This window comes from Brevundimonas sp. NPDC055311 (assembly GCF_053645695.1).
In genome coordinates this window covers 891,532-943,809 of the sequence record NZ_JBSHMV010000001.1, presented here as the reverse complement: position 1 = coordinate 943,809, position 52,278 = coordinate 891,532, and the positions used below count along the sequence as shown (strand labels likewise).

The following is a 52,278-nucleotide window of genomic DNA, read 5'->3' as shown; positions in this document are numbered from 1 at the left end:
CACACCGACCCGTCCTGGTTCGCGGGGAACGCCACCTTCGCCAATCCGGCCGAACTGCTCATCACGCCGGATCATTACGTCTTCCGGATGCTCTACAGCCAGGGCATGGCGATGGAGGATCTGGGCGTTCCGCGCGCCGACGGCGGGGCGGTCGAGACGGACCCGCGCAAGATCTGGCGGCGGTTCTCCGAGAACTATCACCTGTTCCGCGGCACGCCTTCGCGGATGTGGCACGACTGGGTCTATGCCGAAGTCTTCGGCCTGGACGTGCGCCTGTCGGCCGAGACGGCGGACCACTATTACGACGTCATCGACGCGGCCCTGCAGACCGAAGCCTTCCGGCCGCGCGCCCTGTTCGACCGCTACAATATCGAGGTGCTGACCACGACCGAGTCGCCGCTCGACACCCTCGAGCATCACAAGGCGATCAATGCTTCGGGCTGGAAGGGGCGGGTGCTGACCGCCTATCGTCCCGACCCCGTGCTGGACCCGGACTATGAAGGGTTCCGCGACAATCTGAAGGTCCTGGCCGAACAGACGAGCCGGGACACCCTGTCGTGGGACGGCTACCTGCAGGCGCTGCGCGATCGGCGCGCCTTCTTCATCGAGATGGGCGCCACCTCGACGGATCACGGCCACCCGACCGCCTTCACCGCCGACCTGTCTCGCGCCGAGGCCGAGGCTCTGTTCCAGCGTGTTTCGACCGCGCCGGCCAGCGCCGAGGACGCTGAACTGTTCCGCGGCCAGATGCTGACGGAGATGGCGGCCATGTCGGTCGAGGATGGTCTGGTGATGCAGCTGCACCCCGGCTCCTTCCGCAATCACAACGGCTTCGTCTTCGAGCGCTTCGGCAGGGACAAGGGCGCGGACATTCCCACGCGCACAGACTATGTGCGCGCGCTGAAGCCCCTGCTAGACCGGTTCGGCTCGGACAACCGGCTGACCCTGATCCTGTTCACCCTGGACGAGAGCGTCTATGCGCGCGAACTGGCGCCGCTGGCGGGCCATTATCCGGCGCTGAAGCTGGGCCCCAGCTGGTGGTTCCACGACAGCCCGGAGGGGATGCGCCGCTTCCGCGAGAACGTCACCGAGACGGCGGGTTTCTACAACACGGTCGGCTTCAACGACGACACTCGCGCCTTCCTGTCCATTCCGGCGCGGCATGATGTGGCCCGTCGCATGGACTGCGGCTTCCTGGCCCGCCTGGTGGTCGAGCATCGGATGGAGGAGGACGAGGCCCATGAGGTGGCGCGCGCCCTGACCTATGATCTGGTCAAGGCGGCCTACAAGCTGTGACCCGCCTCGATGAAGCGGCCCTGACGGGCCTGCCGGACGACGTCGTGCGGCCCGGCTATGATCGTACGGCGGCCAGGACGGGCGTCGTGCACCTGGGCATCGGCGCCTTCCACCGGGCGCATCAGGCGGTGGTGTTCGACGATGCGCTCAAGAGCGGCGACCTGCGCTGGGGCGTGCTGGGCGCGTCGCTGCGGTCGCCCGGCGTGCGCGATCAACTGAACCCGCAGGACGGCCTCTACACCCTGGTCGAGCGCGACGGCGAACGCGAGGACCTGCGGGTCATCGGCGCCTGTCGCAGCGTGATGGTGGGGCCCGAAGACCCTGCGGCGCTCGTCGCGGCCATGGCCGACGCCGATGTCCACATCGTCACCCTGACGGTGACCGAGAAGGGCTATCGTCTGGACCCGGCCAGCGGCGAACTGCTGGTCGAAGATCCGGACGTCGCGGCCGACATCGCGGATATCGAGCGTCCGCGCACGGCCCCTGGTTTCATCGTCGCCGCCCTGCGCGCCCGGCGCGCTGCGGGGGTGGGTCCCTTTACGGTGATTTCCTGCGACAACCTTCCGCACAATGGACGGCGGATCCGCGCCGGGGTGCTGGCCATGGCCAGGGCGGTGGATCCGTCGCTCGCCGAGTGGATCGCTGCCGAAGGCGCCTTCCCCCAGACCATGATCGACCGGATCGTGCCGGCGACGACGGCCGAGGACGTGGTTCGTCTGACGGCCCGCCTCGGCGTCGAGGACCAGGGGATGGTCAAGGCCGAGCCCTTCACCCAATGGGTGATCGAGGACCGCTTCGCCGGCGAACGGCCCGATTTCGCCGCCCTGGGCGTGCAGTTGACCGACGCGGTCGAACCCTGGGAGGACGCCAAGCTCAGGCTGCTGAACGGCGCCCACTCGGCGGTCGCCTATCTGGGCGCGCTGTCGGGTCATGAGCACGTTCACGAGGCGGTGGCCGTTCCGGCCTTCCGCGCCTATGTCGAAGCTCTGTGGGACGAGGCGCAGACGACGCTGAACCCGCCGCCGGGCCTGGACGTGGCCGCCTATCGCGCCGAGCTGATGGCGCGGTTCTCCAACTCCGCCCTGATGCATCGCACGCGTCAGATCGCCATGGACGGTTCGCAGAAGCTGCCGCAGCGCCTGCTGGCCGGCGCCGCCGAGCGCCTGGCGGCGGATCAGGGGATCGAAGCCATGGCCCTGGGCGTCGCCGCCTGGATGCGCTGGCAGGAAGGCGTGACGGAGCAGGGAGAGACCGTCGTGGTCGATGACCCGCTGGCGTCCCGGACCGCCGAACTGATCGAGGCGTCCGAGACCGACGAAGCCCAGGTCCGCGCCCTGTTGGGCCTGTCGGCGGTCTTCCCGGCGTCGCTGGCCGAGGAGCCGCGCTTCGTCGAGGCGGCGACGGCCGCCTTCCTGGCGTTGAGAGAGCATGGCGCGGTCGAGGCCGCCCGCCGCGTGACGGAGTAGAAGATGAGCCGGGTCCTGATCCTGAACCCCGCCGATGACGTCGCCATCGCCCTGGACGACATTGCTGCGGGCGAGACGCCAGAGGGCTTGGAGACACCGGCGCGCGCCGCCGTCGCCACCGGCCACAAGATCGCCCGGCGGGCGGTGGAGGAGGGCGGCCTGGTCCGCCGTTATGGCCAGGTCATCGGCCGAGCGCGCGAAGCCATCGCCGCCGGGGACCATGTCCACGTCCACAACCTCGCCATGGCCGAGGACGGACGCGAGGCCGAGGTGGGCGCCGACGTCCGCCGCCCGGCGCCGCTGTCCGGCGCGACCTTCAACGGCATCGTGCGGCCGGACGGCCGGGTCGGCACGCGCAACTACATCGGCGTCCTGACCAGTGTGAACTGCTCGGCCACGGTGGCGCGCCGCATCGCCGACGCCTTCCCTGACGCCAGCCTGCCCGACGGCGTGGACGGCGTGGTCGCCTTCACCCATCAGGGCGGTTGCGGAGGCTCGTCGCTGTCGAGCGACGTGATCCTGCTGCAGCGGACGCTGGCGGGTTACGCCCGGCATCCGAACTTCCATTCGATCCTCATCGTCGGCCTGGGCTGCGAGGCGAACCAGATCCCAGCCTGGCTGGCCAATGAGGGGCTGGAGGCGGGGCCGACCTTGCGCGCCCTGACCATTCAGGAAGCTGGCGGCACGGCCCGCGCCATCGAGGCGGGGATCGAGATCGTCCGCGAACTGGCGGCCGAGGCCGCCAAGGTCGAGCGTCAGCCGGTGTCGGCCTCGCACCTGACGGTGGGTCTGCAATGCGGAGGCTCGGACGGCTGGTCCGGCGTGACCGCCAATCCGGCGCTGGGCGCAGCCGTGGATATGCTCGTCGCCCACGGCGGTTCGGCCATGCTGTCGGAGACGCCCGAGATCTGGGGCGCCGAACACCTGCTCCTGCGGCGTGCGGCGTCGCAAGGGGTGGCGGACAAGCTGAACGCTCGTCTGGCCTGGTGGCGCGCCTATGCCGACAGGCATGGGATGGAGCTGAACAACAATCCGTCGCCCGGCAATCTGAAGGGCGGCCTGACCACCATCCTCGAGAAGTCGCTGGGAGCGGTGGCCAAGTCCGGCTCCACACCGCTGAACGACGTGATCGGCTATGCCGAACCGCTGGCCGCCAAGGGGCTGAGCTTCATGGACAGCCCCGGTTACGACCCTTGCTCGGCGACGGGCCAGATCGCCTCGGGCGCCAATCTGATCGTGTTCACGACCGGACGGGGCTCGGTGTTCGGGGCCAAGCCTGCGCCGTCGATCAAGGTCGCCTCCAACGCCAGGCTGGCCAGCTGGATGGATGAGGACATGGACATCGACGCCTCGCCAGTGCTGACGGGCGCGTCGATGGAGGCGGTCGGGCAGGCCATCTTCGAGCGGATGCTGGCCGTGGCCTCGGGCGAGCCGTCGAAGTCCGAGGCCCTGGGCATCGGCGATAATGAGTTCGTGCCCTGGCAGGTGGGCGCCTATCTCTAGACCATTTTCGGTTCAGTCGGAATCGACTGAACCCAGAACAATGGTCCAGAATTATCTGGAGCGAATATCTGAGTTTAGTTGGACATGCGTCCAACTAAACCGATTTCGCTCTAGGCGCCCGCCTCCAGGCTGAGTTCAGCCCTCCAGCGCCTCGATCAGTTCGCCCATGTTGCGGATGAAGACCTGGGTCGAGACGCACTCGACCGGGTAGTCGGTGGTGTAGGGCGAGGTATCCCACAGGTCGCCGACGCGGGTGGTCTGATACTCTCCGCCCGTCACCGCCGCCGGCGCCTCCCCGATGTAGGGGTTGGACGTCGTGGTCATGAGCGAGGGCCAGTAGCCGCGCGCGTTCAGCGTCGTCACCAACTGACCCGCCCGGTCCGCGGCAGGCCGGGTCAGGCGTCGGGCGTCGGTGGACATGTCCCAGACGTCCACGTCCTGAAGCGTGAAGTATTTCGGTAGTTGCAGCGCGCCCGGACGGGCCTTGAGCGGGGAGTTGCGGCTGACCTCGTCCGGGGTCTGCGACGCCAGCGTCTCGTACTCGCGGCGCAGGGCGGCGGTGTCGACGTTGCGGAACGAGCCGTAGTGGACGATCAGGTTGTTGGGGTTGTCGTCGTAGTAATACTGGCCGTTGGTGATGTTCGACCCGCGCCGGTGGATGTAGACGGGCGTGTTCGATCCCTCGAGGATGAAGGTCGGGTGGGTGCGCCCCGGCGCGATCAGGTTCTGGGGCGTCTTCACCTGATCCAGCCAGTCCAGGGCCTCGGGCAGGCGGGCGATGTATTTGCGCTCGCCGGTCAGACGATAGAAGCCCATCATCGACTTGATGTTGGTTCCCGTGGCGTGGGTGGCGAAGGCCTGGGGCTCGATGGTTCGGGCGCCGGCGGGCTTCAGCGTGTCGGGGAAGTGCTGCAGGCCCCAGGCCGGCTGGGGCAGGGGCTGCTGGGTCTTCACGAAGATGTCCATGCCGCGATGGATGGCGTCCAGCACCCGCAGGTCGCCTCGGCCGTTCGTCGCCAGCCCGTGATAGGCGTAGAGCAGGAACTCCAGGTTCTCGCCCGCCACATCGTCGTTGAAGGTGATGTAGGGGGTGTAGTCCTCATGGCCGTGCAGGCCGCCGTTTTCGACGAAGGGATAGCGCTGGGGCCAGCCGCCGTTCGGATACTGGGCGTCGAGGACGAACTGGATCGCCTTGTCCAGGGGCGCGCGGTACTTGCGCTCGCGCTTCTCCAGATAGATCCGCAACAGCAGTTGCGAAGCCTCGGCCGTTCCCGCGTCGTCGAAGGTGGCGTTGCCGTAGTAGCGGTGGAATTCCTCCATCCGCCAGGCGTTCTTGCCGTAGGTGGCGTACCAGCGCTTGAGCGACTCCTCGCCCGCCATGTCGATGACGTAGTTCCAGCCGCCGGCGGGATGCTGGCCGCGGATCAGGGCGTCGGCGGCGGACTTGGCGGCTTCATAGAACTGTTCGTCGCCGGTGGCGTGATAGGCGTCAAGGAAGACATGGCCGACCGTGGCGGTGCCGGGCGGCTGGACCCAGATCATCGTCGGCGAGGCTTCCAGTTCGCCCCAGCGGCGCGAGAAGTCCGGCAGGACATTCCACACATAGCCGCCTCCGACGGCGGCCTCATCGGTCATGAAGCGGGTCGCCCGCTTCATCGTCGCCACGATGGCGTCGCGGTCGGGCGCGGTCTGGATCATGCCCCGGGCCAGGGCGGGGGCGGAGGCGGCCGTGAAGGTCGCGGCGGCGCCGGCGGCCAGCAGGGCGCGGCGATTCATGGATGTTGCGGACATGGTGTCTCCCTCGGATGCGTCGCCTCGCAGCTCTGACGGCTGCTTGCAGGCGAAGCTAAACACGGATGACACCGGTTTCCTAGTGTTTGAGCGCGACTGTGGCGGCGCGCGGTTTCACGAAACCGTCAGCGGCGGATGTCGAAGCCCCCGTCGCCCATCGCCGCGCGAACCTCGGCGGCGGTGAACAGATTGAAGTCGCCGGGCACCGAGTGTTTCAGACCGGCGGCGGCCAGACCGAAGTCGAGCGCCTCCTGGTCCGACCAGCCGCTCCACAGGCCGAACAGCACGCCGGAGGCGAAGGCGTCGCCGCCGCCCACCCGGTCGACCACGCCGGTCATGTGGATGGCCTCGGCGGCGGTTTCGATCACCTCGCCGTTCGCGCCGCGCGTCAGCATGACGGCGGACAGGGCCTGATCCGCGACGCTCTCCTGAACGCGCAGGGTGCAGGAGATTCGCTGCAGGCGCGGGAAGGCCTCAAATGCGGCGGCGGCGGCGAGGCGGCGGCGCACGCCGGGGTCGGCGTGATCGAAGCGGCGGCCGAGCACCAGGGCGAAGTCGCGATCATCGGCGAAGGCGACCTCGGCCCCCGCCAGCATCCGGCCCAGGGTTCCGGGGGGATCGCCGTCCCACTGTTCCCACAGCTTGCCGCGGAAATTGCCGTCGTAGCTGATGCGGACGCCCTTGCGGACGGCGGCTTCGACCAGTTCGACAGCCGCGCGCGAGCCGTTGGGGCCGGTGGCCGGCGTCACGCCCGAGACGTGCAGCCATTCATAGCCGTCCAGCAGGGCGTCCCAGTCGAAGGCGTCGGCGACGCGTTCGACGAAGGCGGAGCCGGCGCGGTCATAGAGGACTTCCGACGGTCGCCGCACGGCGCCGGGCGTCAGGAAGTAAAGCCCCATGCGGCCGGGCGAGAAAACGATGGGGGAGGCGTCCACGCCATAGCGACGCACTTCGTCGCGCGCCGCCTGTCCCAAGGCGTTGTCGGGCAGGACGGTCGCCATCGCCGCCGGCGCGCCGAAGCGAGCCAGGGCGACGGCGACATTGGCCTCGGCCCCGCCCGGACGCACGGTCAGGGCGGGGGATTGAAGCAACAGCTCGTTCTGGTTCGGGCTGAACCGCAGCAACATCTCGCCGAAGCAGAGAATCTTGCCGCCGTTCGCGGTTTGAGGCCCGGGGGCTGCTGGGTGGTCGTCGCTCATGGTCTGGACGCTAGCGCGGGATCAGCGCGCCAGCCAGCCGCCGTCGACCGGCAGGGTGATCCCCTGCACATAGTCGCTGGCGCGGCTGGCCAGGAAGACGGCCGCGCCGCCCAGGTCGGCCGGATCGCCCCAGCGGCCGGCCGGAATGCGCCCGAGGATCTCCTTGGAGCGCACCGGGTCGTCCTGCAGCGCCTGGGTGTTGTCCGTGGCGAAATAGCCCGGTGCGATGGCGTTGGCGTTGATCCCATGCTTGGCCCACTCATTGGCCATCAGCTTGGTCAGCCCCGCCACGCCGGATTTCGACGCGGTGTAGGACGGGACCCGGATGCCGCCCTGATAGGACAGCATGGAGGCGGTGTTGATGATCTTGCCCGGACGGTCGCCCGCGATCATCCGCTTCACCGCCGCCTGGCTGAGGAAGAAGAGGACCTTGAGGTTGACGTTCATCACGTCGTCCCAGTCCTGCTCGGTGAAATCCACGGCGTCGGCGCGGCGGATGATGCCGGCGTTGTTCACCAGGATGTCCACCGGGCCGAGCGCGGCCTCGGTCTCGTCCAGAATCCGCTCGATCGGCTCCATGGAGGTCAGATCGGCCTGGATGGAGACGGCCTTGCGGCCCTTGGCCAGGACCTTGCCCACGGTGTCGTCTGACGCCCGGCGGGCGACCGAGGCGACGTCCGCCCCGGCCCCAGCCAGGGCCAGGGCGATGCCCTGACCCAGGCCGGTGTTGCCGCCGGTCACCAGGGCGACCTTGCCCGTCAGATCGAAAGGATCAGCCATGCCCTGGTTCCCCTTACTTCAGCTGACAGATGTCGAGCTTGTTCATGTCGGTGTAGTCGAGGTTCTCACCGCCCATGCCCCAGATGAAGGTGTAGTTCGACGTGCCGGCGCCCATGTGGATCGACCACGGCGGGCTGATGACGGCCTCGCCGTCGGCCATGATGATGTGACGCGCCTTGTCCGGCTCGCCCATGAAGTGGAAGACGCGGTCGTCTTCGCCCAGGCCGAAGTAGAGATAGGCCTCCGAACGACGGTCGTGCAGGTGCGGCGGCATGGTGTTCCACACCGAGCCGGGCTTCAGCACGGTCACGCCCAGCAGCAGCTGGCAGGACTTCACCTTGGCGGGGACGATGTACTGATAGATGGTGCGTTCGTTCGAGGTCTCGAGCGAACCCATCTCCAGCGGCACAGCCTCGGCGATCGAGATCTTGGCCAGGTCGTAGCGCGTGTGGGACGGGGTCGAGATCAGGTAGTATTTGGCCGGATTGGCGGCGTCCTTCGACGTGAAGGAGACGTCGGCGGCGCCCATCGGGATGTAGAGGCCGTCACGGAAATCCAGGTCCAGGGTCTCGCCGTCGACGGTCACCGTGCCTGCGCCGCCGATGTTGACCACGCCCAGTTCGCGCGCGACCAGGAAAGGCTGGCCGGCCAGCGACGGCGGCTCGGAATGGGTCGGCAGGCTCAGCGCCGCGTCGGTCGGCATGGCGCCGCCGATGATCATGCGCTCGTTGTGCGAATAGTTCAGGCTGATCCGGCCCGCCTGGAACAGGCCGCCGACCAGATAGCGGTCGCGCAGCTGTTCGTTGGAGGCGCCCTCCATCATGTCCGGATGGGTCGCGTGATAAACCTTGTCGTACACCTTGTTCCTCCAGGATTCCGCAGGCCGGAATCATTCATCGGCGGGATGATCCGCCTATGTCGTGTCCAGTTTGGTAACCGGTGTCAGTGCTTTGGGCAAGAGGAGGCCTTTTGTCGCGGGCGCGTCGGCTGCGCGCAGGCGGACGGCCTAGACCTGGATGGCGGAGCGACGCACCACGAGGGAAGGGCGGATTTCCGGTTGCTGCAGCCTGGCGGGATCGACGCCGCGCATGGGCGCCAGCAGTTTTTCCGCCGCCATCCGACCCATGTCGCGGATCGGCAGGCGCACCGAGGTCAGATTGGGCCAGATATGCGCCGCCATCGGCAGGTCGTCATACCCCACCACCGACAGGTCGCGCGGCAGCTCCAGCCCCCGTTCGCGCGCGGCCTGCATGACGCCCAGGGCCATGTCGTCGTTCAGGGTGAAGATGGCGGTGGGCGGTTCGGGAAGGGACAGCAAGGCGTGGGCGGCCTCGCGTCCCGAATCGAAGGTGTAGGCGCCCTGGATGTCATAGGCGGGCGGCAAGTCCACGCCGCGTTCCTTCAAGGCGTCGATGAAGCCCTGGCCGCGCACGACCGATGAGCGGAAGGAGGCTAGGCCGCGCACCAGGGCGATGCGCCGATGGCCCAGATCCACCAGGTGCCGGGCGGCCTCGGCGGCGCCGATCCAGTCGTTGGTCACCACCATGTTCTGGGGCTGGTCCAGGGCGATCGAGGCGATGCGGACATAGGGGGTGTCCAGCTCGCGCAGCAGTTCGATCACCGTCTCGTCCTCGGACACCGAGGGCGGCATGATGACGCCGAACAGCCGCTGGCGTTCGACGAAGCCGCGAATGTCCTTCAGCAGGGTGGGGGAAGTCCGGCTGCACGGATGCACCACCAGTTCCAGGCCCGACCCCTTCAGGGCGTCCAGGATGCCCTGCTGCATGTTGACCACATAGGTGGGGCTGGGCTGATCGTAGATCATCCCGACCAGGAAGGACCGGCGGAAGGCTAGGCCGCGCGCCTGCGGATCGGGCACGAAGCCCAGTTCGTCGATCGCCTCCTGAACGCGGGCGCGGGTTTCCTCGCGCACGAACGGAGACTGGTTGATGACGCGCGACACGGTCTTCTTGGAGACCTGCGCCACGCGGGCGACGTCATTGATGGTGGCGCGCTTGCCGGATTTCGCCGGTTGCGAATCCCGTTCTGACAAAGGCGTCCCCCTTTCCTGGTTCCTGGACCAGCCATAGCCGCGCCGGGCGTCAGACGCCACGGTTCATTGGCGATGAATGATTGACACCGGTTTCCATGAGCCGCCATTATCCGGAGCTTTCAATCGGGGCGTCACATTGATCCATCAGATTCTATCTTCGGAGCGCGGCCTGTGACGGCGGCGACGGACCCGGCCGCCGACCTGGCCGTAGCGCAGGCTTTCGTGGACCATCGGCTGGCGGCGCGAGCCCTGCCGGATTATCCGGGGGCGACGCCTGACGCCCTGAGCCGGTCCTACGCCATTCAGGATCAGGCGATCGCCCTGTTCCCGGACCAGGTCGTCGGCTGGAAGGTCGGCGGCGTCCCGCCGGCGCAACAGGCCGTGCTGGGCGCGCACCGGGTGGCGGGCGCCATCTTTGCGGCCAACGTCTGGACCGCAGGCGGGCAGCCGACGGACCTGCCGGCCATCGAAGGCGGTTTCGCCGCCGTAGAGGCCGAGTTCATCGCCCGCATCGGCGCCGACGTCGATCCGAACCGCACGGACTGGACGCTGGCGGACGCGGCCGATCAGATCGACGCCGTCTTCATCGGGGTGGAGCTGGCCGGCAGCCCGCTGTCCAGCATCAACGACCTGGGCTCGGCCGTGGTGGCGTCGGACTTCGGCAACAACGGCGGACTGGTGATCGGTCCCGAACTGACCGACTGGCGCGCGCGGATGGAGACCATTGAGGTCGAGACCCTGATCAACGGCCAGAGCGTGGGCCGGGGCGGCTCGGCTTCGCTGGCCGGGGGCGCGCTGGAATCGGTCCGCTTCCTGCTGGAGCACGGCGCGCGCCGCGGACGGCCGTTGACGGCGGGGACTCTGATCTCGACAGGCGCGGTCACGGGCGTCCACCGCGTGGACATCGGCGATGAATCGGTCTGCCGTTTCGCCGGCGCCGGCGAGGTTCGCTGCCGCATGGTGAAGGCCCGCCCGCAACACGATCCGAGAGGCTGACCGATCGGCTGACACAGGAAATCAGGCGCCCACCCGTCCGCAGAGGGATGCAGAAGACGGGACGCGCCGAGGAAACAAACGGAAGAGGACGCCTTCGATGACCGAGGCTTCGCAGACCGCCGAAAAGGGAGGGCCGATCCGCGTGACGGCCCCTCCGGCCGGCAAATACCGCTGGATCGTCATGTGGCTGTTGTTCGCCGCCATGGTGATCAACTACGTCGACCGTCAGATGATCGGCTTCCTGAAGCCGACCCTGTCGACCGAGTTGGGCTGGTCCGAAACAGATTACGCCGACATCGTTTTCTGGTTCCAGGCGTCCTACGCCGTCTTCTACCTGATCTTCGGTCGGGTCATGGACAAGATCGGCGCGCGCTGGGGCCTGGGGGTCGCCTTCTTCATCTGGCAGATCGGCCACATGATGCACGGCGCGGCCCGCGACCTGTCGCACTTCATCATGGCCCGCATGATCCTGGGCGTCGGCGAGGCCGGCGGCTTTCCCGGCGGCATCAAGGCCGTGGCCGAGTGGTTCCCCAAGAAGGAACGCGCCTTCGCCACCGGCCTGTTCAACGCAGGCACCAATATCGGCGCCATCGTCACGCCGTTGCTCGTCCCGGTTCTGGTGCTCAGCTTCGGCTGGCAGATGGCCTTCGTCATCACCGGCCTGCTGGGCCTGATCTGGCTGCCGATCTGGCTGATCGTCTATCGCCGTCCGCGTGAAGTGAAGAAGCTGTCGACGGCCGAACTGGAGTGGATCGAGCAGGACCCCGCCGACCCTGTCGAGAAGATCGGCTGGAAGAAGCTGCTGACGGTCAAGGAAACCTGGGCCTACGCCGCGGGCAAGTTCCTGATCGATCCCATCTGGTGGATGTTCCTGTTCTGGCTGCCCGACTTCCTGGGCAAGACCTACGGGCTGGATCTGAAGACCTTCGGCCCGCCGATCGTCGCCATCTACCTGCTGTCCGACGTCGGCTCGGTCGGCGGCGGCTGGCTGTCGGGACGCTTCATGAACCGCGGTATGAACCTGAACAAGGCCCGCAAGCTGACCATGCTGATCTGCGCCCTGTGCGCCGTCCCGGTCGCCTTTGCGGCGTTCGCCTCCAACCTGTGGATCGCGGTGCTGATCATCGGTCTGGCCACGGCGGCTCACCAGGGCTTCTCGGCCAACCTCTACGCCTTCCCCGGCGACGTCTTCCCGCGTGGAGCGGTGGGCTCGGTCGTCGGAATCGGCGGGATGCTGGGCGGCATCGGCGGCATGATCATGGCCAAGTACGCCGGCTTCGTGCTGGACAAGCTGGGCACCTACACCCCGATCTTCGTGGTGGCGGCCTCGGCCTATCTGGTGGCCTTGCTGGTGGTCCACATCATCTCGCCCAGATACGAACCGGCCAAGGTCTAAGGACCCGACGCCGAGAGGGGCGCTCGTCTGAGGGGGCGGGCGCCCCTCTTCAATTCCACCGGGAGGGTTTCATGAACATCCATCGCCGCGCCCTGTTGAGGGTTGGAGCCGCCGCTGGCGGCGCGTTCGCCGCGCCGGGCGTCGTCCTGGCGCGCAATCAGGCTGTTGCGCCGCCCGACCCGACCGAGACGGTCCGCTTGTGGCCCGCCGGCGCGCCGGGCGGCGAAGGCGTGAGCGTGGTTCCCATCGTGCCGGAGCGATCGACGGACCCGAGCTATCGCGACCGCTACGCCCAGTACACGACCGATCCCCTGATGACGGTGGTGCGGCCCGCCCGGCCGAACGGTTCGGCCATGCTCCTGATTCCAGGAGGCGGCTATCGCTGGTCCGTTCTGGACAAGGAGGGCTTCGACGTGGCCCGCGTCTTCGCCGCCAGCGGGACGACCTGTTTCGTGCTGCGCTATCGGCTGCCGGCTGATGGTTGGGCGGCGGGACCGGACGCCCCCCTGCAGGACGTGCAGCGGGCGATCCGGCTGATCCGCAGCCGCGCGGCGGAGTTCGACGTGCGGCCGGATCGCGTGGCGGTGCTGGGCGCATCAGCCGGCGGCCATCTGGCGGGTCTGGCCAGCGCCCGGACGGACGCCGCCTACGCCTCGATCGACGGCGCCGATACGGCGTCCCTGCGGCCGGATCTGACGGTGTTGCTCTATCCCGTCGCAACCATGACGGACCCCTACGTCCACGCTGGGTCCCGCGCCCACCTGCTCGGCGCCGCGCCTCGCGCCGAGGCGATCGCGGCCTATTCGCTCGAGCAGATGGACTGGTCGGGCGCCGCGCCGGTCTTCCTGATCCATGCGATGGACGACGCCTCGGTGCCGGTCGAGAACAGCCTCATGCTTCTTTCCAGCCTGAAGGCGGCCGACGTCAGGACCGAAGCCCACCTGTTCCAGGAAGGCGGTCATGGTTTCGGAACGCGCCTGATCGCCGGCCGACCGGCGGACGCCTGGCCCGAGCTGACGCGGCGCTGGGCCGGCCGGCTGGACTTCGCTCTTTAGAGGCTAGATCCGCTCCAGCGGCAGACGCATCCCGGCCACGATCAGACAGGCCGCGTCGGCGACGGCGGCGATGCGCTGGTTCAGGCGGCCGGCCTCGTCGCGAAAGCGTCGGCCCAGCGGATTGTCGGGGACCAGGGACCAGCCGACCTCATTGCTGACGACCCACAGCGTGGCGGGGCAGGCGGCCAGGGCCGGGGCCAGGTCGTCGAAGGCGGCGGCTAGGTCGCGCTCGGCCAGCATCTGATTGCTGAGCCACAGGGTCAGGCAGTCGACCACCGCCACATCCTCGGCCGATAGGGCGCGCACGGCCTCGGCCAGATCCAGCGGCGCCTCGACCTGGCGCCAGCCCTGGTTGCGTTCGGCCTGATGGCGGGCGATGCGGTCGCGCATCTCGTCGTCGAAGGCCTCGGCGGTGGCGATGAAGACGGGCGTGCGGCCCGCCGCCTCGGCGGCCCTCTCGGCCTGTCGTTGGGCGTAGCCGCTCTTGCCGGAACGGGCGCCGCCGAGAACCAGCGTCAGGGTCATGCGTCGTCTCTCCGGTTGACCTGAACCGCGCGCGGTCCTACTGCCACGGTCGCGTCAGGTTCCCCGAAAGGGGATTGAAAGGGAACGGAGTGTGAAACTCCGGCTGTTCCCGCAACTGTAAGCGGCTAGCCCGCGCGTCATACGCCACTGGCGGTCCGGAAGGCCACGGCCTGAACGACTACTGGGAAGGCGACGCGCACCGGCCTTGATCCGCGAGCCAGGAGACCTGCCTGTCGCCGTCGTTCTCCGCGCGGTCGGGATGTGCCGGGCGGTCGAGGCAACTCGTGTGACGACAGTCGTAAACCAGCCGCGTCAGCGGCCGCTTTCGCTCATCCGGGCGACGGGCGGTCCGGCGCGGCGTCGTCATATGGAGACCCGGAATGAACCGGACCGCATTCGCTACCCTGGCCGCCGCCAGCCTTCTGGCCGCCGCGCCTGCTTTCGCTATTGAAACCGTCGATCAACAGGCCGCCGCTCCTGACGTGGCGGGTCGCGCCGGCGCCATCGCCGTCGAGGACGTGGTCGTCACCGCCAACCGCTCGGCCCAGCCGATCGAGCGCGTCGGCGCCTCCGTCACCGTCCTGACCCAGGCCGCTATCGAGGCGCGCCAGACCCCGGCCGTGGTCGAGTTGCTGGCCCAGACGCCGGGCGTCAGCTTCACTCGCAACGGCGGCGTCGGCGCCTCGACGGGCGTCAACATCCGCGGCGCCGAGAGCCAGCACACTGTCGTCCTGATCGACGGGGTCAAGCTGAACGACCCGTCCTCGACGCAGGGCGGTTTCAACTTCGGCAACCTGCTGATCGGCGACACGGCGCGCATCGAGGTGCTGCGCGGCGCCCAGTCGACCCTGTGGGGCAGCCAGGCCATCGGCGGCGTGGTCAACATCGTCACGGCCGAGCCGACCGAAGTCCTGCAAGGCAGCCTCGACGCCGAGGCCGGCGCGCGCGGCACGACTTATTTCCGCGGCGGCGTCGGCGGCGCCAATGAGCGCCTGAGCTGGCGTCTGGCGGCCAGCCGTTATGACACTGACGGCTTCTCGGCCTTCGCAGAGGGGACCGAAGACGACGGCTACACCAACACCGGCCTGTCGGGCCGCCTGAACGTCAAGGTGACGGACGCTGTTTCGCTGGACCTGCGCTCGGTCTGGTCCAGCGGCCGCAACGATTTCGACGCCTTCAACGGCGACAGCCGCGAATACGGCAAGACCCAGGAGCTGGTCGCCTATGCCGGCCTGAACTTCGACCTGCTGGACGGCCGGTTCCGCAACCGCATCGGCTACGCCCACACCGATACGGATCGCCGCAACTTCAACCCGGACAACACGGTCCAGACCCTGACCTTCGACGCAGAAGGCCAGAACCGCCGCTGGGAATATCAGGGCGCCTTCGCCTTCACCGAGGCGCTGAACGCGACCTTCGGCCTGGAGCACGAGAAGTCGGAGATGAAGACCCGGTCGCCTGGCGACTGGGATCCGAACCCGGCCTTCGGTCGCGGCGAGGCCGAGCTGAACAGCGCCTATGGCCAGTTGCAGTGGACGGTGCTGGACGGCCTGACCCTGACCGGCGGCCTGCGCTATGACGACCACGCCCAGTATGGCGACAACCTGCTGGGCCAGGTCGCTGCGGCCTGGGCCCTGAACGAGGGCGATACGGTGGTGCGCGCCAGCTGGGGCCAGGGTTTCCGCGCGCCGGGCCTGTATGAGCTGTACAGCGAGTACGGCAACCTGACGCTTCAGCCCGAAGAGTTCGACAGCTGGGAGATCGGCGTCGAGCAGCGCCTGTTCGACCGTGCTGTCGTCTCGGCGACCTACTTCAATCGCCAGGCGGACAATGAGATCCGCTACAACGGCTGCTCGACGCCCTCGACGGACCCGCTGTGCACCGTCAACGGCGCGGGCCGCTGGGGCTATTACCGCAACGTCCAGAAGACCGAGGCGCAAGGCGTCGAACTGGTCGGCCGCGTGGATGTGACGGAGCGCCTGAACGTCAGCGCCAACTATACCTGGACCGACGCCAAGAGCGCCTCGGGCACCACGGACGGCAAGCGTCTGACGCGCCGTCCCGAGCATATGGCGAACTTCGCCGCCGACTATGCCTTCGCCTTCGGCCTGAAGACGGGCGTGGCCGTGCGTTACGTCGGCGAGACGTTCAACAACGATACGAACACGGTGAAGGTCGGCGCCTACACCCTGGTCGATCTGCGCGCCTCCTATCCGGTCAACGACATCCTTGAAGTCTACGGCCGGATCGAGAACGCCTTCGACGAGGACTATCAGACGGTCCTGAACTACGGCGCGCCGGGCCGCGGCGTGTTCGGCGGCGTTCGCGTCCGGTTCTGATGTGATGAAGGACGCCGCGTTCCTGACGACGGCGACCCGGCACGGCGGCGGCCTGATGACGGCCGCGGCCGCCTATCCCGACGCGCCGCAGCCCTGGCTGGACCTGTCCACGGGGATCAATCCCGAACCGTGGCGAGGACCGCGCGCGTCGGAGGAGGCGCTGAACGGCCTGCCTGATCCCGCCGCCCTGGCGGCGCTGGAGGCCGTCGCCGCGGCCGCCTTCGGCGCGTCGCCTGAGCGGACGGCGGCGGTTGCGGGCGCCGAGGCGGCGATCCGTCTGCTGCCTCTACTGCTGGGCGTACGGGCGGTCGAGGTGGTCGGCCCGACCTACGGCGCCCATGCCGAGGCCTGGCGGGCGGCGGGCGTGGCGACGCGCCTGATCGCGCCTGATCAGGCGGCGGCCTCGCAGGCGGGCGTGCTGGTCGTCGTCAATCCGAACAACCCCGACGGCCGCCTGACCCGGCGGGCCGATCTGATCGCCATGGCGCGGGCGCGCTCCAAGGCGGGCCGCTGGCTGGTGGCGGACGAGTCCTTCATCGAATGCGCGCCCGGAGACAGCGTGTCGGACCTGGCCGAGTCGGGGCTGATCGTCCTGCGCTCCTTCGGCAAGTTCTATGGACTGGCCGGGGTGCGGCTGGGCTTCATGCTGGCGGCGCCCGAGCTGATCCGGCGATTGCGCGCGCTTCAGGGCGACTGGCCGGTCAGCGCCGACGCCCTGGCGCTGGGGCTGGGCGCCTATGCTGACGAGGCCTGGCGGCGCCGGACCGAGGCGGCCCTGGCCGAGCGGGCCGATCGGCTGGACGACCTGCTGGCGCGGGCGGGGTTCCAGATCATCGGCGGGACCAGCCTGTTCCGCATGACGCGCACGCCCCATGCCGCGCGCTGGTTCCAGCACCTGTGCCGCGCGGGAATCCTGACCCGGCCGTTCGATCACACGCCCGACGCCCTACGCTTCGGCGTCGCGGCCGAGCGCGACTTCCCTCGACTGCAACGCGCGCTGGAGGCCTTCGGATGAGGCCGACCCGGCGACAGGCGCTGGTGGGCGCGGGGGCGATGCTGGTCGCCGGGCCGGCTGCGGCCGACGCCGCCCCGCGCCGCGTGGTTTCGCTGAACGCCTGCCTTGACGCCATCCTGGTCCATGTCGCTGATCGGGGGCAGATCGCGGCCCTCAGCCACTATGCGCGCGAGCCGGTCGGCTCGACCATTTCCGAGGTGGCCAAGACCTTGCCCTTCACCTGGGAGACGGCGGAGGAGGTCATCGCCCTGCGCCCCGATCTGGTGCTGACCAGCCGCCACAGCGCCCTGTCCACGCGCAACGCCCTGGATCGCATGAACATTCAGACCGAACTGTTCGCCGTGCCCGACAGCGTGGCCGCCAGCCTGGACCACGTGCGCGAGGTCGCTCGTCTGGTCGCCCGCCCGGCGCGGGGTCAGACTCTGATCGCGCGCATCGAGGCCGCCATCGCCGCCGCCGCCCCGCCGCCCGGATCGGCGCGGCTGACGGCCCTGATCTATCAGCCCAACGGTTTCGCCGCCGGGCGCGGCACCCTGATGGACGAGATGATGACCCGCGCCGGGTTCGAGAATGTCGCCGGCCGCTACGGCCTGGGCAAATGGGGAAACGTGCCGGTCGAGCGCCTGCTGGCCGACCCGCCGCAGGTGCTGCTCAGCGGCGTGCCGGTGCGCGGCTCGCGCACCTGGGCCGACCGGGTCATGCGTCATCCGGCGCTGAAGTCCCTGTCCGATCGGATGGTGCAGGCGCAACTGGAAGAGAAGCTGCTCTATTGCGGCGGCCCGGTGCTGATCCAGACCGCTGCCGCCCTGGCGCGCGCGCGCCGCACGGCGCTGGAGGCCCTGACATGACCCTGCCGCGTCCCCTGGTGATGATCGGGCTGCTGCTCCTGATCGCCGCCCTGTCCGTCGCCAGCATGAGCGCGGGCCGTGTCTGGATTCCCTGGAGCGACTGGGCGAGCCAGCGCGGCGATCCCGCCTGGGCCATCCTGTTCGAGCTGCGCCTGCCGCGCACGGTGCTGGCCCTGATGGTCGGGGCGGTGCTGGGCCTGACCGGGGCGGCGTTGCAGGGCTACACCCGCAACCCGCTGGCCGATCCGGCGATTCTCGGCGTCTCGACCATGGCGGCGCTGGGGGCGGTGCTGACCTTCTATCTGGGCGCGGCGGCCAGCGCGCCGTGGGTGCTGCCGGTCGCGGCCATGATCGGGGCGGGGATCGGCGTGTTGCTGCTGCTGGCCTTGGCGGGGGCGACCAGCAGCGTCGTCACCTTCATCCTGGCCGGGGTGGTGATCCAGACCATGGCGGGGGCGGGCGTGGCCTTGGCGTTGAACCTGGCGCCCAATCCCTGGGCGGTGAACGAGATCGTCAACTGGCTGATGGGGTCGCTGGCCGACCGCAGCGTGGTCGAGCTGAGGCTGGCGGCGCCGGGCATGATCCTGGGCTGCCTGCTGCTGCTGACGCAAGGAAGGACGCTGGACGCCCTGACCTTGGGCGAGGCGGGAGCACGGTCGCTGGGCGTGCGGCTGGATGCCGGGCGCATGATGCTGGCGCTGGGGGCGGCGCTGGCGGTCGGCTCGGCGGTGGCGGTGACGGGGTCGATCGGCTTCGTCGGCCTGATCGTGCCGCATCTGCTGCGGCCCCTGATCGGCGCCCGGCCCAGCGGCCTGTTGCTGCCCTCGGCCCTGGGCGGCGCGGCCCTGACGCTGGCGGCGGACATTCTGGTGCGGCTGACGCCCGCCTCGACCGAGATCAAGCTGGGCGTGGCCATGGCGGCCCTGGGCGGCCCCTTCTTCCTGGCCCTGCTGATCAGCATGAGAAGGAAGCTGACATGAGCTTCCTGTGCGCGGAGAACCTGTCGGTCCGCCTGGGCGACAAGGCGGTGCTGAACGGCGTCGACGCGGCCTTCGCGCCCGGGCTGGTGACGGCGATCGTCGGACCGAACGGGGCGGGCAAGTCGACCCTGCTGGACTGTCTGGCGGCGTTGCGGACGCCCGACGCGGGCCGGGTGACGCTGGACGGCCGAGCATTGCGCGACCTGCCCGCGCGCGCGCGATCACGGCGCATCGCCTATCTGCCCCAGAACGCCGAGATCGCCTGGGCGGTCGAGGGGCGCACCTTCGTCGGCCTGGGCCGCACGCCCTACGTCGGCGCCTGGGGGTTGAGGGCGGACGACCGCGCCGCAGTGGCCCGCGCCATGGCCGTGGCGGGGGTGGAAAGCTTCGCCGACCGCATCGTCTCGACCCTGTCGGGCGGCGAGCGGGCGCGCGTGCTGATCGCCCGCGCCCTGGCCGGAGAACCGCAATGGCTGCTGGCGGACGAGCCGCTGGCGGGCCTCGATCCGGGCCATGTGCTGGACGCCTGCGATCTGTTCCGGCGGCTGGCGGATGAAGAGGGGCGGGGCGTGGTCCTCACGCTGCACGATCTCGACGCCGCCCTGCGCGTGGCGGATCGGGTGATCGTTCTGGCCGAGGGGCGGGTGCTGGCCGACGCCGCCCCGGCCGAGGCCCTGTCGCCAGCGGTGCTCAAGGCGGCGTACGGCGTCGAGGCGCGCACCCTGGACGGCGCGCGCGGCCCGGTGCTGGAGATGGTCGGCCGTGCCCGTTAGCAGCCTGCCCACGCCCTGGATCGTCGCGGGGGCCCTGTTGGTCGAGGGCGTCGTCGGCTGGCCGCGTCGCCTGTCGCACCCGGTCGTGTGGATCGGGGCTCTGATCGCGGCGCTGGAACGACAGTGGAACGGGGCGGAACGGCCCGAGAGCGCTCGCCGTGCTTTGGGCGTCGCGACGGTGCTGATCCTGATCGCGGTCGCGGGCGGCGCGGGCTGGGGCGTGCAGGCGCTGGCCGCCGTATCGCCCTTCTGGCCGGGGTTGATGCTGTTGCTGGTCTGCGGCGCGACGGGGCTGGCGGCGCGCAGCCTGTTCGATCACGTCCGCGCCGTGGCCCGGCCGCTGAAGGCGGGCGATCTGCCCGCCGCGCGTCTGGCGGTCGGCATGATCGTCGGCCGCGACGTCGAGGCGATGGACGAGAGCGAGGTCGCGACCGCTGCCCTGGAAAGTCTGGCCGAGAGCTTCTGCGACGGCGTGGTCGCGCCGGTCTTCTGGTTCGTGATCGGGGGCCTGCCGGGGCTGTTCGTCTATAAGGCGATCAACACCGCCGACAGCATGATCGGCCACCGGGAGCCGCGCTGGCGGGCCTTCGGCTGGGCCGCGGCGCGCACTGACGATGTGATGAACTGGATACCGGCGCGCATTGCGGGCGTCTTGATCGCGCTGGCGGGCGGCCAGGGTTGGCGCATCATGTGGCGCGACGCTGGCAAGCACGCCTCGCCCAACGCCGGATGGACCGAGGCGGCGATGGCGGGGGCCCTGCGGGTTCGACTGGGCGGGCCGGTCCGCTATGACGGCGTCATGACCGACCGACCTGTCTTCGGCGACTGGGCGCCGCCGTCCGCCCATGATCTGAAGCGAGGGCTGAAGGTTTACGGCGTCGCCTGCGCCCTGTTGCTGATGCTGCTGATCTGCGGGGGCTTCGCATGGCCGCGCTGATGATTCAGGGTTGCGGCTCGGACGTGGGCAAGTCGGTGCTGGTCGCCGGTCTGTGCCGCGTCTTCGCCAATCGCGGCCTGACGGTGCGGCCGTTCAAGCCGCAGAACATGTCCAACAACGCCGCCGTCACCGCGTCCGATCAAGCTGGCCGCACCGGCGAGATCGGCCGCGCCCAGGCGCTTCAGGCGCTGGCGTGCCGTACGCCGGCGACGGTCGACATGAACCCCGTCCTGCTGAAGCCGCAGAGCGACACGGGCGCCCAGCTGGTCGTACGCGGTCAGGTCGAGGGCGTGTGGCAGGCGGCGGGCTATCAGGACCGCAAGGCCGCCCTGCTGGACGTGGTTCTGGACAGCTTCCGCCGTCTTCAGGCCGAAGCCGATCTGGTGATCATCGAGGGGGCGGGCAGCCCGGCCGAGACCAACCTGCGCGCCGGGGACATCGCCAACATGGGCTTCGCCCGCGCGGCGGACGTGCCGGTGGTGTTGGTCGGCGATATCGATCGGGGCCATGTGATCGCCGCTCTGGTCGGCGCCCATGCGGTGCTGGACGATGAAGACCGGGCGATGATCCGGGGCTACATCATCAACAAGTTTCGCGGCGATCCGGCCCTGTTCGATCAGGGTCGGGCCGAGATCACGCGGCGCACGGGCTGGGCGGATCTGGGCATGGCGCCGTGGCTGGCGGATGCGCGAGCGCTTCCGGCCGAGGACGCCGTGGTGCTGGAGCGGTCGGGCGACGGGCGTGGCGGAAAGGTGCGGATCGCCGTGCCCATGCTGTCGCGCATCGCCAATTTCGACGACTTCGATCCGCTGCGGCATGAGCCGGGCGTGGACTTCGGCTTCGTGCCGCCGGGGCAGGCCCTGCCGGGGGACGCCGACCTGATCATCCTGCCGGGGACCAAGGCGACGCTGGCCGATCTGGCGTTTTTGCGCGCGCAGGGCTGGGACGTGGACATCGCCGCCCATGTGCGGCGCGGCGGGTGGGTGCTGGGGGTGTGCGGCGGCTATCAGATGCTGGGCCGGACGATCAGCGATCCTGACGGCGTCGAGGGCGTGGCGGGTTCGGCGCCGGGGCTGGGCCTGCTGGACGTCGAGACGGTGCTGGCGGGGGCCAAGACCCTGCGCCGGGTCACTGGACGGCTGACGCCCTCGGGCGCGGCGGTCGAGGGGTATGAGATTCACATCGGCCGCACCGACGGCCCGGATACGGCGCGTCCGTTCGCCATGATCGACGGAGCGGCGCACGGCGCGCGCTCGGGCGATGGGCGGATCGCGGGCCTCTATGTCCACGGCCTGTTCGATCGGGCCGAGGCGCGAGCGGCCCTGCTGACGGAAATCGGCGCCGTGTCCGACGGCGTGGACCAGGGCGCGCGAGTGGATCAGGCGCTGGACCGCATTGCCGCCGTTCTGGAAACCCATTTCGACATTCCGGCGCTGGCTCGGATCGCAGGACTGACATGACCGAACTGACCGACCTCTTCTCCGTTCCGGCGCTGGATCAGGGGCTGCGCGCGCCGCTGCGGCAGGCGCTGGACGGCAAGGCCAAACCGGTCGGCGCCCTGGGGCGGATCGAGGATCTGGCCCTGACGCTCGGGCTGATCCAGCAGACTCTGCGACCGACGGTGGAGCGGCCCGTGCTGCTGGTTTTCGCCGGAGATCACGGCCTGACGCGCTCGGGCGTGGCGGCCTATCCGGCGGGCGTGACCGTGGCCATGGTGGACACCCTGCTGACGGGGCGGGCCAGCGCCAACGCCTTTGCCGGGGTCGTTGGCGCGCAGGTGCAGGTGATCGACGCGGGCGTCGCCGCCGACCTGTCGGACCGGGTTGGCCTGATCCACGCCAAGGTCGCGCCGGGCACGAAGGACGCCTCAGTCGAGCCTGCCATGACGCCCGATCAGGCTGAGGCCGCCCTGTTGGAGGGCGCCGCCATCGCACGGGCTGCCATCGATGACGGCGCCGATGTGATCGCGCTGGGCGAAATGGGCATCGGCAACAGCGCGTCGGCGGCCCTGCTGATGCACCGGCTGGCGCCCGCGCCGCTGATCGACTGCGTGGGGCAGGGGGCGGGGCATTCGCCCGAGGGCATGGCGCGCAAGCAGGCCGTGCTGGCGCAGGCCGCCGCCCGCTCGGACGCGACGGCGCCGCTGGAGGTGCTGACCCAGTTCGGCGGTTTCGAGATCGCCATGATGGCCGGGGCTCTGCTGGGCGCGGCTCGGGCGGGCGCGCCGGTCATCGTCGACGGCTTCATCGGCTCGGCGGCGGCCCTGCTGGCGATCCGGCTGGCGCCGAATGCGCGCGACTACTGCATCTTCGCCCACGCCTCGGCCGAGGCGGGGCATCGCCGGATGCTGGAGGCGGTCGAGGCGCAACCCCTGCTGGGCCTCGACATGCGGCTCGGCGAGGGGACAGGCGCGTTGCTGACCGTGCCGCTGCTGAAGGCGGCCTGCGCCCTGCTGTCCGACGTGGCCGAGCTGAAGGACATACTGGAGGCCGCGCGATGATCGGGCGCGAGGCGCGGCTGTTCGTCTGCGCCCTGCAGTTCCTGACGCGCTTGCCGACGCCGCCGCTGCGTGATTTCCAGCCGGAGTGGATCCAGCAGAGCGCGCGCTGGTTCCCGCTGGTCGGACAGGTGGTGGGGCTTATCGCGGCGGCCATCCTGTATGGCGCGGCGCAGGTTTGGAGCCCGTGGATCGCGGCCCTGCTGGCCGTGGCGGCGGGCGTGGCGATGACCGGCGGCTTCCACGAGGACGGACTGGCCGACACGGCCGACGGTCTGGGCGGCGGCCAGACGCGGGCGCGGCGGCTGGAGATCATGAAGGACAGCCGCCTCGGCTCATACGGCGCGCTGACGCTGGGGCTCACGCTGGCGCTGCGGGTCGCGGCGCTGGCGATGCTGGTCGCTGTGTCGCCGTGGATGGCGGCGGCGGCGCTGGTCGCGTCACATGGCCTGGGCCGGGCTGGGGCGGTCGGGGCGATGGCGCTGATGCCCTATGGCGGCGACCCCGGCATGGCCAAGGAGGGCAGGCCAGACCGCGCCTCGGTGGCAGGACTGGCGGTCGCCATTCTGATCGCCCTGTGGCCGCTGGCCCTGCTGCCGGTCATGGCGGGCGTGGTCGGCGTGGCGGGGGGGCTGGTCGTCGGCGCTGTCCCGGCATGGCAGGCGCAGCGGCTGATCGGCGGGCGCACCGGCGATGTGCTGGGCGCGGTCGAACAGATGTTCGAGGTTGGTTTCCTGCTGGCCGTCGCCGGGTTGCTGGCGGCATGAGGCTGATCGTCTCGCCCCTGCCGCAGGTCGAGCGGCTGCTGGCGGCGCACCAGCCGTCGCATCTGGTGACGCTGGCCCCGCCGGGGGCTGGCGCGGCCTTCGACGCCGAGCATCGGCTGGACCTGCGCTTCAACGATATCGCCGCCCCGCGCGAGGGGCTGGTCGCGCCTTCAACGGAACACGTCGAGGCTTTGCTGGCCTTTGCGAAGGGATGGACCGGCGCACGCCCCCTGCTGATCCATTGCTGGGCAGGCGTCAGTCGTTCGACGGCGGTGGCCTATGCGATCGCCTGCGCCCGCACCGCGCGGGGGCGGGAGGCTGAGTGGGCCGCGTGTCTGCGAGACGCCGCGCCGACGGCCACGCCCAACCCCCTGATCATCGCGCTGGCCGACCGCCTGCTGGATCGCGGCGGCGCCATGATCCGCGCCGTCGAGGCCATCGGCCGGGGCGCCGAGACCGATTGGGGCGCCCCCTTCGAACTGAACCTGACCTCTGAAGGAGACAGACGCCGATGAACGATCCGCACGACGCCGAATTGAACGCCCGCCACGCCGAGAAGATGAAGCGCATCCAGGCCGCCCGCGCCCGGATGATGCAGTCCAAGACGGTCGAGCGCGGCCTGGTCATCGTCCACACCGGGACAGGCAAGGGCAAGTCGACGGCGGCCATGGGCATGGTCTGCCGCATGATCGGCCACGGCATGAAGACCTCCATCATCCAGTTCATCAAGGGGGCGATGGAGACGGGCGAACAGACCCTGTTCGACAGCTTCCCCGATCTGGTCGAGATGCGGCCGATGGGCGAGGGCTTCACCTGGGACACCCAGGATCGCGCCGCCGACATCGCCAACGTCCGCCGCGCCTGGGAGGCCGCCAAGGCCCGCATCATGGACCCGGAATGGAAGATGGTCGTCTGCGACGAGCTGAACATCGCCCTGCGTTACGACTATCTGCCGGTCGAGGAGGTGCTGGAGGTCCTGGCCGCCCGTCCGGCCGACACCCACGTCGTCATCACCGGCCGCAACGCCCCGGACGCCCTGATCGAGGCGGCCGATCTCGTCACCGACATGCAGATGGTCAAACACCCCTTCCGCAGCGGGGTGAAGGCGCAAGCCGGGGTGGAGTTCTGATCAAGAAGGATGGCGGACAGAGAGACCGTCTAAACCACACCAGAAACACTGGATTTCCGGGGCGTTCTAGAGGTTCTCCCTAACTTTCTCCCTACCCGCAAAGTCAGGCCGCGCGCGGCGTTTCCTCGAAAAGGCGCTCTAGCGACTTCTTGGGGATAAGTGTCCGAGTGCCGAGTTTCACCACCACGACACGCCGTTCCTTGATGAGGGTGTAGAGGGTCGATCGACCGATGCCGGTGGCGTCGCAGGCCTCCTTGATCGTGTACGCGATCTTGAAGTCGTCGTTCACTGCCACATCCCCCTTCCTCTCTCACGGGCTTCGTTCTCTTGCTGGCGGTAGGGATCGCCGTAGTTGGTGTCGGATATGGCCAGGCCCTCACGAACGAGGGTGGCGCCCAGGTCGCGGCCGTTGACCGTGCAGGTGGCCACTATGCGCTGATAGCGGTCGCGGGACTGGACGGTGCAGCGGGTGCCGTTGGCTGCGAGTTGCCGGGCGCGGGCCGTTGCTGCCGGTCCGCTGGCCTTGGCCTCGGGCGAGCAGGCCCAGACATTTGGCCGCTGGCGGCAGCGGGTGAAGGGCGCGACCTCGCCAGCGTCGATGCCGGCCAGCCGGACGCGGTGGCGCTCGCCGTCAGCCGTATGGCACCGGCCGCTGTCTCCGTCGCTCATGGCGAGGACGGCGCAGATCAGGACGATGGGGGTCATGCTGGCCCTCCGAGCAGAAGTGTGGTCGGCATCGAGCCCTGCTCATAGGCGATGGCGAGCTGGGGCTGCATGAACTGGCCCACGGTCGATCCGTCTGGCAGGACGGTGTGCGCCAGGAACTCGTCTTCGATAGTCGTGATCCCGGCCGCGACGGCCTCCAGCTTCGCCTTGATGACGAGGGCCAGTGCACGCCAGCGCTGACGGCCAGCCTGTTCCCAAGCCTTCAGCGCAGCATCCGGCGTCCGCTGGCCCCGCGAATGGTGCGTGAACTCGCGCGACTTCGGGTCGGGCATGGGCAGGACGAACTTCACCATGCGGTCGCTGATGCGGAAGCCGATCATGGCCGCTGTCTGCTCGCTCGCATACATGAACGACGTGGCGCCGTAGCGCTTCAGGGTCGCTTCGATCTCGGCCCGGCTACGATCCTGCGAGACAGACGTTTCTGCGGCGTAGCGGGTCATGCTTCACCGCCATCGTTCGGTGCCGCAAGCCGCGTCTCCAAGCCGACCCTCTCGCTCGTTGCATTGAATTTGCGAGCGATCGCCGCCTCGAGGTCGATGCCGTAGTGCATGGCGATCAGATCAACACAGATCACGACGTCAGCGAGTTCATCCGCCAGTTCTTCTGCAGTTGCTCTTGAGCCGCGGATGCCGAGGCGCTCCCGCTCCAGCTTCTTGATGATGTTGCAGGCCTCTCCGACCTCGCCCGCCAGTTCATTGCCGCGATAGGAGGCTGTGATCTGGTTGTCCTGATCCCACTCGTTCTGGCGAGCGATGTTGGCGGCGCGGAGGTTCGTGTGCGTGGTCATGGGCGAGCTCTTAGCAGGTGGATCCACCTTCTCGTGCGGGGTGAGGGGGTGGGTCATTGGATCAGACTCCGCGGTTCTGCTAATCTGTGGCCGTGCACAAAGCCTTCCGGTTCAGATTGTATCCAAGGCCAGAACAGGCCGAGACGCTGGGCCAGTGGATCGGCGTCACGCGCCTTGTGTACAATCTCGCGCTTGAGCAGAGGCGTGATTTCTGGCGTCAGTACAAAGCTTCGAGAGGTAAGAACCTTTCGTGGGGTCAGCAGTCGCTTGAGGTGACGGCACTCCGACGCGAGTTCGATTTCATAGCTGCCGTTCCTAGAACCTGCCTCGAATATGCTTTGCGCGACCTCGACAAAGCATTTGAGGGTTTCTTTCGTGGCGGTGGGTACCCGTTTTTCCGGAAGAAGGGCGTCAACGCCAGCATCCGTTTGGCATGGAAGGACTTGGCCAAGCGCACCATCAATGGTCGCTGGGCGGAGGTACGGTTGCCCCGCATAGGTTGGGTTCGCTACCGGAAATCGCGCGAGATTGCCGGCAATATTATGAACGTGACGGTCCTCAATGCGGGGGGGCGCTGGGACATTGTTTTTTCGGCGGATGTGCAGGACGTCTCCCTGGGCCTTACGGCCGTGGTTGGGATTGACCGGGGCATAGCGACGACGCTTTCGCTCTCGACCGGTGAGCATATTCGCCTGCCTGACATTGGTGCCATGGAGAAGCGACGTAGGAGGGCCCAACGCATTCTTGCGAGACGTAAGCGCGGATCGGCGAGATATAGGAAGCAGCGGCACGCCGTTGCCCGTATTGCGTCTAAGATTGCGCGAGTGCGGTCCCATCATCTTCATGTAGCGAGTACGAGTCTCGCCGCGCGTTTTGGGGTGGTGGTATTGGAAGATCTGAACGTCCGCGCGATGACCGCCAGCGCAAAGGGAACGGTTGAGAAGCCAGGGCGTAGAGTTGCGCAAAAGCGTGGCCTTAACCGCTCCATTCTGGCGCAGGGCTGGAGTATCTTCGCTAGCCAACTTGAGTACAAAATGAGGGCAGCGGGCGGACGATTGGTCTACGTTCCCGCTGCGTACACGTCGCAGACGTGCGCTGAATGTGGGGTCGTTGACGCTAGAAGCCGCAAGAGCCAAGCGGTCTTCGAGTGCATCGCTTGTGGTCATGGGGACCACGCCGACACCAATGCTGCTCGAAACATCATGCGCGGAAGCACCGCGTTCGTGGAGGAAGGTCATCTTGGACCTCCCTGTGAAGCGAGAACTGCTGCAGCATGAGCTGCGCAACCGGCTTTGGCCGGGGATGCTGAGCCACCCGCGAGGAAGCTGCTGCTGTTGGGCTGTCCGTTTAAGTGGGGGTTGTCGGAAAGGACCGTGACCGCCGAGCCTTCGGGGTGGCGCAACTGTTCGACATGTTGTTCCACCGCCCCGCCTTCCGGCGCGGGGGCTGCTGGCGCGGTGATTAGACCGTGCAGCATGGCGTTGATTTCTAGCGCCTGCTTGGTTCTGCCGCTGTTCTTGCGGTCTTCTCGTGCCTGCAACAGAAACGACTTGATGCGTTCGGCTAACTCAACCGGCACGGTAACGCGAGGGGTGGTCATGCTGCGCTCCTGAAAAGAGGAAGTTCATCGAGACGAACCGACCGGGCCATGCCGATCAGGAGGTCGCGGAAGGGTTCGGGGGTGTGGATTCGCGGGGTGCTGTCCGTGCCGCCGCCGCGCGCTCCGACCTCGCCGAGGCGCTTGGCGCGCTTGAGGCCCATGCGCTCGACTACGGCGGGGTCAAGGTTCATGGGGCTGTGACCCCACGCCAGTTCCGGCAGATCGCAGCCGACTGCATAGAGCAGCGTCGGCTTGCGGGCGTAGTGACCGTAACGGCCCTGCTCGACGCAGCAGGTCCAGCCGCCGAACTGATCGGCTCGGACCCAGCCACCATTGCGGTCAGGGACCGTCAGGCCGAACCACGCCCATGCATGAGAGTCCCACGGATGCTCCAGCACCCCGCCGAAGTTGCGCACGGCGGTCAGGGCGGCAGCGAAGCATCCGGCGTCGGAACCCTTGGTCTTGCGGCGGCCGGTTTTCTTCACCGTCAGGGGCTGGCCGAACCACATCTTGCCCCAGCGCTGGCATGGCGGGTGCGCGACCACGGGGTGCGGTCCGTCATATAGGCGGGCGTCGCGGACCTGATCCCACGGATCCACGCCTTCCAGGCCGTAATATGCGCCGTTGGATTCGACGTAGAGGGCGGCGATCATGAGCCACCCCCGTCCTGCTCACCACGGGCGCGGGCGATGAAGGACTGTCCTGCGTCTGTGATCTTCCACCAGCGCGTGACGCCGCCACTGAACGCCGCAACACCCTCGACCAGCCCCTGCGCCTCAAGACCTTTCAGGAGGCGGCGAGTTTTGGCGGTATCGCCGGGGCAACCGGCAGCGGTCGCCATCCAGTGGGTCGCGACAGGCCCGGGGCGTTCACCGACATGCGCGAGCACGTCGACGATCTGCCGCAGCGTATGCTTCACCCCGCTCATGCCCGGTCTCCTTTGCGCGGGAAGATAACGGGGGCGTCAGCCCAGCGCGGACCAAGAGCGGCTATGCGGTCGCTCGCTTGCCGCTGATATGAGAAGTAGCCGAGCCAGAAGAGCCTGATGACGATGTGAAAGCCGCCAGCAGCACCTGGGCCGCTGCGCCAGACCTCAAAGAACCGCCTCCGGTGTCCGCTCCAGTGCCAAACAGCCATCCACTGCCAGCAGAGCAGGTGGGGCCAGTGACGCCACGCGAAGTAGATGCTCGAGCGTGTCACTTTCGGCAGGATAGCAAGGCCCGCAAACGGGGTGCGGGAACGATGCGCCGCATCCCATGCATCGAAGGCATGGATGCGCGCGACGGTCTCTGCGTCGTGGTGCGGAAGGACAGGAAGGAACCCGCTCATGCCTCACCCCCACGGCGGGAGGCTTGGCGGAGGGCGGCGTTAATTTCTTCGACAATTAAGCTTACGGCATGATCGCCTTGCGAAACGGGGCAGTGTCCGCTTCCCATGTCATGAGACTCGATAGTCGAGCCGCACATGCAATGTTCGTGATCGTCAATCGGCCACGTCTGGATGCGCTCTCTCGTCTTTTCCAACGCTTCAATGACGACCGCAGCGCGAGCGTAAATAGCGCGTTGACCGGCCATAAATGCGTCAACCATCTCATCAGCCGAATAAATCCTATCAGCTGGACATGTCTCAACGTGGCCGTTCAACCACGTCCACGCGTCATCCTCCTCCGCCCCCAGCACCTCTGCCGGGCTCTTGGTTGATTCAGGCATGGTCGTGGGCCTTCTGAGGGCGCGCGACAACAGAGCCGTCGAACCGCTTGGTCCGGGTCTTGTCGAAGCCGCGTGATTGAAGGGGGCGCTTGGTCGGGGCCGCGCAGGTCTCTCCGCGCAGGCGCTTGATCTTGGCGTCGGCCGAGCGGTCGGCCTTGGTCTTCTCGGTGGCGCAGGGCTTCCGCCAAAGGGCGCGGTTGGAGAGGTCATTGGTCCCGCCCGCGTTGAGGGCCAGGACGTGTTCGTCGATCACGCCTTCGGTCAGAGCATTGAGACGCCCGCCGCAGCCGCAGCCGCACTTGCCGCCTTGGCGCACCGAAAGCTCGATGATCTCCCGGCGAGTGAGCGGCTTGCGGTCGTGGATCTCGACTTCGGCCCGATCCTGCAGAATGGAGACGGCGGGCTTCATGCGCCGCGCCTCCGCTCGAGTTCGCGGCGGGCGTTCCACTTGAGGTCTTCCTCCATCGAGGCCTGCGCCAACATCCAGTTCAGGAAGCCAGCTTCGACGTCGGCCCACTTCTGGCCCCGGAACTTGCCGATCGGGCAGGTCGGCATGAGCGGCGGCTCAACCGTCCACTGGATCAGGTCAGCGACAGTCGCTTTCTGCAGGAGCCTGCAGAGGATGTGCGCGGTGACATAGGCGTCGGGAAGCGCGCGGTGCGGCGGGTGACGCCGCTTCTCGTCGATCTCGTTGTGCAGCCCAAGCCAGTAGAGAAGCACCTGGTTCGTGTGAGCCGGGGCTTCCGGCCAGATGCGGAGCGCCGCCTTGTAGGTGCAGATCCACTTTGCCGGGGTCGAGCCGTCGAGCGCGCGGAAGTCCGGCAGGAAGGCCTGCTCAAACTTGCTGTTGTGCGCGACGTAGACATCAGCGGATCGACCGAAGGCGCGGCTCTCCATCCAGTCCTCAGCGGAGCGCGACTGGAAGAGCGGGCGGCCTTTGATCTCCCACGGCAGGATGTGGTGGACGGCCATCACCTCGGGCGGGCAAGGCCTCTCGCAGCCGAACAGCGCCTGACCACAGGTGTCGTCGTCGAGAAGCCATTCGCCCCACTCGCCTTGGCGGACGTCTTGGAAGCCAAGCTCGATGATCTCGGCCGCAGGCGGTTCCAGCCCGGTAGTTTCCAGATCGACGACGCGGAGGACTTGTTCGTAAGCGCGTATCACGGCTCAGCCCCCCTTCGCGGCAGTGATGGCGGCTTCGAGTTCGCGCGCCTTCGCCATGTCGGTGGCCTTCAGGACGGCGAACTTCGCCAGCTCCTTCCGGTCGGTTTCGAGGGCTTCGATCTGCTCCGGCCGCAGGAACGGCAGGTCCGCGATCAGGCGATCTGCCCAAGCGATAGTGTCGACAGCCAGCGACGTCCCTTCATCGGCGTCGGCCTCAGCGCCGCTGGCTGTCGTATCCTCGGCGAGGGGGATGTCGCCGGGGAAAGGGTCGCCCGCGTCTGACGGGTCGGAGGCGGGGTCAGACGCGGGCTTATTCGACGCGGCGTCGGAGGGGGTGTCCGCGTCGAAATCGGGGATGGTGTCTTCTGGATCGATACCGTGGACGGCCGAGAAGCCTTCACGTGGGGCGTCGTTGGGCGCGGCCAGGCGGGCGGCGAGGTTCGGGCGCTCGGCAGGGACGGCGCGGGCAGAGACGGTCTGATAATCCTCAACCTCCTCGCGAACCTGGAAGCCGCGAAGCATGTCCGCGCAGCCGTCGCGCAGAGCCCAGGCGCGGGCGCGCATCTGGAGCATGCGCTTGGGGTATTGCTGCCACGGGCCCTGCTTGTTCCAGAGGCCCGCCTTCTTGGCGTCGGAGACCGAGAACGAACGGGCGATGGTCTCGCCAGTGTCGGGGCGTGTGACCTCGCAATGAGCTACGGCCGTGTCACCGTCCCCGTCGATCCATTCGCGAGCCTTGATGCCTTGGGCGCGAGCGACAGCCATCAGGCCGTCACCCCAGAGGGTCGGGCGGTTGTTGACGATGGCGAATGACTGGAGCGCCTGGAACGGGGCTAAGCCCAGCTCCGCACCGGCCATGATCGCGACCATGACCTGCTCCGGCTTGTCGAGACCGCGAGGAGCGAGACCAGACGCCGCGATGGCCTGGGCCACACGGAAAGCCTCGTCCAGCGATTGCGGGACCAGCGCGGCGACCGCGCCTCCTGCCATGATCGCCGGCTTGGGCGCAGCCTGACGGGTTGCAGGGACTTGAGCGTTCATGCGGCGATCTCGCTGTTCGGGGTGTTGTCGTTGGCTTCAGCGGCGATGACCTCGAGCCGCTGGTCGATCTGCTTCGCCGCCCAAGGCGGTAGGGTCAGATATTCTGCGTCCTGGCGATCACCGCCGGGGCCGGGCCAGACGCCCGTTTCCAGGCACTGCGCGAACTGGTCGATGGCGCGGCGCACTTGCATCCGGCCCCGGTCGAGGTCTTCGCCTGTCAGGACGGTGACGCGGACACAGTGGGGAGGGGCCTTCTCCACCCAGACGAGGGCGAACTCTTCCATCGGGCGGCCGAGGACGGCTTGGGAAGCCATGCCGACCAGGGCGGCCTGCATGTGGTAGCCGAACCCGGCGAGGGACCGCTCCAGGTCGTCGTCAGCCACGCTAGCGGTCGTCTTAAGGTCCGCGAACAGGCCCGAGGCGTTTGGCACCACGTCGGGGCGGCTCTTCAGCCAGACGCCGGTCTGCGCGTCTTTCCAGAGCAGGGAGCGTTCAACGAAGCCGTCCAGAATGCCTTGCTCGACCAGGGGGTGACGAGCCAGCGCTTCGGCCATGCCGGTGACGGCAGCCAAGTCTGCATCCGTGATCACCGTCTTCCCGGCGGCGACCATGTCGTCGCGCCACTGCTTGGCGTCTTTGGTCCGCCAGTCTGACCACTGCTCGGGCCGGGTGACGAACTCCTCGGACAGACCCTCGGAGCCTTCCAGCAACAGCTTGTGCGCCAGACGCCCGAGAGCGAAGGCCGGGCGATCTGGCTGCGGCGCCCGCTTCGGGTTCAGCGGGCTGTCGACGTAGTAGTGCGCCGGGCTCTGGGCCCAGATGGTGCGGAGACCGGACGAGCTGATCGACGGGCCGACGGTCGGCTGGCCATGGTAAGCGGAAATGTCGAGCGCATAGACGCCCGGCTCGCTGATCTTGCCCGACGTGGGCATGGGGAGGGGGTTATGAAGGGTCAAAACGGGATCTCCTCGAGCTCGGGTTGCGGCGCTTCCAGCGCCTGCAGGGCGGCGTTCAGTTCGCGCAGGGCTTCGCGGTCAGGGACGTGCGGCCGCTCCCAACTGTCTTTGGGGGAATGGGCGGCGCGGAAGCCGTCGAACCAGAGTAGGCAGTCGGCCACGATCGCTTGGAAACGACGCTGGTCGCGCTCGATGACGGCGAAGCGGCGCTTGATCTTCGCTTCGTGCTCGAGCGCGCCGTCGATCATCACCTTGGCGTCGGCCTCGGCGCGTTCCAGCATCCCGCCCATAAACCGGGCACCATCGCTCCATGCGCGGCCCATGTTCGCCTCTGTCGCGTTCAGCACCGGCGACATGATGATGAAGTGCTCGCCGGGATTCTGGCGCGTCAGTCGCTCAGCCTCGGCCGAAGCTTGCTCAATGGTGTCGTGGACCACGGTCGGCATGCCGCGCGCCGGGTTCCAGACCATGAAGCCGATGCGGTTCGTCATCATCAGAACCGGATGCTGACGTTCGGCACGTCGCCCGCAGCGATCGCCAGGACGATGGCGCGAGCGGTTTGCTCACCGACGCCGTGGCCCATGATCGCTTGCTTGGCGGTGCCCATGATCTTGGAGCGGTGCTCGATGTCGGCGGCGCGGGCTGCTGCGGCTTCGGCGGCAGCTTTCTCCTCGGCTTCGCGCGCGGCCGTTTCACGGGCGATCCGGTCCGCCTCGGCTTGGCGCGCGGCCTCGGCCTCGTCGGCGCGACGCTTTTCGGCAGCGAGGGCTTCGGCGTGGGCCCGCTCGGCCGCTTCACGTTCGGCGCGGGCGGCAGCCTCGGCCTGGGCGCGAGCTGCTTCCTCGGCGGCCTTGGCGGCGGCTTCGATGCGGGCCTTCTCTTCCTCGGCAGCGCGAGCGGCGCGGGCCTCAGCTTCATGCTTGGCGCGCTCGGCCGCTTCGGCAGCGGCCTTGGCTTCGGCTTCGGCTCGCTCGCGCTCGGCTCGCTCGGCGGCTTCAGCGCGCAGGCGATCGAGTTCGGCTCGGTCGGCCTCTTCCTTGACCAAGCGAGCGTGCGCCGCGGTCAGGGTCTCGACGGTGGCGGCCTGCTGCTGGAGGGCGGCGGGAAGCAGGGACTGAAACTGCCCCTCGTCCAGAGCGAAAGCTCTCACGCTGGCCAGCCGATCTGCAACTGCGCCGGCGGTGTCGTCCAGCGAGACAACGGCGGCAGCCTTCATCCGGCCGATCAGGGCCTCGCAAGCTGCGATGCGCTCCTCTTCCTTGGCCTCCCATTCGGTGAGCGGACGGCGGACCTCGTCTTTCAGCGCGTCGAGCTTCTCGCGAATGTCGCGGCGGGCGGCGTCGACGATGTTGATCTTCGCCCGTGCTTCCTCGTTAAGCAGCTTGCCGGCCGCGTCGATTGCGGTCTTCGTCTTCGCCACCTTGAAGGCCATGGAGGCGATCTCCTTCCGCCCCTTCTCGGTCGTCAGGTCGGGGACCAGCTTGTCAGTCTCTGCCTTGATCGCCTCGTAGAACTGGTTGAACCGCTCCTTGTCCAAGAGGACCAGGCCGGGGTTGGCGTTGACCTGCGCTACGAGCGCGGTCTGCGGGGTTTCGTCTTCAACGGATCGCAGGGCTTGGGCCACGGCGGGCTCCTGTGGTTCGGGGGCGAAAAGGGTGTCGAGGCTTGGATTAAGCGGTGAGCCGTGGCTCGGCCGGACGGGAGATCGCGAGCGACTGGACGGGCTTCGGACGCGGCCGATAAACCCGGCGCGTGGTGACGACGGTCTCGACTTCCAACAGCTCCAAGCGGCCATAGAACGAGGAGTTCTCGCGGACCCAGGCCCGGCCAATCTCGATGTCGGAGAAGGTCTTCACGATCCGGCCGACGCGGTTGACGGCCTGATAGTCGGTGGAGGCTTCGCGGTTCATGGCCACCTCGGTTCGGATAGAGCGCCGGCGAGGATCGCAACGGCGACGGTGAAAAGGATGCAGGCGGCTACGGCGGCGCCGTTCTCGAGGGCGCGGCGCATCAGGCGGCTCGCGCCATGCTCGCCGGGGGCAGGGGATCGTTTTCCGCTTCCCGAGCGTCCCGAATGGCCCACGCCAGCGCATTGACGACTGGGATCAGGAGGCCCGGGTCTTCGGCCGCAGCCAGTTCACCGGCGAGGCGCAGCATTTCCTGCGTGGCCTGATCGACCGTCATCCGGCGGCGGGTGCGGCGGTCCAGAATCTTCGGACCTTCGACCACGAACAGCGGCTGGCGGCTCGGCGGGACCAGGGCGAGGTTCACATTCCCGGCCTTGGCGATCCCGGCCACGACGCCGGGCATGACTTCGGAGATGTGTTGCATCACGCAGCGCTCCTCAGAGGCTCGAGAGCCGAGGCGAGCATGTCGCCGGGAACGGTGATCACGACGCCCGCGAGGCCGTTCTCGACCTGCACGTCCCACTTGCCTGCGCCGCTGTTGGACGGGGCGAGGATGACGCCGCGCGCCAAGCCGTGGGTGATGGCGTCGCCGCGATAGTCGAGGGCGTACCGGCCCCAACCAGTTTCGATGATCGCGCAGCCGCAGTCGCCGAAGCGGGTCCCGACAGGACGAACGATGCGCGCGGGGATCAGGACAGCTTCGCCGGGAGTGAAGGTTTCCGGGCCCATCACGCAGCCCACCGTGCTTGGGCGGCTTGGGCCTTCAGCGCGGCGCGGACGGCCTCGCAGTCCACCGGCGGCTCGTAACCCATGGCTTCGCGCCACAGCTCTTCCTTGCCCTGCCAGTTCGCGAAGATCGCGCCTGTCGACATGCCAGCGGCAGCGGCGATGTCGCGGATGGTGACGGGCTCATAGCTACCCGTCGGAGCCCAAAGGACGCGGGCGGTGTGCAGCAGCTTCTCGCGCGTCGCGACCTTCGAGGCCTGGCGCTTGTTCAGCTTCGGCGCGTCGTCATTCGCCGCCAGGGCAGACGCTTCGACGCGGTCGTTTGTGGAATGGATGGACATGAGGTCTCTCCGGTTGATGGAGAGAGAAAATACGAAACTTCGTATTTATGCAAGCGCGAAATACGTTTCTTCGTATTTTTCCATTGCGCCAGAATCGGACGTGACGGAGTAGCGCCTGACTCGACTCCTGAGCGCGAACGTTGATTCGTTAACGCGACCATGGACGAGAAGGAGAGCCAGAATGGCCCGGAAAACGATCTATTGCGCACAGGCCTTTTGGGATCGAGGAGGAGCCCTAACAGGCGGCGAGGTTCATCAGTTTCTGAACCGCGAGCGCGCGATCGAAGGCGGTCAGGCCCTGTTCACGGGCGCTCATGGCGTCGCCGTGTTTTCGGTTGTGGGTTATCCTGACATCGACCTTTGGGAGGAGCCTCGCATGGTCGAGGTGTATGGCGACGTTCCAGCTATCGAGCCCGATCCTCCTCCGGACGATATCGCCTATTTCAAGATCGACTGCAGTGCTGCTGGGGACGTTTGGACCCAGGTCGACCCCTCGGCACGAGACGCAATAGACGAGGATGCAGCCTAGTGGATCGAAAACGCCCGTTACTGACCTGCGTTATCTAGACGGATGAAAACAACGTGATATGACAGCGTTATGTCCGAGCAGGGGGCTTGGGCGCATATCTCTGGGGCATCCCGAATGAAGAAGATCGCCATCGTGGCGGCGCTGGTCGTCGCCGCATCCGTCACGTCTGCCTGCGCAACGAAGCGCTATCCCATCGCCACGCAGTGGTCGTCGGCCGAGGCTGAAGCAATGGACTGCAACGACCTGCGCCTTGAGCTGATCCGCGCGAACCAAATCCAGACCCAAGTGGCTGAGACTGCCGACTTTGACTGGCGTTCGGTTGCTGGCTTCCTCGGCGACTACGGCATCGGCAATGCGATGGCGAAGTCCGACGCCGATAAGGCTATCCGTGCGCGGATCCAGGGCATCCAAGAGGCCCAGCGCACGAAGCAGTGCGCGCTTTAAGGAGCGGGATCATGAAGAACGGTCTTTACGCTGTAAGCTTTGCGACCCCCATGGGGCAAGGCGATGGGGTGATCGTGCTGCAGGACGGGAGCGTCCGTGGAGGCGATTCCGCGCTGTTCTATACAGGCACCTATTCCGTTGATGGGGGCAGCTTTTCAGCCACCATCACCACGGGCCGACATGCCGCTCACCTGCCCTCTGTCTTTGGGGTGGACGTTGTGACGATCAACCTCCATGGCGATTGGTCGGGCGACAAGGCCTCAGTCACAGGCACTAGCCCGCAGGCCCCGGGCTTAAGCTTCAGGGCTTCCCTCCGCCTGCTCGCAGCCTAACCGTGGCCATCACAAAAGACGGCGGCTCCATCAGGGGCCGCCGTTTCCAATTCCGCTGCTGGTGTTAGTCTGCCGCCCATGGACGCACATACCGTCACTTCGCTCGCAGCCGCTCCAACTGTGGATGAAGACCACGGGCTATTCCGGTTCGAGACGAAAGAGGCGGGCCGGATCGCGCTGGCGATTCCGCGCGAGAAGCTCCCAGGCCTTGCCGGCCTCGCTATAGCGTACGCCACCAAGCAGACGCCCGGAACATCTGAAGAGCGAAACGTCACCGCCCTGGAGATCGACGGCTTCGATATCCTGGCCGACGACATGGGCGGCGTCGTCATCTCGTTCCTGATCGAGGGCATTTCGCACCAAATGCCGTTCCACCTGACAGCGGAAGCAGTTGAGGCGCTGAAGCAGCAGCTAGATCTGGTCTAACAGAAAAAACCCCGCCTGGTGGGGCGGGGCCAGCAGTTCATGTCGAACTACATGTTTCAATTGTTGTCCACGGAAGCGTCCGGCTCTTCCTGCAATTTGACCGGCAAGCTGCCGATCGCCACGTATTCATCTCCGTAAAAGACACGGACACGAATTTCTCCCGGCTGCTGAAGAACCACGTTTGGATGAACGTTCAAAACGAAGTGTCGGATTATTTGTTCGCCCGGATAAGGGCCATCTTGCTCCTCTGGAGAAGCTTTCTCCACAGAACGCATTTCAATCGGCATTTCTATCAGCGGCGCGTCCTCGGCAGCGCCAGGAAGAAAGACCTTGAGAACAAGTTCTTTCGGCTCGAGGTCCCAGGCTGTAGTGATTTCAACGAGAATGGCCAGCTTTGCCATAGTTGCGGGAAAAGATGCCTCGGCCAATCCGACCGGGATGCATCCTATAAGAGAGAACTGGCCGCCCATCTCAATGCGAGCGTCCTCGGCAAAGATCACCCTGCCATATAACGAAGGGAGGGAACGCCTTTTATACACTGCCGCTGTCATGCGGGTACCGTCATCGACCATGACTGGGTTGCAAGAGGCCGCACGATTGCCGGTTCTTCGGATGCCGCCCACGTCAGTTTGACATCCTGAGCCAATGGATGATTCAAGTGATGCCGCTCTGCAGGATCGAATATTTCAACGTCGATACATCCGCCCACGCCCCAGACCATATCTGCAAGCGTCTCGAGCGTCATATTAGAACGTCCGGTCAGCCGCCTATTCACGACTGACCTGTTCACTCCCAGCTTCTCTGCGAGCTTGGCTTGATTAAAATCTCCAGCGTCGCAACGCGCGATGAAAAGATCGCGCAGTTGGCTTTCCACGCGCGAAACCAGGGCCAAATAGGTCCTTCGTCTCAGGTCAGTTGTTCTGCGGGAAGAGGGCACGATAATCACCAAGTGTGAGGGTTGAGGACAGGCCTTTAGCCTTGGCAAAAGCTATGACGCCATCGCGGTGTCTGTCGTAGAGCTTGGTATCTGCTTTCAGATCCTCGACGATAGCTACCGAAACAGCAACAAAAGCATGAGGTTCGGGGCACCACCCAAAAACTCTCAGGCCTGGTGGATGCATTTCCCACACTCCTGATGAGTTGGGGATCATGCGCTTGATTTCGGAATGGCCTAGCGCACGTTCGCCGCATCGGAAATCTGAAAACATGCCATCCATGTGTTCGTAGGGAGTTCTTCCGCCTAGCTTAGCTGAAGAGATATGAGCCCGAGGCTCGTTGTCGATTTGGTCCCAGAGCGCAGGTGCAAGCCACAACTTCCTTTCGGGGAGCCGTTGCTCCCATTCCGGCACCTCGAAAATCTCCAGGTCACCATTACGCACAGCCTCTAAAATTGTTGCCATAAAAGTCAACGACAATCTGAGCCAAAGTCGGCAAAAGGCGGGAGGACGTGCAACTCAATCAGTTTGTTTCTCATTCCCCCTCCACGCCATTCAATATGTCATTATGAGATGGTGGACCGCGCAGCACCTCACTTCACCGTCCGCGGTAGTTGCAGGCATTTGCCTCCGCACTCACCCAGCCTTAGCCATGCAGGCCTTGCGGGGCGTCGCCGGGTAGGCCGCACAATCCCAAGCCACCCGCCGGAACCCCGTCTCGCGATTGACCGCGTACGCGAAGAGCTGAGCCTTGATCTGCGCCTCGGTGAAGGGGAGGGCGGTCGGCTCTTCGCCCTGCTTCCAGAACCCGACCATGCAATTGTCGACGTCCAGACATTTAAGGCCGGCGAGATCTTCGAACGTTGCTGGATCGGCATTGGGCTGGACCGCGACAACAAAGAAGCCTGGGCCCACTTCATGCATCGCCTTCGTTGAAGCTGGGACCGTCGGTTCCAGACTGAGAATGGCGCTAGCCGCGAAGGCGCCGCCGATGACGGCTGCGGCGCCAACTGCCGCTATAATCTTGTTGCGCATGAGGACCCGTGTAGAACGTTGTTCTGTGTGGGCAGGCTTAGCCTTCTGTGCCTGTGCGCGCAAACACCTTTAGCATCTCAAGTGCACGCGGCCTGTCTTCAGGTGCAATGTGCGAGAATAGCTCCGCTGCTTCGACGTTCACGTCGGCTGGATCCGCCTTGAGCCGGCCTGGCTGCACGCCGAAACCGTCGGCAAAACGTAGAAGCACCTTCGGCGAAAGGGGGATGTCGCCGCTCTCAACGCCCCGCACATAGGCTTCGTCGGAACCAATCTTTTCGGCCAGTTCCGCTTCGGTCCAGAACATCGATTCACGCCAAGCGCGGATGAAGTTCGTGGGGGCCGGGCTCCCGAAAAGGTCTTCGATCGAGAGGCCTAGCTTCGCTGCAATCTGCGCTTCGGTGTCGCCGCGCAGGCTTCGGGTCGGGGAGCCGGAGGCTTTCGTGTAGCTGTGAAGCGTCGTGTAGGGGATGCCGACGTGCTCGGCCAACGACTTGGCGTTCCACTCGGAAGCATCAAGCCAGTCGAGGAAGTGCGCGCGACGACGTTCAGCTAGGTCCATGGACCATTCTCTGGCACGTGCTACGACATTTCGTAACTTCGATGTTTCGTATTTCTCTTGCGACCAAATACGAAGTTTCGTATCTTCCTTCATATGGAAGACCTGGATCGCATTCTTAGCGTCATCGCACATGCTGCAAACAGTGAAGGGCTTCCCTCGCTGTCACGTCGATCTGGCGTTCCGTACACGACGCTGATCGATTGGCAGAAAGCGAGCTGGCGCCCGCGGGCTGTAGCGACGCTGGAGCGCTTGGCCCAGGCGGCGGCAGCAACGCCAGCCAACGACGACGCCCCCGCCAGCGAGGCTGCGTGACATGCTGTCATCGGCCGCCCTCCAGTTTCGACGCAAGGAAGTCCTGATCAACGCTGGGACGGTCTACGGCCTGATCATCGGCGCCAACGAACTGGCCGTCCAAGGTCGCGAGGCGGATGCGCTGAAGGCGCTGGCGACGATCACCGGCGCGCTGCCGTTCGAGATCGATGCGATCCGCGAAGTCCTCGCCGCCGAGCGCGAGGCCGCAAAGGCTCGTGACCTCACGCAGCGGACGCTCGCTCCCTTCTTCCCGCGCATACCCGTGGAAGAGCCTCACGCCGCGAATGACGAAGCTCAATCGCCTTCTCCCGAACAACCAAGCCCGACCGTCGCCTGATCACCAGGGTCGGTCGCCCCTGAACGAAACCTTGGCCTTTAGGGCAACAAATGAAGAACTTCGCACCGATGAAGCCCCGCGAGCCCGGCACTGTCTGGGAGGCGATCAGCGACGCCATGAATCAACTCGGCGGCGCTGAGAGGATGGCGACCGCTGCTGATCGAAAGGTCTGGTGGGCCTACACCGTGAGCGACGAGGACGCCTCGGCCAATGCCCGCACGGGGCTGTCGTTCAGCGACGCCTGCAAGCTGGCCGAGAAGGGCGGAACCGCCCTGGCCGAACACATCGCCTTGCGTGCGGGCGGCGTCTTCATCCCGGCTGAGGTGATCGACGACGCAACGCTCAAGGCTGAGCTGGCGAAGTTTTCGGCCGAGAGCGGCGACCTGGTCTCCGAGATCATTCGCCGGACCGCTGACGACGAGTTCTGCCGCCGTGACGGCGCCGCGTCCCTGCCTCTGGTGAAGGGGGCGCTGCGCTCGCTGCTGTCGCTCTACCACCAGTGCAAAGCGCGCGCCCAACAGCGCTGACCGAACGGGACTGACCGCCCCGTTGAGCGGTCTTGATGGAGGGCCAGATGGCCAACGACAACGACGAGTATCCCGAAGTCCAAGGGACGATCGGAAGCATCCCCAACGAGCCGCCTGCGAACGGCCTGCCCAGCCATGACGAGATCCGCATGGCCGCCAACGAACAGGTCCAGTGGAACCTGAAGCGGAAGGCCCTGAACGATCAGATCAGCGCCTTCCGCAAGGGCCTGAAGGCCAAGGGCCACATCCTCGGCAAGCTGGACGACGAGGTCCGCAAGCTCGAATGGACGCCTGAAGACTACAAGGCCGACCGCGTCGCCAGCGACCACTACGCCGAAGCCATGGCGCAGCCCGTCGGTACGCAACTGGAGCTGTACGGCACCGAGGCCACGCCCGATCCCGTCCGCATCCAGCTCAAGTGGCGTCAGCTCGGCGTCAAGCACGGCATCGCCGGCATCGGTTGGGCCAACGAGCCGCCGGAAGACTGCCCCTTCGACTGCGCTCAGTCGTATGGCGAGGGTCACGAAGAAGGCCAGGGCACTGTGCGCCGTGCCTTCCAGACGCGCCTTGAGGAAGCCAAGGCGACGGCCGCCGCCGCTGGCGATGACGAAGAAGGCGACGAGGGCGACGACGGTCAGATCGACATCGAGGACGTGGCCAACGACCACGGCGACGACTCTATCGAAGACGAGGCCGCCTGATGTCGGGGCTGGCCTTTACCATTCCGGGCGACCCTCGCGGTAAGGGCCGGCCCCGCGCCACGACCATTGGCGGCCATGCTCGCATGTTCACCGACAGCAAGACCGCCAGCTACGAGAACCTCGTCAAGCTGGCGGCGTCTCGCGCCCTCGGTGATCGCGCTCCGCTCGATTGCCCCCTGACGGTCGTCGTCAACATCCGGATGACCCCAGCCGCTTCCAGCAGCCGCAAGAAGCGCTGCGCCATGCTGGCTGGCGAGATCGCCCCAACCAAGCTTCCCGACCTCGACAACGTCGTGAAGGCCGTTCTCGACGGCTGCAACAAGGTCGCGTTCAGAGACGATGCTCTGGTCGTCAGCCTGATCGCTCGCAAACGCTACGCCGAAGTTTCCGGCGTCGATGTCGAAATCCGTCCCACCATTCTGGAGGCCGCAGCATGACCCATCACGGCAACAATGACGCTTGGCCGCACCACGAGGTCGAGGCTCTCCGCAAGCTTTGGGCTGAGGGCAAATCGGCGGCGGATATCTCGAAGATAATCCCCGGCCGCTCACGCTCGGCTGTGGTCGCCAAGGTCCATCGCATGGGATGGTCTGGGCCTGATTCGGCTGCGCGATTGTCGCGCCGCGAGCCTTCGGCGCCTCCGGTCAAACGCAACCGGGCGACCGGCGGGATCAAGATCGACAAGCCCGCCCCCGCGCCCAGCTTCGGCCGGTTCGCGCCTTCCAGCCCAGCAGAGGCGGCGAAGAAGCGCGAGCATTTCGCCAAGCATGGCGCCGGGATCATCGACGGCTTCACAGAGGCTGCGAATGACACCTCGATCCTGCTGATCGACCGCCGCCGGTTCCAGTGCTCATGGCCGGTCGGAGAGATCTCGGGCGCCGGGCAGATGTGCTGCGGTCAGCCGGTCGATCCCGCCGCTACTGGCGCGACCGAGACCTATTGTCCCGCCCATCGCCAGCGAGCGGTCGGCAGGGTGCTTGCCGCGTCCAAGGCGTTTGGGTTTGGCGAGCGCCGCCCGGCCCGTCGCGCCGAGTCCACCCCTTGGGATCAGGGGAGAGCTGCGTGAGCCAGCGTGAAAAGTACCTCGTTGAACGGATCGACCGCAGCCGGGAGAACGCGACCAGCCAACAGGCTCGCTCCTCTCGCGCGATGTTCCTGCGCATGACCGCGCGCCGGACAGTACGCTCTCTGATGCAGGACGTGGCCGATCCGAAGGAACAGGCCGCGCTTCTGGGCGACTTGATCGACATCGCCGCCGAGTTCCGCTGGCCCCTGATCGGCCGCGTCGAGACCGCCACAGCGCTGAACTCGGTCGCTGCCGACGTGTGCGCCATCTACCGCCTGCCCAAGGCGGTGAAGAACGCGGCTGCGGAACAGGCTTTTGCGCGGCTGACCGCGGCGAATGATGGGGGCGGCGATGATTGAGCCGCTGCCCGCCGGGCCCTACTCATGCATCCTGGCCGACCCGCCTTGGCATCACGCATCGCGATCCCCGAAGGGGCAGACCCGTCGCTCGCCATCGCACCACTACCGGACGATGTCGTTGGCCGAGATCAAGGCTCTTCCGGTGGCCGACGTCGCCGCCAAGGACTGTCACCTGTTCCTCTGGACAACGGGACCGCACCTCCAGCAGGCATTCCTTGTCATGAATGCTTGGGGCTTCCGCTACTCCAGCCTCGCCTTCGTGTGGGTGAAGCGTCGAAAGCAGCCCGATGGAGATGATGACGGCGTCCTGTTCATGGATCGCCGCGACCTCTTCACGGGCATGGGCTACACCACGCGCCAGAACGCCGAGTTGGTATTGCTCGGCCGCCGCGGCGCCCCGAAACGCCTCTCGAAGGCCATCCATCAAATCATCACCGCGCCGCGGCAGGAGCATAGCCGGAAGCCTTCGGAGGCCCACAGCCGGATAGAACGCTATTGCGACGGCCCCCGCTTGGAACTGTTCGCCCGCGCGCCGCGCAATGGCTGGACCGTGTGGGGCAATGAAACCGACAAGTTCGCGGAGGCCGCATGATGGACGATCCCCGCGACGCCGAAGAAGCGGCCAACGCGCTCCCGCTGAACCTGGAGGCTGAACAAGCCCTGTTGGGCCAGCTGATGTTCGACAACGACGTCCACCGCCAGGTGCATGACGTCGTCACAGCCGAGGACTTCAGCGAGCCGTTCCATCAGCGGCTCTACGCTGCCATCGACGGGCTTGTGACGGCCGGGAAGCTGGCCGAGCCGACGACGCTACAAGCGGCCTTCACGGCTGACCCCGCCTTCGAGCAGTTCGGCGGCTTCGGCTACCTGTTCGATCTGGTCGACCGGGCCCCGCCGTCCAACCGTTCGCGGGACTACGCCGCTTTGGTAGCTGACACCGCCGTCCGCCGCCGCCTGATCAAAATGGCGGCCGACGCCATGCATCAGGCCCGCAACCCCGAACTATCGGGCTATCAGGCCGTGGCGCTGGTTCGTGCTGATCTGGAGGCAGCCGAGCGTGGCGCTGCGCCGGAAGACGCGCTGTTCGTGAACGCCCATGACGCCGCCTTGGCCCGAATGGACCGGCTGGAGCTGGAAGTCGCCACCGGCAAGCCCAAGGGTGTGCAGACCGGCCTGTCGTCGATCGACAAGCGCCTCGGCGGCCTGATGCCGGGATCGGTGATCGTCATGGCCGGACGTCCGGGCATGGGCAAGACGGCGCTGCTCGGCAACGTCCTCTACGGCGCCGCCCTGCGGAATCCGACCAAGCTCTTCGCCGGCTTCTCGCTGGAGATGGACACCGACCAGTTGAACGACCGAGCCCTGTCGCGTCTGACGGCCACGCATGAGCAGCCCGTCAGCTTCTCCGACATCGCCAAGGTGGCGCCGCTGACCTCGTTCGACCTGCAGACGCTCCATGCCGTGAAGGGCGAGATCCCGAAGAACCTATGGCTGCGGGATAGGGCGGGGGTGTCAGTTGAAGACGTCTCTCGCGCCGTCTGGGCCATGAAGCGCCGCGGCGATCTGGCCGCGATCGGGATCGACTACCTCCAGCTGATGCGCCGGCCTGCCCTGGCTGGGCGCAACGAGGCCTCCGCCATCGCGGAGATGACCGGGGCTTTGAAGACGCTCGCCCGCGAAGCCAAGATCGCGATCATCCTGCTGTCCCAGCTGAACCGCTCGGTTGAGCAGCGTGATGACAAGCGCCCGATGCTGTCGGACCTGCGGGAGTCAGGCTCCATCGAGCAGGATGCCGACGCCGTCCTGTTCCCCTTCCGCGAGGTCTACTACCTCCAGAAGGCCGAGCCGAAGGCCGGGACCGAGGAACACATGCTCTGGGAGGCCGAGGTCGCCCTGAAGCGCACGGTGATGGACGTCATCATCGCCAAGAACCGCCACGGCTCCGAGGGCTCCGAGCCCCAGCAGTACCGGGCTGAGATCGACCTCATCACTGACAGGAGCGCGGCATGAGCCTCAAATCTGTACCTTTTGCTCTTCGCGCCAAGACGCGGAGCCCGCTTCACAAGCTGCTGCTTGTGTACGTCGTCCACGACAGCGGGCAGCCCGAGGACGACGAAGGGTATGTACCCTGCCTGACGTCGTTGGACGCGCTTGCTGAAATGGCGAATGTCGAAACGCCAGTCGTCCATCAAGCGCTCGTCGACCTGAAAACTGACGGCCTGTTGAGCTACCTGTCGGTTTACGATGGCGGCCATCTGGTCAACGAGCCTGTGCTCCCCGCGGTTGTTCCGTTCGAGGGAGGCGTCAACCGTGGCTAGGATTCGTTCAGTTCACCCGAGCTTGTTCACCGATGAGGCGTGGGTCTCGTGCAGCCCGCTCGCGCGCATCCTCTACATCGGTCTCTGGACCGACGCCGACGATCAGGGCCTGTTCGAGTGGAAGCCGCTCCAGATCAAGATGCGTTTGCTCCCCGGCGACGGCGCCGATGCGTCGGCTTTGCTGGCCGAACTCGTCGCGGTGGATCTCGTCCAGGACTACGATTTCGAGGGAAAACGCTTCGGAGCGATCAAGGATTTCCGCAAGTTCCAGCGCCCGCAGAAGCCGAACGCTATCCACCCGATCACTGAAAAGATTGGAGAATATGTCGGCCTGCCCTCGACTGCGACCAAACCGGCAAGCGACCAGTCGCGTACTGGTACGGGAAAGTCTGATCAGATGGAGGATGGAGGAGGAGAGGAGATTATCCCCCCTACCCCCCAGGGGGGACGCAGAAAGCCCAAGGTCTCCCTACCGGATGATTTTCCGACCGAGGAGTTGATCCAAGCCATGCAGGCAGAGGCCCGAGAGGTCGGGGCCAACTTCGACGTGAGAAGGTTCGCGACGTACTTCCGCGACCAGTGCATCGCGAAGGATCACCGCTACGCAGATTGGGCGGCGGCTTGGCGTAAGTGGTGCCGAGGCGACATCGCGAAAGCTCCGAAGACTGCCCTGGCCGCCTCGCAGAGCCGATCTGCACCCTCCGAGACCGACCGCTGGCGCCGCTGGTTGCGGGAGTACCGCCTGAACGGCCACTGGCCGTCCGACGACGCCGGACCCAGGCCGGGCCATCCAGCCTGCCGCGTCCCGTCCGCCCTCTTGGCGGAGTTTGGGCACGCGCCGGCGCCGGCCAATGATCCGAAACCTGACTTGTTTGCCGGAGGAGAAGCGGCGTGAGCACGAGTCTATTGTTGCATAGCAGCGCCCAAGCGCCGTTGAACGTGAATAGAGTCGCTCAGTGCGGGCCTTACGCCAGCCTCAACACAACGTTTCGCCAACTGACCACATGCATGGTCCAGTTGCCCAATAGCATTTTCCCACGACGCTTCAGCGGCATCGTCGTGAAGAGCTATTCGCAGGTCGGCACAGTTAACCGCGACACCCCAGCGAGCTTCAACCTCAAGAAGTGCGTGAAGAACATGATTAGTATGCACATACGACGAGATGAAATTTTGCAGACTTCGTGTCGTGATCTTACAAATTTCCATAGTCGAAATCGGCCTCTCAAGCCCCTTGAGGGAACCTGCTTTCGCCGTCGTGTCGGAAAGCAGTTCAAGGCTAACCCGACCATACTCTGCGACGAAAATCATTGCCTTCGCATGGCGCTCTTCGCTTTCCCGTTGTGTCTTGGCTCGTTCTTCACGTTCTTCACGTGCGACCGCCAGCGCCAGGTCCCCCTGCCTTCGAGCAGTATGCAGAGCCACCCAGACAGCCAGCAGAGTCGCGCTACCAACAAGCCAGTCCGCCACAGATCCGAAATTCCAAGGCCGCCCCAGCGCCAGATAGGCCGCTGCCACACCCGCGACAGACATCACGGCCATCGCAATCCAGAATCTCGCCCATTCACGTGTCATACGGTGAAGCTAACACAGGCCGCCAAGGGACGATCCACTCTGAGCTGCAATTTGGAGAACTCCCGATGAGCAAGGCCGACCGCGCCAAGAAGCGCCAGCAACGGAAGCGCTACGCCAAGCCCTCCATGCCTAGGGTGATAGGAGCGAACGACAACGTCGAGGCGGCGAATGACAACACGGCGCCGGTGTCTATCCGGGGCGTCCGGCTAACTGACAGCCAGGCGCTGCGGTTCATGGCGGCCGAGGCCAAGGTAGCGTCGCCTGACCTGGACCAGCAGCGGGACGGCCAGCGCATGTTCCGCGCCCTGGACGCCGAGATCGATGCCCGCATCCTCGAGCGGGATGCGAAGGAGAACCTCGAAGAGCTGCGGAGCCTGGAGGCCCTGCGCGGCTTCGACATCGGCGTGTCCGACCATGAGAAGGCGAGGGGAGCGCCCCGCGCTTCGCGCGACGGGCTGGAGACCCTGCTGACGGCTGGTTCGATCACGCGCACCCAGCACGCGGCCGGGCTCCGCTATCGGGCGGATTACGAAATGCTGGACCCTGAGAAGGGCCTGACCCCTCCGACGCTGGACCCAGCCCTGCGCAACATCGTCCGTGGCGGCGAAGGCTTTGCCCAGAAGCGCCGGGAGCGGGAGGAGTTCGTGCGCGACCTTGAGGCGATGATCCAGGAGGAAGACCGGACCTTTCGGGGCGCGCTGGGCAAGAGCGACGTCGAGCGGCTAGGGCGTGCTGTCTGGGCTTTGCGGGAGGTGGCGGGGAAGGGGGCGAACTTGCTCACACTCAGTTCCAGTGGATCAACGCGAACGGCGATCTCCGAAGCGTTGATTGTTGGGCTGGACTGTGCAGCTATTGCATATGGCTTGGAGTAGGCCATCCCTACCCGGAGCGCGATATTGAGCGACGACACGATTGTTCATTTCCCCCGACGAGCCCCGCCCCCCGTACCGGCGGTCGCCCCCAACGCGCTCGAGCAAATATTCGCCGAGATCGAAGCGACCGTGAACGCCGGCCTATTCTACGCCGCGCTGTCCATCACCGTCTCGATCCCCGACATCTGCTGCACTCTGGAGGGCAAGGCACCGGTAAACTGGGAGACTTACAAGGCATGGTTCCGCGAGAACGTCCGGCGCTATCAGAACTTCGGTGCAGACGAGTGCTGGGAAATGCGGTGTGGCGTGGTTCACAACGCCCGCCTCATGGGCGGGAAAGACAAGCGATCAGACTTCGATCGGATACTCTTCACCCCGCCCGGATCACCCTTCCAACTCCACGACAGCGTGACGGAAATGCACGGGGAGCGCATCCTGTACATGGCGGCGGTCCCGTTCTGCCACGAGATCGTCGCTGACGCGCGAGCCTGGGCCGCCCGGAACGCCGCGAACGATGCCGTTCTTGCCAACTTGCCGAATGTGGTGCGGCTCCGCCCGAATGGCTACGGCCAGCACATCGTGGGAGCGCCCGTTATCGGCTAGGCTGGCTGCGGTCTTGACACCGGACAGGTAATCCCTGACATCAGGCAAATCGGGCGTTTCGCCCAAAGCAAGGCTCCTCCCTCTCGGGCGGGGCCTTTTCTTTTGCCCTCCGACCACGTTCTGAGCTGCGGCGTACGGCTGGATCGGCGGGCTGCCCCACGACATTCGGAGATCACCCATGGTCCCCATGAAAGCCCTCGTCGGCTTCTCGCTGTCTGACGGCTCGGCAGCCGCCGGCGCCACCTTCAACGCCAAAGACGCTAAGGCAGCGGATCGCCTGGAGGCGGCGGGCGTCGCGGAGCGGGTGAAGCCTGAGGCCCAACCCAAGCCGAAGGCCCCGGATGCCAAGGCCGCTTGAGTTCAACGAGGCTGTAGCGGACGCGATCTGCGAACGTTTGGCCGATGGCGAAAGCCTCCGCTCAATCTGCCGGGACGATGAGATGCCGGCCAAGTCGACGGTGTTCAAATGGCTCGGCCTGATCCCGGCGTTCGCGGACCAATACGCGAGAGCCCGTGAGACGCAGGCCGATAGCCTGGCCGACGACATCGTCGATATCGCGGACGATAAGAAGCTGGAGCCGAACGACAAACGGGTCCGCATCGACGCTCGTAAATGGCTGGCCGGGAAACTGCGACCCAAGGCCTACGGCGACAAGGTCGCTGTCGTCGGTGGCGACAAGACGGACGCCCCGATCCGCCATTCCCATTCCTTCGACCTGAGCGCCGCGAGCGACGAGGAGCTGGATGTCATCGAGCGCTTCATTCGTCGATCTGCCAACGCTGGAGGAGATCAGGGCGGAGAGGGCGCGTCGGAAGGCTGAGGCCGACCGCAAGCGCCTGATTGAACACCAGGGCGAGATCCGCGCCCGCTGCGACAGCCTGCACGGCTTCATCGAGGAGCATTGGTCGATCCTGGAACCCAAACGCCCGTTCAAATCGGGCTGGGCGCTCCGGGCGATGTGCAGGCATCTGGAGGCGGTTACGGCAGGGCGCATCCAGTTCCTGCTGATGACCGTGCCGCCGGGCATGATGAAGTCCCTGCTGCTGGTCTTCTGGACCGCATGGGAGTGGGGCCCGAAGGCGCGGCCCGACCTGCAGACGCTGGCCACCTCCTACAGCCAGGCCAACGTCCTGCGGGACAACCTCAAGCTCCGGCGCTTGGTCGAGAGCGACAAGTATCAGGCCCTCTGGCCGATCCAGCTTCGGGCCGATCAGAACGCCAAGGGCAAGTTCGAGAACACCGAGAACGGGTTCAGCGAGGCGCGGCCGTTCAGTTCGATGACCGGCGGCCGGGGCGACCGGGTGAAGGTCGACGACCCCCATTCGACCGAGACCGCCGAGTCGGACACCGAGCGGGCCAATGCGGTGCGCATCTTCCGCGAAGGCATCTCTGACCGTCTGAACGACGTCACGACCTCGGCCATCGTCATCATCATGCAGCGGCTCCACGCTAAGGACGTGGCGGCGGTAGCCCTGGAACTGGACATCGGCTTCGTCCACCTGAACCTGCCGATGGAGTTCGAGGCCGAGCGGGTCGGCGAAGACGGCAAGGTGACGGGCGGCGCCTGTCGGACCTACGTCGATGGCGAACTGTTCTTCGAGGACCCGCGGACAGACGAGGGCGAGCTTCTCTTCCCCGAGCGCTTCCCCGCCGCCGAGGTCGCCAAGCTCAAGAAGGCCAAGGGCTCGTATGCCTGGGCTGGCCAGTATCAGCAGCGCCCGTCGCCTCGGGATGGCGGCATCTTCCGGCGGGAGTGGTTCAAGCCAGTCTCCGTCATGCCCGCCGGGCCCAAGCGCACAGTCCGCGCCTGGGACGTGGGCGCCACTGAAGGGGGAGGCGACCCCAGCGCCGGCGTCCGCTGCACGCAGGTCGGATATGGCGAAGAGGCCACCTACTACTTCACCGACGCAAAGGTCGGGCAGTGGAGCCCGGCGCAGTTCGAGGCCCAGCTGAAACTGACGGCGGCGGCCGACACGACAGAGGTCACGGTCCGCCTTCCCCAAGATCCCGGCGCGGCCGGTAAGGGCTACGTCCAGACGCTGGTGAAGAAGCTGCCCGGCTACACCGTTCGGTACGAACAGCCCACGGGCTCCAAGCTCACCCGAGCCACCGCGCTGGCCACCCAGGCCGAGGCCGGCAACGTCTTCATCCTCACGACGGGGGACCCCATGCGCGACGCCTGGATTGAGCCCTTCCTCGACGAGCTTTGCACGTTCCCGTCAGCGGCTCACGACGACCAAGTCGATGCTGCTGCGGACGCTTTCAATGAACTGGCGCTCGGCTCTCGCCCCGCTCGCAAGGTGAAGGTCAGCTTCTGATGGCGGTGAACGAGCGCGATCCGGCTTGGGCGGTTCATGCAGACGCCCGGAAGAAGGTCCACGACCTGCTGAGCGGCCGTGAGGATGCGCTGGGCTATATCCGAGCGTTGCCGGGGCACGACGAGGCCACGGCGCAGCGGTTCCGCGAAGGGGCCTACTACCTGCCGGTGACGGCGCGGACGGCTGAGGCTTTCAGCGGGCTCGTCTTCGGCAAGACCCCTACGCGCTCGAACCTGACTGCGTTGGACGCCTATCTCGGCGACGTGACCGGCTCCGGCCAGGACATCGACCGCTTCGCCGAGCAGGGTTTCGACGGCATCCTTTCGACCGGCGCTGTGATGGTGCTGGTCGACTATCCCGACGCTCCGGCTGGGGCGACCAAAGCCGACGCTGAGGCCGAGGGCGTGAGACCTACGCTGAAGCTCTACGACGCCACGGCGATCCTTGCGGCCCGCGTGCAGAAGGTCGGGGCGGCGCTGAAGCTCTCGCACATCCGGGTGGCTGAGGTCGTCGAAGAGAAGGACGCGGCGGACGAGTTCAAGCTGAAGCAGGTCGCCCAAGTCCGCGTGCTGGATCTCGATGAGGCAGGCTTCTACCGCCAGCGCGTCTTCCGGCAGTTGGACGGCCAGTGGGTGCAGTTCGGCGAGACGGTCGAGCCCAAGCGCCAGAACGAACGGCTGAAGGTCATCCCGGCGTTCTTCTCGAACCCGCGCGACGGCGAACCCAACCC

The 52,278-nt window shown here is 66.7% G+C and carries 68 protein-coding genes and 1 riboswitch (2 of these 69 cut by a window edge); of the genes, 38 read left to right on the top strand and 30 right to left on the bottom strand.

Features of this window, described 5'->3' with window-relative positions; genetic code table 11:
• The 3 genes in view from uxaC to ACWIDZ_RS04600 are tightly spaced (at most 3 nt apart) and all read left to right on the top strand, a layout consistent with a single transcriptional unit that may run on beyond the window.
• On the top strand, positions 1–1,296 hold the 3' portion of the coding sequence (uxaC, locus tag ACWIDZ_RS04610) for a glucuronate isomerase (protein WP_453988965.1). Its footprint begins 120 nt before the window's first position; only the last 1,296 of its 1,416 coding nucleotides appear in the window; its start codon lies off the left edge, out of view; it ends in the stop codon at positions 1,294–1,296.
• Positions 1,293–2,762, top strand: coding sequence for a mannitol dehydrogenase family protein (locus tag ACWIDZ_RS04605; RefSeq protein ID WP_453988964.1), 1,470 nt, complete (start codon positions 1,293–1,295; stop codon positions 2,760–2,762). The genes uxaC and ACWIDZ_RS04605 overlap by 4 nt, the downstream gene beginning before the upstream one ends.
• A gap of 3 nt (positions 2,763–2,765) precedes the next feature.
• Positions 2,766–4,265 (top strand): UxaA family hydrolase, encoded by a 1,500-nt coding sequence (locus ACWIDZ_RS04600; protein ID WP_453988963.1) that lies wholly within the window; start codon positions 2,766–2,768, stop codon positions 4,263–4,265.
• A gap of 135 nt (positions 4,266–4,400) precedes the next feature.
• Here the strand turns inward: ACWIDZ_RS04600 and ACWIDZ_RS04595 are convergent, their stop codons facing one another.
• The 5 genes from ACWIDZ_RS04595 to ACWIDZ_RS04575 form a co-directional block, all read right to left on the bottom strand.
• On the bottom strand, positions 4,401–6,056 hold the full coding sequence (locus ACWIDZ_RS04595) for a pectate lyase (RefSeq protein ID WP_453988962.1): 1,656 nt from the start codon (positions 6,054–6,056) through the stop codon (positions 4,401–4,403).
• Positions 6,057–6,181: 125 nt separating this feature from the next.
• Positions 6,182–7,255, bottom strand: a complete 1,074-nt coding sequence (locus tag ACWIDZ_RS04590) for a PfkB family carbohydrate kinase (RefSeq protein WP_453988960.1) — start codon at positions 7,253–7,255, stop codon at positions 6,182–6,184.
• A gap of 21 nt (positions 7,256–7,276) precedes the next feature.
• Positions 7,277–8,035 carry a 2-dehydro-3-deoxy-D-gluconate 5-dehydrogenase KduD gene (gene kduD / locus ACWIDZ_RS04585; protein ID WP_453988959.1) on the bottom strand — a complete coding sequence of 253 codons (759 nt, stop codon included), beginning with the start codon at positions 8,033–8,035 and terminating at the stop codon, positions 7,277–7,279.
• Positions 8,036–8,048: 13 nt separating this feature from the next.
• Positions 8,049–8,894 (bottom strand): 5-dehydro-4-deoxy-D-glucuronate isomerase, encoded by an 846-nt coding sequence (gene kduI / locus ACWIDZ_RS04580; protein ID WP_453988957.1) that lies wholly within the window; start codon positions 8,892–8,894, stop codon positions 8,049–8,051.
• A gap of 147 nt (positions 8,895–9,041) precedes the next feature.
• A complete protein-coding gene (locus ACWIDZ_RS04575; protein WP_291776945.1) occupies positions 9,042–10,088 on the bottom strand; it encodes a LacI family DNA-binding transcriptional regulator in 1,047 nt (348 codons plus the stop codon).
• Positions 10,089–10,259: 171 nt separating this feature from the next.
• Between ACWIDZ_RS04575 and ACWIDZ_RS04570 the strand changes: the two genes are divergently transcribed.
• From ACWIDZ_RS04570 to ACWIDZ_RS04560, 3 genes are all read left to right on the top strand, one after another.
• Positions 10,260–11,084: a 2-keto-4-pentenoate hydratase gene (locus ACWIDZ_RS04570; RefSeq protein WP_343828644.1), complete on the top strand. Its 825-nt coding sequence runs from the start codon at positions 10,260–10,262 to the stop codon at positions 11,082–11,084.
• Between the two features lie 181 nt (positions 11,085–11,265).
• Positions 11,266–12,480: an MFS transporter gene (locus ACWIDZ_RS04565; protein ID WP_291777102.1), complete on the top strand. Its 1,215-nt coding sequence runs from the start codon at positions 11,266–11,268 to the stop codon at positions 12,478–12,480.
• Positions 12,481–12,551: 71 nt separating this feature from the next.
• Positions 12,552–13,535: an alpha/beta hydrolase gene (locus tag ACWIDZ_RS04560; protein WP_453988955.1), complete on the top strand. Its 984-nt coding sequence runs from the start codon at positions 12,552–12,554 to the stop codon at positions 13,533–13,535.
• A 3-nt stretch (positions 13,536–13,538) separates the two neighbouring features.
• Here ACWIDZ_RS04560 and cobU read toward each other — a convergent pair whose 3' ends face one another.
• Positions 13,539–14,060: a bifunctional adenosylcobinamide kinase/adenosylcobinamide-phosphate guanylyltransferase gene (gene cobU, locus ACWIDZ_RS04555; RefSeq protein ID WP_453988954.1), complete on the bottom strand. Its 522-nt coding sequence runs from the start codon at positions 14,058–14,060 to the stop codon at positions 13,539–13,541.
• A 39-nt stretch (positions 14,061–14,099) separates the two neighbouring features.
• Positions 14,100–14,308, top strand: a riboswitch (cobalamin riboswitch).
• A gap of 132 nt (positions 14,309–14,440) precedes the next feature.
• Between cobU and ACWIDZ_RS04550 the strand changes: the two genes are divergently transcribed.
• The 11 genes from ACWIDZ_RS04550 to cobO are packed head-to-tail and all read left to right on the top strand — an operon-like array spanning position 14,441 to position 25,345.
• A complete protein-coding gene (locus ACWIDZ_RS04550; protein ID WP_453988953.1) occupies positions 14,441–16,399 on the top strand; it encodes a TonB-dependent receptor plug domain-containing protein in 1,959 nt (652 codons plus the stop codon).
• Positions 16,400–16,403: 4 nt separating this feature from the next.
• Positions 16,404–17,414, top strand: a complete 1,011-nt coding sequence (cobD, locus tag ACWIDZ_RS04545) for a threonine-phosphate decarboxylase CobD (RefSeq protein WP_453988951.1) — start codon at positions 16,404–16,406, stop codon at positions 17,412–17,414.
• Positions 17,411–18,262 (top strand): ABC transporter substrate-binding protein, encoded by an 852-nt coding sequence (locus ACWIDZ_RS04540; protein ID WP_453988949.1) that lies wholly within the window; start codon positions 17,411–17,413, stop codon positions 18,260–18,262. Before cobD ends, ACWIDZ_RS04540 begins: the two co-directional genes overlap by 4 nt.
• Positions 18,259–19,242 (top strand): FecCD family ABC transporter permease, encoded by a 984-nt coding sequence (locus ACWIDZ_RS04535; RefSeq protein ID WP_453988948.1) that lies wholly within the window; start codon positions 18,259–18,261, stop codon positions 19,240–19,242. The genes ACWIDZ_RS04540 and ACWIDZ_RS04535 overlap by 4 nt, the downstream gene beginning before the upstream one ends.
• Positions 19,239–20,015, top strand: a complete 777-nt coding sequence (locus tag ACWIDZ_RS04530) for an ABC transporter ATP-binding protein (RefSeq protein WP_453988947.1) — start codon at positions 19,239–19,241, stop codon at positions 20,013–20,015. Before ACWIDZ_RS04535 ends, ACWIDZ_RS04530 begins: the two co-directional genes overlap by 4 nt.
• Entirely contained in the window at positions 20,005–20,952 is a 948-nt protein-coding gene (cbiB, locus tag ACWIDZ_RS04525; protein ID WP_453988946.1) for an adenosylcobinamide-phosphate synthase CbiB, read from the top strand. Before ACWIDZ_RS04530 ends, cbiB begins: the two co-directional genes overlap by 11 nt.
• A complete protein-coding gene (locus ACWIDZ_RS04520) occupies positions 20,940–22,412 on the top strand; it encodes a cobyric acid synthase (RefSeq protein WP_453988945.1) in 1,473 nt (490 codons plus the stop codon). The genes cbiB and ACWIDZ_RS04520 overlap by 13 nt, the downstream gene beginning before the upstream one ends.
• Positions 22,409–23,452 (top strand): nicotinate-nucleotide--dimethylbenzimidazole phosphoribosyltransferase, encoded by a 1,044-nt coding sequence (cobT, locus tag ACWIDZ_RS04515; RefSeq protein ID WP_453988944.1) that lies wholly within the window; start codon positions 22,409–22,411, stop codon positions 23,450–23,452. The genes ACWIDZ_RS04520 and cobT overlap by 4 nt, the downstream gene beginning before the upstream one ends.
• Positions 23,449–24,216 (top strand): adenosylcobinamide-GDP ribazoletransferase, encoded by a 768-nt coding sequence (gene cobS, locus ACWIDZ_RS04510; protein ID WP_453988943.1) that lies wholly within the window; start codon positions 23,449–23,451, stop codon positions 24,214–24,216. Before cobT ends, cobS begins: the two co-directional genes overlap by 4 nt.
• Positions 24,213–24,731 (top strand): tyrosine phosphatase family protein, encoded by a 519-nt coding sequence (locus ACWIDZ_RS04505; RefSeq protein ID WP_453988942.1) that lies wholly within the window; start codon positions 24,213–24,215, stop codon positions 24,729–24,731. The genes cobS and ACWIDZ_RS04505 overlap by 4 nt, the downstream gene beginning before the upstream one ends.
• The gene (gene cobO / locus ACWIDZ_RS04500) at positions 24,728–25,345 is read left to right on the top strand and encodes a cob(I)yrinic acid a,c-diamide adenosyltransferase (protein WP_313520488.1); all 618 of its coding nucleotides are present in this window, start codon (positions 24,728–24,730) and stop codon (positions 25,343–25,345) included. Before ACWIDZ_RS04505 ends, cobO begins: the two co-directional genes overlap by 4 nt.
• Positions 25,346–25,448: 103 nt before the next feature.
• Here the strand turns inward: cobO and ACWIDZ_RS04495 are convergent, their stop codons facing one another.
• Genes ACWIDZ_RS04495 through ACWIDZ_RS04480 form a run of 4 tightly spaced genes read right to left on the bottom strand, consistent with a single transcriptional unit; the run spans position 25,449 to position 26,858 of the window.
• A complete protein-coding gene (locus ACWIDZ_RS04495; protein ID WP_453988941.1) occupies positions 25,449–25,634 on the bottom strand; it encodes a helix-turn-helix domain-containing protein in 186 nt (61 codons plus the stop codon).
• Entirely contained in the window at positions 25,631–26,050 is a 420-nt protein-coding gene (locus ACWIDZ_RS04490) for a thermonuclease family protein (protein ID WP_453988940.1), read from the bottom strand. Before ACWIDZ_RS04490 ends, ACWIDZ_RS04495 begins: the two co-directional genes overlap by 4 nt.
• Positions 26,047–26,511 (bottom strand): hypothetical protein, encoded by a 465-nt coding sequence (locus tag ACWIDZ_RS04485; RefSeq protein WP_453988939.1) that lies wholly within the window; start codon positions 26,509–26,511, stop codon positions 26,047–26,049. The genes ACWIDZ_RS04490 and ACWIDZ_RS04485 overlap by 4 nt, the downstream gene beginning before the upstream one ends.
• Positions 26,508–26,858 (bottom strand): MazG nucleotide pyrophosphohydrolase domain-containing protein, encoded by a 351-nt coding sequence (locus tag ACWIDZ_RS04480; RefSeq protein WP_453988938.1) that lies wholly within the window; start codon positions 26,856–26,858, stop codon positions 26,508–26,510. The genes ACWIDZ_RS04485 and ACWIDZ_RS04480 overlap by 4 nt, the downstream gene beginning before the upstream one ends.
• 86 nt (positions 26,859–26,944) lie before the next feature.
• Between ACWIDZ_RS04480 and ACWIDZ_RS04475 the strand changes: the two genes are divergently transcribed.
• Positions 26,945–28,135, top strand: a complete 1,191-nt coding sequence (locus ACWIDZ_RS04475) for an RNA-guided endonuclease InsQ/TnpB family protein (protein WP_453988937.1) — start codon at positions 26,945–26,947, stop codon at positions 28,133–28,135.
• Here ACWIDZ_RS04475 and ACWIDZ_RS04470 read toward each other — a convergent pair.
• The 14 genes from ACWIDZ_RS04470 to ACWIDZ_RS04405 form a co-directional block, all read right to left on the bottom strand.
• Positions 28,093–28,458: a hypothetical protein gene (locus ACWIDZ_RS04470; protein WP_453988936.1), complete on the bottom strand. Its 366-nt coding sequence runs from the start codon at positions 28,456–28,458 to the stop codon at positions 28,093–28,095. The two genes, ACWIDZ_RS04475 and ACWIDZ_RS04470, sit on opposite strands and share 43 nt — an antisense overlap.
• Positions 28,455–29,111, bottom strand: coding sequence for a hypothetical protein (locus ACWIDZ_RS04465; protein WP_453988935.1), 657 nt, complete (start codon positions 29,109–29,111; stop codon positions 28,455–28,457). Before ACWIDZ_RS04465 ends, ACWIDZ_RS04470 begins: the two co-directional genes overlap by 4 nt.
• Positions 29,108–29,386, bottom strand: coding sequence for a hypothetical protein (locus tag ACWIDZ_RS04460; protein WP_453988933.1), 279 nt, complete (start codon positions 29,384–29,386; stop codon positions 29,108–29,110). The genes ACWIDZ_RS04465 and ACWIDZ_RS04460 overlap by 4 nt, the downstream gene beginning before the upstream one ends.
• 397 nt (positions 29,387–29,783) lie before the next feature.
• Positions 29,784–30,167 (bottom strand): hypothetical protein, encoded by a 384-nt coding sequence (locus ACWIDZ_RS04455; RefSeq protein WP_453988932.1) that lies wholly within the window; start codon positions 30,165–30,167, stop codon positions 29,784–29,786.
• Positions 30,160–30,576: a hypothetical protein gene (locus ACWIDZ_RS04450; RefSeq protein ID WP_453988931.1), complete on the bottom strand. Its 417-nt coding sequence runs from the start codon at positions 30,574–30,576 to the stop codon at positions 30,160–30,162. The genes ACWIDZ_RS04455 and ACWIDZ_RS04450 overlap by 8 nt, the downstream gene beginning before the upstream one ends.
• A complete protein-coding gene (locus ACWIDZ_RS04445) occupies positions 30,573–31,331 on the bottom strand; it encodes an exonuclease domain-containing protein (protein WP_453988929.1) in 759 nt (252 codons plus the stop codon). Before ACWIDZ_RS04445 ends, ACWIDZ_RS04450 begins: the two co-directional genes overlap by 4 nt.
• Before the next feature lie 3 nt (positions 31,332–31,334).
• Entirely contained in the window at positions 31,335–32,372 is a 1,038-nt protein-coding gene (locus ACWIDZ_RS04440) for a hypothetical protein (RefSeq protein WP_453988928.1), read from the bottom strand.
• Positions 32,369–33,328: a PD-(D/E)XK nuclease-like domain-containing protein gene (locus ACWIDZ_RS04435; protein ID WP_453988927.1), complete on the bottom strand. Its 960-nt coding sequence runs from the start codon at positions 33,326–33,328 to the stop codon at positions 32,369–32,371. The genes ACWIDZ_RS04440 and ACWIDZ_RS04435 overlap by 4 nt, the downstream gene beginning before the upstream one ends.
• A complete protein-coding gene (locus tag ACWIDZ_RS04430) occupies positions 33,325–33,774 on the bottom strand; it encodes a hypothetical protein (protein WP_453988926.1) in 450 nt (149 codons plus the stop codon). The genes ACWIDZ_RS04435 and ACWIDZ_RS04430 overlap by 4 nt, the downstream gene beginning before the upstream one ends.
• A 47-nt stretch (positions 33,775–33,821) precedes the next feature.
• Positions 33,822–34,760, bottom strand: a complete 939-nt coding sequence (locus ACWIDZ_RS04425) for a hypothetical protein (protein ID WP_454077658.1) — start codon at positions 34,758–34,760, stop codon at positions 33,822–33,824.
• Between the two features lie 238 nt (positions 34,761–34,998).
• Positions 34,999–35,238 carry a hypothetical protein gene (locus ACWIDZ_RS04420; RefSeq protein WP_453988924.1) on the bottom strand — a complete coding sequence of 80 codons (240 nt, stop codon included), beginning with the start codon at positions 35,236–35,238 and terminating at the stop codon, positions 34,999–35,001.
• Positions 35,239–35,338: 100 nt separating this feature from the next.
• Positions 35,339–35,662: a hypothetical protein gene (locus ACWIDZ_RS04415; RefSeq protein WP_453988923.1), complete on the bottom strand. Its 324-nt coding sequence runs from the start codon at positions 35,660–35,662 to the stop codon at positions 35,339–35,341.
• A complete protein-coding gene (locus ACWIDZ_RS04410) occupies positions 35,659–35,967 on the bottom strand; it encodes a hypothetical protein (RefSeq protein ID WP_453988921.1) in 309 nt (102 codons plus the stop codon). Before ACWIDZ_RS04410 ends, ACWIDZ_RS04415 begins: the two co-directional genes overlap by 4 nt.
• On the bottom strand, positions 35,964–36,302 hold the full coding sequence (locus ACWIDZ_RS04405; RefSeq protein ID WP_453988920.1) for a helix-turn-helix domain-containing protein: 339 nt from the start codon (positions 36,300–36,302) through the stop codon (positions 35,964–35,966). Before ACWIDZ_RS04405 ends, ACWIDZ_RS04410 begins: the two co-directional genes overlap by 4 nt.
• 181 nt (positions 36,303–36,483) lie before the next feature.
• Here ACWIDZ_RS04405 and ACWIDZ_RS04400 point away from each other — a divergent pair, with 181 nt between their 5' ends.
• The 4 genes from ACWIDZ_RS04400 (at position 36,484) to ACWIDZ_RS04385 (ending at position 38,033) form a co-directional block, all read left to right on the top strand.
• Positions 36,484–36,831 carry a hypothetical protein gene (locus ACWIDZ_RS04400; RefSeq protein ID WP_453988919.1) on the top strand — a complete coding sequence of 116 codons (348 nt, stop codon included), beginning with the start codon at positions 36,484–36,486 and terminating at the stop codon, positions 36,829–36,831.
• 114 nt (positions 36,832–36,945) lie between these two features.
• The gene (locus ACWIDZ_RS04395; RefSeq protein ID WP_453988918.1) at positions 36,946–37,275 is read left to right on the top strand and encodes a hypothetical protein; all 330 of its coding nucleotides are present in this window, start codon (positions 36,946–36,948) and stop codon (positions 37,273–37,275) included.
• Positions 37,276–37,286: 11 nt separating this feature from the next.
• Positions 37,287–37,607: a hypothetical protein gene (locus ACWIDZ_RS04390; RefSeq protein ID WP_453988917.1), complete on the top strand. Its 321-nt coding sequence runs from the start codon at positions 37,287–37,289 to the stop codon at positions 37,605–37,607.
• A 78-nt stretch (positions 37,608–37,685) separates the two neighbouring features.
• Entirely contained in the window at positions 37,686–38,033 is a 348-nt protein-coding gene (locus ACWIDZ_RS04385) for a hypothetical protein (protein WP_453988916.1), read from the top strand.
• Positions 38,034–38,089: 56 nt separating this feature from the next.
• Here ACWIDZ_RS04385 and ACWIDZ_RS04380 read toward each other — a convergent pair whose 3' ends face one another.
• The 5 genes from ACWIDZ_RS04380 to ACWIDZ_RS04360 all read right to left on the bottom strand — a co-directional run bounded on the left by ACWIDZ_RS04380 (position 38,090) and on the right by ACWIDZ_RS04360 (position 40,562).
• Positions 38,090–38,605 carry a hypothetical protein gene (locus tag ACWIDZ_RS04380; RefSeq protein WP_453988915.1) on the bottom strand — a complete coding sequence of 172 codons (516 nt, stop codon included), beginning with the start codon at positions 38,603–38,605 and terminating at the stop codon, positions 38,090–38,092.
• Positions 38,581–38,925, bottom strand: a complete 345-nt coding sequence (locus ACWIDZ_RS04375; protein WP_453988914.1) for a helix-turn-helix domain-containing protein — start codon at positions 38,923–38,925, stop codon at positions 38,581–38,583. The genes ACWIDZ_RS04380 and ACWIDZ_RS04375 overlap by 25 nt, the downstream gene beginning before the upstream one ends.
• Positions 38,926–38,944: 19 nt before the next feature.
• On the bottom strand, positions 38,945–39,442 hold the full coding sequence (locus ACWIDZ_RS04370) for a hypothetical protein (RefSeq protein WP_453988913.1): 498 nt from the start codon (positions 39,440–39,442) through the stop codon (positions 38,945–38,947).
• Positions 39,443–39,604: 162 nt separating this feature from the next.
• A complete protein-coding gene (locus tag ACWIDZ_RS04365) occupies positions 39,605–40,003 on the bottom strand; it encodes a hypothetical protein (RefSeq protein ID WP_453988912.1) in 399 nt (132 codons plus the stop codon).
• A gap of 37 nt (positions 40,004–40,040) precedes the next feature.
• Positions 40,041–40,562 (bottom strand): helix-turn-helix domain-containing protein, encoded by a 522-nt coding sequence (locus ACWIDZ_RS04360; protein WP_453988911.1) that lies wholly within the window; start codon positions 40,560–40,562, stop codon positions 40,041–40,043.
• Positions 40,563–40,875: 313 nt separating this feature from the next.
• On the opposite strand from ACWIDZ_RS04360, the gene ACWIDZ_RS04355 reads away from it, so the two are divergent.
• Genes ACWIDZ_RS04355 through ACWIDZ_RS04310 form a run of 10 tightly spaced genes read left to right on the top strand, consistent with a single transcriptional unit; the run spans position 40,876 to position 47,077 of the window.
• Positions 40,876–41,211 carry a hypothetical protein gene (locus tag ACWIDZ_RS04355; RefSeq protein ID WP_453988910.1) on the top strand — a complete coding sequence of 112 codons (336 nt, stop codon included), beginning with the start codon at positions 40,876–40,878 and terminating at the stop codon, positions 41,209–41,211.
• Between the two features lie 50 nt (positions 41,212–41,261).
• Positions 41,262–41,738: a hypothetical protein gene (locus tag ACWIDZ_RS04350; RefSeq protein WP_453988909.1), complete on the top strand. Its 477-nt coding sequence runs from the start codon at positions 41,262–41,264 to the stop codon at positions 41,736–41,738.
• 47 nt (positions 41,739–41,785) lie between these two features.
• On the top strand, positions 41,786–42,439 hold the full coding sequence (locus ACWIDZ_RS04345; RefSeq protein WP_453988908.1) for a hypothetical protein: 654 nt from the start codon (positions 41,786–41,788) through the stop codon (positions 42,437–42,439).
• Positions 42,439–42,876: a RusA family crossover junction endodeoxyribonuclease gene (locus tag ACWIDZ_RS04340; protein ID WP_453988907.1), complete on the top strand. Its 438-nt coding sequence runs from the start codon at positions 42,439–42,441 to the stop codon at positions 42,874–42,876. Before ACWIDZ_RS04345 ends, ACWIDZ_RS04340 begins: the two co-directional genes overlap by 1 nt.
• Positions 42,873–43,505, top strand: coding sequence for a GcrA family cell cycle regulator (locus ACWIDZ_RS04335; RefSeq protein WP_453988906.1), 633 nt, complete (start codon positions 42,873–42,875; stop codon positions 43,503–43,505). Before ACWIDZ_RS04340 ends, ACWIDZ_RS04335 begins: the two co-directional genes overlap by 4 nt.
• Positions 43,502–43,864: a hypothetical protein gene (locus ACWIDZ_RS04330; protein WP_453988905.1), complete on the top strand. Its 363-nt coding sequence runs from the start codon at positions 43,502–43,504 to the stop codon at positions 43,862–43,864. Before ACWIDZ_RS04335 ends, ACWIDZ_RS04330 begins: the two co-directional genes overlap by 4 nt.
• On the top strand, positions 43,842–44,456 hold the full coding sequence (locus ACWIDZ_RS04325; protein WP_453988903.1) for an MT-A70 family methyltransferase: 615 nt from the start codon (positions 43,842–43,844) through the stop codon (positions 44,454–44,456). Before ACWIDZ_RS04330 ends, ACWIDZ_RS04325 begins: the two co-directional genes overlap by 23 nt.
• A complete protein-coding gene (locus tag ACWIDZ_RS04320) occupies positions 44,453–45,874 on the top strand; it encodes a replicative DNA helicase (protein WP_453988902.1) in 1,422 nt (473 codons plus the stop codon). Before ACWIDZ_RS04325 ends, ACWIDZ_RS04320 begins: the two co-directional genes overlap by 4 nt.
• A complete protein-coding gene (locus ACWIDZ_RS04315; RefSeq protein ID WP_453988901.1) occupies positions 45,871–46,182 on the top strand; it encodes a hypothetical protein in 312 nt (103 codons plus the stop codon). Before ACWIDZ_RS04320 ends, ACWIDZ_RS04315 begins: the two co-directional genes overlap by 4 nt.
• A gap of 22 nt (positions 46,183–46,204) precedes the next feature.
• Entirely contained in the window at positions 46,205–47,077 is an 873-nt protein-coding gene (locus ACWIDZ_RS04310; protein WP_453988900.1) for a hypothetical protein, read from the top strand.
• Between the two features lie 8 nt (positions 47,078–47,085).
• Here the strand turns inward: ACWIDZ_RS04310 and ACWIDZ_RS04305 are convergent, their stop codons facing one another.
• Entirely contained in the window at positions 47,086–47,721 is a 636-nt protein-coding gene (locus tag ACWIDZ_RS04305; RefSeq protein ID WP_453988899.1) for a hypothetical protein, read from the bottom strand.
• 98 nt (positions 47,722–47,819) lie between these two features.
• Between ACWIDZ_RS04305 and ACWIDZ_RS04300 the strand changes: the two genes are divergently transcribed.
• From ACWIDZ_RS04300 to ACWIDZ_RS04275, 6 genes are all read left to right on the top strand, one after another.
• Positions 47,820–48,626 carry a hypothetical protein gene (locus tag ACWIDZ_RS04300; RefSeq protein ID WP_453988897.1) on the top strand — a complete coding sequence of 269 codons (807 nt, stop codon included), beginning with the start codon at positions 47,820–47,822 and terminating at the stop codon, positions 48,624–48,626.
• A 24-nt stretch (positions 48,627–48,650) separates the two neighbouring features.
• Entirely contained in the window at positions 48,651–49,229 is a 579-nt protein-coding gene (locus ACWIDZ_RS04295; RefSeq protein WP_453988896.1) for a hypothetical protein, read from the top strand.
• Between the two features lie 187 nt (positions 49,230–49,416).
• Positions 49,417–49,587, top strand: a complete 171-nt coding sequence (locus ACWIDZ_RS04290) for a hypothetical protein (RefSeq protein ID WP_453988895.1) — start codon at positions 49,417–49,419, stop codon at positions 49,585–49,587.
• Positions 49,571–50,050, top strand: coding sequence for a terminase small subunit-like protein (locus tag ACWIDZ_RS04285; RefSeq protein ID WP_253108394.1), 480 nt, complete (start codon positions 49,571–49,573; stop codon positions 50,048–50,050). Before ACWIDZ_RS04290 ends, ACWIDZ_RS04285 begins: the two co-directional genes overlap by 17 nt.
• Entirely contained in the window at positions 49,974–51,548 is a 1,575-nt protein-coding gene (gene terL / locus ACWIDZ_RS04280) for a phage terminase large subunit (protein WP_453988894.1), read from the top strand. The genes ACWIDZ_RS04285 and terL overlap by 77 nt, the downstream gene beginning before the upstream one ends.
• On the top strand, positions 51,548–52,278 hold the 5' portion of the coding sequence (locus tag ACWIDZ_RS04275) for a DUF4055 domain-containing protein (RefSeq protein ID WP_453988893.1). The gene runs 667 nt beyond the window's last position; the window shows 731 of its 1,398 coding nt (coding positions 1–731); it begins with the start codon at positions 51,548–51,550; its stop codon lies beyond the right edge, outside the window. The genes terL and ACWIDZ_RS04275 overlap by 1 nt, the downstream gene beginning before the upstream one ends.

What these genes read in the sequence shown, in the direction of transcription:
- ACWIDZ_RS04285 (WP_253108394.1), top strand. Translation starts at nt 49,571, where the DNA reads ATGCCAAGGCCGCTTGAGTTCAACGAGGCTGTAGCGGACGCGATCTGC.
- ACWIDZ_RS04490 (WP_453988940.1), bottom strand. Translation starts at nt 26,050, where the DNA reads ATGACCCCCATCGTCCTGATCTGCGCCGTCCTCGCCATGAGCGACGGA.
- ACWIDZ_RS04600 (WP_453988963.1), top strand. Translation starts at nt 2,766, where the DNA reads ATGAGCCGGGTCCTGATCCTGAACCCCGCCGATGACGTCGCCATCGCC.
- ACWIDZ_RS04450 (WP_453988931.1), bottom strand. Translation starts at nt 30,576, where the DNA reads ATGAAGCCCGCCGTCTCCATTCTGCAGGATCGGGCCGAAGTCGAGATC.
- ACWIDZ_RS04455 (WP_453988932.1), bottom strand. Translation starts at nt 30,167, where the DNA reads ATGCCTGAATCAACCAAGAGCCCGGCAGAGGTGCTGGGGGCGGAGGAG.
- ACWIDZ_RS04340 (WP_453988907.1), top strand. Translation starts at nt 42,439, where the DNA reads ATGTCGGGGCTGGCCTTTACCATTCCGGGCGACCCTCGCGGTAAGGGC.
- ACWIDZ_RS04335 (WP_453988906.1), top strand. Translation starts at nt 42,873, where the DNA reads ATGACCCATCACGGCAACAATGACGCTTGGCCGCACCACGAGGTCGAG.
- ACWIDZ_RS04395 (WP_453988918.1), top strand. Translation starts at nt 36,946, where the DNA reads ATGAAGAAGATCGCCATCGTGGCGGCGCTGGTCGTCGCCGCATCCGTC.
- ACWIDZ_RS04355 (WP_453988910.1), top strand. Translation starts at nt 40,876, where the DNA reads ATGCTGTCATCGGCCGCCCTCCAGTTTCGACGCAAGGAAGTCCTGATC.
- cobD (WP_453988951.1), top strand. Translation starts at nt 16,404, where the DNA reads ATGAAGGACGCCGCGTTCCTGACGACGGCGACCCGGCACGGCGGCGGC.
- ACWIDZ_RS04470 (WP_453988936.1), bottom strand. Translation starts at nt 28,458, where the DNA reads ATGACCACCCCTCGCGTTACCGTGCCGGTTGAGTTAGCCGAACGCATC.
- ACWIDZ_RS04405 (WP_453988920.1), bottom strand. Translation starts at nt 36,302, where the DNA reads ATGTCCATCCATTCCACAAACGACCGCGTCGAAGCGTCTGCCCTGGCG.
- ACWIDZ_RS04400 (WP_453988919.1), top strand. Translation starts at nt 36,484, where the DNA reads ATGGCCCGGAAAACGATCTATTGCGCACAGGCCTTTTGGGATCGAGGA.
- kduD (WP_453988959.1), bottom strand. Translation starts at nt 8,035, where the DNA reads ATGGCTGATCCTTTCGATCTGACGGGCAAGGTCGCCCTGGTGACCGGC.
- ACWIDZ_RS04595 (WP_453988962.1), bottom strand. Translation starts at nt 6,056, where the DNA reads ATGTCCGCAACATCCATGAATCGCCGCGCCCTGCTGGCCGCCGGCGCC.
- ACWIDZ_RS04325 (WP_453988903.1), top strand. Translation starts at nt 43,842, where the DNA reads ATGATGGGGGCGGCGATGATTGAGCCGCTGCCCGCCGGGCCCTACTCA.
- ACWIDZ_RS04385 (WP_453988916.1), top strand. Translation starts at nt 37,686, where the DNA reads ATGGACGCACATACCGTCACTTCGCTCGCAGCCGCTCCAACTGTGGAT.
- terL (WP_453988894.1), top strand. Translation starts at nt 49,974, where the DNA reads ATGTCATCGAGCGCTTCATTCGTCGATCTGCCAACGCTGGAGGAGATC.
- ACWIDZ_RS04560 (WP_453988955.1), top strand. Translation starts at nt 12,552, where the DNA reads ATGAACATCCATCGCCGCGCCCTGTTGAGGGTTGGAGCCGCCGCTGGC.
- ACWIDZ_RS04590 (WP_453988960.1), bottom strand. Translation starts at nt 7,255, where the DNA reads ATGAGCGACGACCACCCAGCAGCCCCCGGGCCTCAAACCGCGAACGGC.
- ACWIDZ_RS04520 (WP_453988945.1), top strand. Translation starts at nt 20,940, where the DNA reads ATGGCCGCGCTGATGATTCAGGGTTGCGGCTCGGACGTGGGCAAGTCG.
- cobO (WP_313520488.1), top strand. Translation starts at nt 24,728, where the DNA reads ATGAACGATCCGCACGACGCCGAATTGAACGCCCGCCACGCCGAGAAG.
- ACWIDZ_RS04460 (WP_453988933.1), bottom strand. Translation starts at nt 29,386, where the DNA reads ATGAGCGGGGTGAAGCATACGCTGCGGCAGATCGTCGACGTGCTCGCG.
- ACWIDZ_RS04300 (WP_453988897.1), top strand. Translation starts at nt 47,820, where the DNA reads ATGAGCAAGGCCGACCGCGCCAAGAAGCGCCAGCAACGGAAGCGCTAC.
- ACWIDZ_RS04485 (WP_453988939.1), bottom strand. Translation starts at nt 26,511, where the DNA reads ATGACCCGCTACGCCGCAGAAACGTCTGTCTCGCAGGATCGTAGCCGG.
- ACWIDZ_RS04390 (WP_453988917.1), top strand. Translation starts at nt 37,287, where the DNA reads ATGAAGAACGGTCTTTACGCTGTAAGCTTTGCGACCCCCATGGGGCAA.
- cobS (WP_453988943.1), top strand. Translation starts at nt 23,449, where the DNA reads ATGATCGGGCGCGAGGCGCGGCTGTTCGTCTGCGCCCTGCAGTTCCTG.
- cobT (WP_453988944.1), top strand. Translation starts at nt 22,409, where the DNA reads ATGACCGAACTGACCGACCTCTTCTCCGTTCCGGCGCTGGATCAGGGG.
- ACWIDZ_RS04380 (WP_453988915.1), bottom strand. Translation starts at nt 38,605, where the DNA reads ATGGTCGATGACGGTACCCGCATGACAGCGGCAGTGTATAAAAGGCGT.
- ACWIDZ_RS04465 (WP_453988935.1), bottom strand. Translation starts at nt 29,111, where the DNA reads ATGATCGCCGCCCTCTACGTCGAATCCAACGGCGCATATTACGGCCTG.
- cobU (WP_453988954.1), bottom strand. Translation starts at nt 14,060, where the DNA reads ATGACCCTGACGCTGGTTCTCGGCGGCGCCCGTTCCGGCAAGAGCGGC.
- ACWIDZ_RS04320 (WP_453988902.1), top strand. Translation starts at nt 44,453, where the DNA reads ATGATGGACGATCCCCGCGACGCCGAAGAAGCGGCCAACGCGCTCCCG.
- ACWIDZ_RS04430 (WP_453988926.1), bottom strand. Translation starts at nt 33,774, where the DNA reads ATGCCGACCGTGGTCCACGACACCATTGAGCAAGCTTCGGCCGAGGCT.
- ACWIDZ_RS04345 (WP_453988908.1), top strand. Translation starts at nt 41,786, where the DNA reads ATGGCCAACGACAACGACGAGTATCCCGAAGTCCAAGGGACGATCGGA.
- ACWIDZ_RS04530 (WP_453988947.1), top strand. Translation starts at nt 19,239, where the DNA reads ATGAGCTTCCTGTGCGCGGAGAACCTGTCGGTCCGCCTGGGCGACAAG.
- ACWIDZ_RS04505 (WP_453988942.1), top strand. Translation starts at nt 24,213, where the DNA reads ATGAGGCTGATCGTCTCGCCCCTGCCGCAGGTCGAGCGGCTGCTGGCG.
- ACWIDZ_RS04550 (WP_453988953.1), top strand. Translation starts at nt 14,441, where the DNA reads ATGAACCGGACCGCATTCGCTACCCTGGCCGCCGCCAGCCTTCTGGCC.
- ACWIDZ_RS04365 (WP_453988912.1), bottom strand. Translation starts at nt 40,003, where the DNA reads ATGCGCAACAAGATTATAGCGGCAGTTGGCGCCGCAGCCGTCATCGGC.
- ACWIDZ_RS04305 (WP_453988899.1), bottom strand. Translation starts at nt 47,721, where the DNA reads ATGGCCGTGATGTCTGTCGCGGGTGTGGCAGCGGCCTATCTGGCGCTG.
- ACWIDZ_RS04315 (WP_453988901.1), top strand. Translation starts at nt 45,871, where the DNA reads ATGAGCCTCAAATCTGTACCTTTTGCTCTTCGCGCCAAGACGCGGAGC.
- ACWIDZ_RS04425 (WP_454077658.1), bottom strand. Translation starts at nt 34,760, where the DNA reads ATGGCCTTCAAGGTGGCGAAGACGAAGACCGCAATCGACGCGGCCGGC.
- ACWIDZ_RS04290 (WP_453988895.1), top strand. Translation starts at nt 49,417, where the DNA reads ATGAAAGCCCTCGTCGGCTTCTCGCTGTCTGACGGCTCGGCAGCCGCC.
- ACWIDZ_RS04540 (WP_453988949.1), top strand. Translation starts at nt 17,411, where the DNA reads ATGAGGCCGACCCGGCGACAGGCGCTGGTGGGCGCGGGGGCGATGCTG.
- ACWIDZ_RS04420 (WP_453988924.1), bottom strand. Translation starts at nt 35,238, where the DNA reads ATGAACCGCGAAGCCTCCACCGACTATCAGGCCGTCAACCGCGTCGGC.
- ACWIDZ_RS04360 (WP_453988911.1), bottom strand. Translation starts at nt 40,562, where the DNA reads ATGGACCTAGCTGAACGTCGTCGCGCGCACTTCCTCGACTGGCTTGAT.
- ACWIDZ_RS04350 (WP_453988909.1), top strand. Translation starts at nt 41,262, where the DNA reads ATGAAGAACTTCGCACCGATGAAGCCCCGCGAGCCCGGCACTGTCTGG.
- ACWIDZ_RS04565 (WP_291777102.1), top strand. Translation starts at nt 11,266, where the DNA reads ATGTGGCTGTTGTTCGCCGCCATGGTGATCAACTACGTCGACCGTCAG.
- ACWIDZ_RS04440 (WP_453988928.1), bottom strand. Translation starts at nt 32,372, where the DNA reads ATGAACGCTCAAGTCCCTGCAACCCGTCAGGCTGCGCCCAAGCCGGCG.
- ACWIDZ_RS04480 (WP_453988938.1), bottom strand. Translation starts at nt 26,858, where the DNA reads ATGACCACGCACACGAACCTCCGCGCCGCCAACATCGCTCGCCAGAAC.
- ACWIDZ_RS04535 (WP_453988948.1), top strand. Translation starts at nt 18,259, where the DNA reads ATGACCCTGCCGCGTCCCCTGGTGATGATCGGGCTGCTGCTCCTGATC.